At 72.6% G+C, this 42,689-nt stretch carries 38 protein-coding genes, 2 tRNA genes and 1 pseudogene (1 of these 41 running past the window's edge); 16 read left to right on the forward strand and 25 right to left on the reverse strand.

Annotated elements, in window-relative coordinates; translation table 11 throughout:
* The 5 genes from vioD to ACFV8H_RS15135 form a co-directional block, all read left to right on the forward strand.
* A protein-coding gene (gene vioD, locus ACFV8H_RS15115) for a capreomycidine synthase (protein WP_380399794.1) crosses the window boundary here: on the forward strand, positions 1–954 show its 3' portion. 174 nt of this gene lie to the left of the window's left edge; only the last 954 of its 1,128 coding nucleotides appear in the window; its start codon lies off the left edge, out of view; the stop codon is at positions 952–954.
* Positions 951–2,774, forward strand: a complete 1,824-nt coding sequence (locus ACFV8H_RS15120; RefSeq protein ID WP_380399796.1) for an AMP-binding protein — start codon at positions 951–953, stop codon at positions 2,772–2,774. Before vioD ends, ACFV8H_RS15120 begins: the two co-directional genes overlap by 4 nt.
* A complete protein-coding gene (locus ACFV8H_RS15125; protein ID WP_380399798.1) occupies positions 2,771–6,586 on the forward strand; it encodes an SDR family NAD(P)-dependent oxidoreductase in 3,816 nt (1,271 codons plus the stop codon). The genes ACFV8H_RS15120 and ACFV8H_RS15125 overlap by 4 nt, the downstream gene beginning before the upstream one ends.
* Complete coding sequence (locus ACFV8H_RS15130) at positions 6,583–8,739, forward strand: asparagine synthase-related protein (RefSeq protein WP_380399800.1); 2,157 nt, start codon at positions 6,583–6,585, stop codon at positions 8,737–8,739. The genes ACFV8H_RS15125 and ACFV8H_RS15130 overlap by 4 nt, the downstream gene beginning before the upstream one ends.
* A 119-nt stretch (positions 8,740–8,858) precedes the next feature.
* Entirely contained in the window at positions 8,859–10,502 is a 1,644-nt protein-coding gene (locus ACFV8H_RS15135) for a glutamate--tRNA ligase (RefSeq protein WP_380399802.1), read from the forward strand.
* Between the two features lie 60 nt (positions 10,503–10,562).
* Here the strand turns inward: ACFV8H_RS15135 and ACFV8H_RS15140 are convergent.
* From ACFV8H_RS15140 to ACFV8H_RS15150, 3 genes are all read right to left on the reverse strand, one after another.
* Positions 10,563–10,639, reverse strand: a tRNA-Met gene (locus tag ACFV8H_RS15140).
* Between the two features lie 70 nt (positions 10,640–10,709).
* Positions 10,710–11,390, reverse strand: a complete 681-nt coding sequence (locus ACFV8H_RS15145; protein ID WP_380399804.1) for a hypothetical protein — start codon at positions 11,388–11,390, stop codon at positions 10,710–10,712.
* Entirely contained in the window at positions 11,387–11,953 is a 567-nt protein-coding gene (locus ACFV8H_RS15150) for a sigma factor-like helix-turn-helix DNA-binding protein (RefSeq protein WP_380399806.1), read from the reverse strand. Before ACFV8H_RS15150 ends, ACFV8H_RS15145 begins: the two co-directional genes overlap by 4 nt.
* A 374-nt stretch (positions 11,954–12,327) precedes the next feature.
* On the opposite strand from ACFV8H_RS15150, the gene ACFV8H_RS15155 reads away from it, so the two are divergent.
* The gene (locus ACFV8H_RS15155; RefSeq protein WP_380399863.1) at positions 12,328–13,191 is read left to right on the forward strand and encodes an SAM-dependent methyltransferase; all 864 of its coding nucleotides are present in this window, start codon (positions 12,328–12,330) and stop codon (positions 13,189–13,191) included.
* Between the two features lie 79 nt (positions 13,192–13,270).
* Here the strand turns inward: ACFV8H_RS15155 and ACFV8H_RS15160 are convergent, their stop codons facing one another.
* The 10 genes from ACFV8H_RS15160 to ACFV8H_RS15205 all read right to left on the reverse strand — a co-directional run bounded on the left by ACFV8H_RS15160 (position 13,271) and on the right by ACFV8H_RS15205 (position 24,493).
* Positions 13,271–14,413, reverse strand: a complete 1,143-nt coding sequence (locus ACFV8H_RS15160; RefSeq protein WP_380399808.1) for an HK97 family phage prohead protease — start codon at positions 14,411–14,413, stop codon at positions 13,271–13,273.
* A gap of 67 nt (positions 14,414–14,480) precedes the next feature.
* Positions 14,481–15,518 (reverse strand): hypothetical protein, encoded by a 1,038-nt coding sequence (locus tag ACFV8H_RS15165; RefSeq protein WP_380399810.1) that lies wholly within the window; start codon positions 15,516–15,518, stop codon positions 14,481–14,483.
* An 80-nt stretch (positions 15,519–15,598) separates the two neighbouring features.
* Positions 15,599–16,630 carry a hypothetical protein gene (locus tag ACFV8H_RS15170; RefSeq protein WP_380399812.1) on the reverse strand — a complete coding sequence of 344 codons (1,032 nt, stop codon included), beginning with the start codon at positions 16,628–16,630 and terminating at the stop codon, positions 15,599–15,601.
* 143 nt (positions 16,631–16,773) lie between these two features.
* On the reverse strand, positions 16,774–17,016 hold the full coding sequence (locus ACFV8H_RS15175) for a hypothetical protein (protein ID WP_380399814.1): 243 nt from the start codon (positions 17,014–17,016) through the stop codon (positions 16,774–16,776).
* Positions 17,017–17,077: 61 nt separating this feature from the next.
* On the reverse strand, positions 17,078–19,135 hold the full coding sequence (locus ACFV8H_RS15180) for a phage portal protein (RefSeq protein ID WP_380399815.1): 2,058 nt from the start codon (positions 19,133–19,135) through the stop codon (positions 17,078–17,080).
* A gap of 9 nt (positions 19,136–19,144) precedes the next feature.
* Positions 19,145–19,363 carry a hypothetical protein gene (locus tag ACFV8H_RS15185; protein WP_380399817.1) on the reverse strand — a complete coding sequence of 73 codons (219 nt, stop codon included), beginning with the start codon at positions 19,361–19,363 and terminating at the stop codon, positions 19,145–19,147.
* Positions 19,364–19,389: 26 nt separating this feature from the next.
* Entirely contained in the window at positions 19,390–19,761 is a 372-nt protein-coding gene (locus ACFV8H_RS15190; RefSeq protein ID WP_380399819.1) for a hypothetical protein, read from the reverse strand.
* 162 nt (positions 19,762–19,923) lie between these two features.
* On the reverse strand, positions 19,924–20,364 hold the full coding sequence (locus tag ACFV8H_RS15195) for a hypothetical protein (RefSeq protein ID WP_380399821.1): 441 nt from the start codon (positions 20,362–20,364) through the stop codon (positions 19,924–19,926).
* A 344-nt stretch (positions 20,365–20,708) separates the two neighbouring features.
* Positions 20,709–22,571, reverse strand: a complete 1,863-nt coding sequence (locus ACFV8H_RS15200) for a helix-turn-helix domain-containing protein (protein ID WP_380399823.1) — start codon at positions 22,569–22,571, stop codon at positions 20,709–20,711.
* Positions 22,572–22,783: 212 nt separating this feature from the next.
* Positions 22,784–24,493, reverse strand: coding sequence for a hypothetical protein (locus ACFV8H_RS15205; RefSeq protein WP_380399824.1), 1,710 nt, complete (start codon positions 24,491–24,493; stop codon positions 22,784–22,786).
* Positions 24,494–24,678: 185 nt separating this feature from the next.
* On the opposite strand from ACFV8H_RS15205, the gene ACFV8H_RS15210 reads away from it, so the two are divergent.
* A complete protein-coding gene (locus ACFV8H_RS15210) occupies positions 24,679–25,152 on the forward strand; it encodes a hypothetical protein (RefSeq protein WP_380399826.1) in 474 nt (157 codons plus the stop codon).
* On the opposite strand, the gene ACFV8H_RS15215 is transcribed toward ACFV8H_RS15210, so the two are convergent.
* The 4 genes from ACFV8H_RS15215 to ACFV8H_RS15230 all read right to left on the reverse strand — a co-directional run bounded on the left by ACFV8H_RS15215 (position 25,146) and on the right by ACFV8H_RS15230 (position 28,136).
* The gene (locus ACFV8H_RS15215; RefSeq protein WP_380399827.1) at positions 25,146–26,342 is read right to left on the reverse strand and encodes an AAA family ATPase; all 1,197 of its coding nucleotides are present in this window, start codon (positions 26,340–26,342) and stop codon (positions 25,146–25,148) included. The genes ACFV8H_RS15210 and ACFV8H_RS15215 overlap by 7 nt on opposite strands.
* Positions 26,343–26,411: 69 nt before the next feature.
* On the reverse strand, positions 26,412–26,684 hold the full coding sequence (locus ACFV8H_RS15220; RefSeq protein WP_380399829.1) for a hypothetical protein: 273 nt from the start codon (positions 26,682–26,684) through the stop codon (positions 26,412–26,414).
* Between the two features lie 2 nt (positions 26,685–26,686).
* On the reverse strand, positions 26,687–27,838 hold the full coding sequence (locus tag ACFV8H_RS15225; RefSeq protein WP_380399831.1) for a hypothetical protein: 1,152 nt from the start codon (positions 27,836–27,838) through the stop codon (positions 26,687–26,689).
* A gap of 73 nt (positions 27,839–27,911) precedes the next feature.
* Positions 27,912–28,136 carry a helix-turn-helix domain-containing protein gene (locus tag ACFV8H_RS15230; RefSeq protein WP_380399833.1) on the reverse strand — a complete coding sequence of 75 codons (225 nt, stop codon included), beginning with the start codon at positions 28,134–28,136 and terminating at the stop codon, positions 27,912–27,914.
* A 452-nt stretch (positions 28,137–28,588) separates the two neighbouring features.
* Between ACFV8H_RS15230 and ACFV8H_RS15235 the strand changes: the two genes are divergently transcribed.
* On the forward strand, positions 28,589–30,601 hold the full coding sequence (locus ACFV8H_RS15235; protein WP_380399835.1) for a tyrosine-type recombinase/integrase: 2,013 nt from the start codon (positions 28,589–28,591) through the stop codon (positions 30,599–30,601).
* A gap of 53 nt (positions 30,602–30,654) precedes the next feature.
* Here ACFV8H_RS15235 and ACFV8H_RS15240 read toward each other — a convergent pair whose 3' ends face one another.
* The gene (locus ACFV8H_RS15240) at positions 30,655–30,789 is read right to left on the reverse strand and encodes a hypothetical protein (protein WP_380399837.1); all 135 of its coding nucleotides are present in this window, start codon (positions 30,787–30,789) and stop codon (positions 30,655–30,657) included.
* Positions 30,790–31,027: 238 nt separating this feature from the next.
* Here ACFV8H_RS15240 and ACFV8H_RS15245 point away from each other — a divergent pair, with 238 nt between their 5' ends.
* Together ACFV8H_RS15245 and ACFV8H_RS15250 are read left to right on the forward strand one after the other, a co-directional pair.
* The gene (locus ACFV8H_RS15245; protein ID WP_380399839.1) at positions 31,028–32,221 is read left to right on the forward strand and encodes a hypothetical protein; all 1,194 of its coding nucleotides are present in this window, start codon (positions 31,028–31,030) and stop codon (positions 32,219–32,221) included.
* Between the two features lie 83 nt (positions 32,222–32,304).
* Positions 32,305–33,018, forward strand: coding sequence for a hypothetical protein (locus ACFV8H_RS15250; RefSeq protein WP_380399841.1), 714 nt, complete (start codon positions 32,305–32,307; stop codon positions 33,016–33,018).
* A 116-nt stretch (positions 33,019–33,134) separates the two neighbouring features.
* Here ACFV8H_RS15250 and ACFV8H_RS15255 read toward each other — a convergent pair whose 3' ends face one another.
* Both ACFV8H_RS15255 and ACFV8H_RS15260 read right to left on the reverse strand, forming a co-directional pair.
* Entirely contained in the window at positions 33,135–33,335 is a 201-nt protein-coding gene (locus tag ACFV8H_RS15255) for a hypothetical protein (RefSeq protein ID WP_380399843.1), read from the reverse strand.
* Positions 33,336–33,457: 122 nt separating this feature from the next.
* Positions 33,458–34,348: a restriction endonuclease gene (locus tag ACFV8H_RS15260; protein WP_380399845.1), complete on the reverse strand. Its 891-nt coding sequence runs from the start codon at positions 34,346–34,348 to the stop codon at positions 33,458–33,460.
* Between the two features lie 229 nt (positions 34,349–34,577).
* Here ACFV8H_RS15260 and ACFV8H_RS15265 point away from each other — a divergent pair, with 229 nt between their 5' ends.
* Positions 34,578–35,168: a hypothetical protein gene (locus ACFV8H_RS15265; protein WP_380399847.1), complete on the forward strand. Its 591-nt coding sequence runs from the start codon at positions 34,578–34,580 to the stop codon at positions 35,166–35,168.
* A gap of 216 nt (positions 35,169–35,384) precedes the next feature.
* Here ACFV8H_RS15265 and ACFV8H_RS15270 read toward each other — a convergent pair.
* A tRNA-Lys gene (locus tag ACFV8H_RS15270) sits at positions 35,385–35,457 on the reverse strand.
* Between the two features lie 48 nt (positions 35,458–35,505).
* Positions 35,506–36,258, reverse strand: a complete 753-nt coding sequence (locus tag ACFV8H_RS15275) for a DNA polymerase beta superfamily protein (protein ID WP_380399849.1) — start codon at positions 36,256–36,258, stop codon at positions 35,506–35,508.
* 112 nt (positions 36,259–36,370) lie between these two features.
* On the opposite strand from ACFV8H_RS15275, the gene ACFV8H_RS15280 reads away from it, so the two are divergent.
* From ACFV8H_RS15280 to ACFV8H_RS15290, 3 genes are all read left to right on the forward strand, one after another.
* On the forward strand, positions 36,371–37,588 hold the full coding sequence (locus ACFV8H_RS15280) for a DNA glycosylase AlkZ-like family protein (protein ID WP_380399851.1): 1,218 nt from the start codon (positions 36,371–36,373) through the stop codon (positions 37,586–37,588).
* Between the two features lie 10 nt (positions 37,589–37,598).
* A complete protein-coding gene (locus tag ACFV8H_RS15285) occupies positions 37,599–38,360 on the forward strand; it encodes an SDR family oxidoreductase (protein ID WP_380399852.1) in 762 nt (253 codons plus the stop codon).
* 87 nt (positions 38,361–38,447) lie between these two features.
* On the forward strand, positions 38,448–39,143 hold the full coding sequence (locus ACFV8H_RS15290; protein WP_380399854.1) for a tyrosine-protein phosphatase: 696 nt from the start codon (positions 38,448–38,450) through the stop codon (positions 39,141–39,143).
* Between the two features lie 33 nt (positions 39,144–39,176).
* On the opposite strand, the gene ACFV8H_RS15295 is transcribed toward ACFV8H_RS15290, so the two are convergent.
* Positions 39,177–39,641: an RICIN domain-containing protein gene (locus ACFV8H_RS15295; RefSeq protein ID WP_380399856.1), complete on the reverse strand. Its 465-nt coding sequence runs from the start codon at positions 39,639–39,641 to the stop codon at positions 39,177–39,179.
* A 58-nt stretch (positions 39,642–39,699) separates the two neighbouring features.
* Between ACFV8H_RS15295 and ACFV8H_RS15300 the strand changes: the two genes are divergently transcribed.
* A complete protein-coding gene (locus ACFV8H_RS15300; RefSeq protein ID WP_380399858.1) occupies positions 39,700–40,794 on the forward strand; it encodes a hypothetical protein in 1,095 nt (364 codons plus the stop codon).
* 108 nt (positions 40,795–40,902) lie between these two features.
* Complete coding sequence (locus tag ACFV8H_RS15305; protein WP_380399860.1) at positions 40,903–41,238, forward strand: hypothetical protein; 336 nt, start codon at positions 40,903–40,905, stop codon at positions 41,236–41,238.
* Positions 41,239–41,288: 50 nt separating this feature from the next.
* Here ACFV8H_RS15305 and ACFV8H_RS15310 read toward each other — a convergent pair whose 3' ends face one another.
* Together ACFV8H_RS15310 and ACFV8H_RS15315 are read right to left on the reverse strand one after the other, a co-directional pair.
* Positions 41,289–42,122, reverse strand: coding sequence for a TIGR02452 family protein (locus tag ACFV8H_RS15310; RefSeq protein ID WP_380399862.1), 834 nt, complete (start codon positions 42,120–42,122; stop codon positions 41,289–41,291).
* Between the two features lie 221 nt (positions 42,123–42,343).
* Positions 42,344–42,689 (reverse strand): annotated as a pseudogene (locus ACFV8H_RS15315) (RNA helicase); the annotation flags it as partial.

Below are 42,689 nucleotides of genomic sequence, written 5' to 3' on the forward strand. Positions count from 1 at the left end.
TCGGCCGGCGGAGACGGGCTGCGGGCGCTGATCGCCGCACGTTACGGCCTCGATGACGCCGGCCGGGTGTTGGTGGGCAACGGCTCGACGGAAGCGCAGCTGCTGTGCCTGGCAGCGCTGCTGGAGCCGGGGGACGAGGTGGTCGTCGTGGATCCGGCGTACCACTCGCTGCTCGCCCCGGTGCGGGCGCGCGGGTGCCGGGTGCGCCGGTGGCGGCTGCGGCCGCAGGACGGGTTCCGCCCGGACCTGGAGGAGCTGCGGCGGTTGGTCACCTCCGCCACGCGGGCGGTGATCGTGAACTTCCCGCACAACCCCACCGGCGTGACCCTCACCGCGGGGGAGCTGGCCGAGCTCGTCGCGATCGTGGAGCGGCACGGCTGCTACCTGCTGTGGGACGGCGCGTTCGAGGACCTGGTGTTCGACGCGCCGCCGCTGGCGGCCCCGACGCACTACGAGCGGGTCCTGTGCTTCGGGACCATGTCGAAGGCGTTCGGCCTGCCGGGGCTGCGGGTGGGCTGGGGCATCACGGCGCCCGAGATCGTGCACGCCGCCGTGGGGGTGCGCGACTACACCACCCTCGCGCTCTCGCCGCTGGTGGAGTGGGTGGCGCAGCGGGCGTTGGAAGGGGCCGAGCGGCTGATCGGGCCGCGCACGCTGACCGCGGCCGCCAACAGGAGCCTGGTGCACGGGTGGCTCGCCGCACGCCCGGGCGAGGTGTCCGTCCCCGTCGGCGGGGCGGGTGTCGTTGCCTTCCCGCAACTCACCCGCGTGCCGGACACGATGGCGCTGTGCGAGCGGCTGATGCGCGAGTACCAGGTGCTGCTCGTGCCCGGCGAGTGCTTCGGTGTCCCCGGCCGGGTGCGGCTCGGTTTCGGTGGCACCGCCGCTGACCTCGCCGCCGGCCTGGACGCCCTCTCTCACCTGCTGGACACCATGGCCGAGGAGGCCGCGTGAACCCCAACGGCACCTTCCCGGACATGTGGCGGCACAGCGTGGCCGCCGACCCCGAAGGCGTGGCGATCGACAGCCCGGCGACCGGAATCCACACCTACGCCGAGCTGCACCGGCAGGCCGAGTCCACGGCGGCGCGGCTGCGCGCCGCCGGTGTCGAGCCCGGCGTCCTGGTGGGCATCAGGACGGTGGACCGGCACGCGTTCTGCCGTGCCCTGCTGGCGGTGTGGCTGGCCGGAGCGGTCGCGGTGCCGCTGAACGCGGACGCCCCGCCGCTGTGGGTGCGGGAAGTCTCGAAGCGGGCCGGCGTGGCCGGCGTCCTGGTGGACGGCGAGGCGCCGGGCACCGTCCGTCTCCAGGAGCCACCGACCTCTCGTGCCCGGATCTTGCCGGGCGCGGCCTACGTGATGCACACCTCCGGGTCGACCGGGCGGCCCAAGCCGGTCGTGCTCTCCCACCGGGCACTGGGCGCCTACTGCCGGGCCTTCGGTGCCGCGGTCGGCCTCGACGCACGAGACCGGTTCCTCCAGCTGGCGCCGCCGTCCTTCGACGTGGTGTTCGAGGAGCTGCTGCCCGTGTGGCGCGCGGGCGGCACCGCGGTCCTGGCCGGGACGCAGCCCGACGACCCCGCCCAGCTGCTGCGCGAGCTGGACAACCGAGGCATCACCGTCACGGAACTGACCACCGTCTACTGGCAGTTACTCGTACGGCACCTGCGCGCCAACCCGCTCCCACTCCCGGCGTCGCTGCGACTGCTGCTCATGGGCGGCGAGCAGGCGCCGCCCGCGCTGATCCAGGAGTCCCTGGAGCGGGGCCTGCCGCTGGCGCACGTCTACGGCGTGACGGAGGCCGGCATCACCTCGACCGTGAAGGTCTTCGACCCGGAGCAGCCGGTGGCCACCGACACGGTGGGTGCCGCGTTGGACAGCAGCACCGTGCAGGTGGTCGGTGAGGACGGCGCCCCGCTCGGCGCGGACATGGTCGGGGAGGTGTGGATCGGCGGCGAGAGCCTGGCCGACGGCTACCTCGACGCCCCCACCGCGACTGCCGCCCGGTTCATCGAGGCCCCGGCCACCGGCCCGCTGCCGCCGGGGCGCTACTACCGCACCGGGGACTTGGGAGTGCTCGACACGGCGGGGCAACTGCGGCTGCTGGGCCGCATGGACGCGCAGGTCAAGGTCAGCGGTGTGCGCGTCGACCTGACCGAGCTGGAACGCCATCTGGTGGCGAGCGAGACGGTGGCCGAAGCGGCGGCCGTGGCCGTGCCCTGCATGCCCGGCGGGGCGACGCGCCTGGTGGCGTTCGTGGTCCCCGCGACCGGAGCGGACCCGAGCAGCCTCGAGGCCGGGGTTCGGAACTGGCTGGCGGGGCGCGTGCCCGCGCACCTCGTCCCCCACCACGTCGTGGCCCTGGACTCGCTTCCGACGACCGCACACGGCAAGGTCGACCGGCACCGCCTGCCCGAACGCTTGACCGGCACCGGACCCGACGCGCCGGACACGGTCTGGGAGACGGCAACGCAGCACACCGTCGCCCAGGCGTGGCAGGGGGCACTGGGCCGTCCGCCTGCGGGCCCCGACGAGCGGTTCGCGGACGCGGGCGGAACCTCGCTCGACCTGCTCACGTGGACGGTCCGCCTGGGTGAGCTGGGGATCGACGTCACGGCCGCCGACTGCCTGGACAAGCCAACCGTGCGCGCGCTCGCCGCCCACATCGACGGCAAGACGGATGAGGCGCCCGCTCGGCACGACCACGGCGCCCACCGCAACGAGGCCCGGGGCGTCCTGCGCCGGCGCCACACCAGGACGGAGGGCCGGTCATGACGCCGATCCCCGAGGACGCCATCGCCGTCGTCGGCATGGCCGCCCGCGTGCCCGGCGCCGACAGTGTCCAGGAGCTGTGGGACAACGTCCTCGCGCACCGCTCCAGCGTCACCCGCTCCACGGATGGCCCCCACCTGTACGCCCGGGGACAGCTGGAAGACGTCGCCCTGTTCGACCCGGCCTTCTTCGGCATGTCGCCGCGCGAGGCCCTGAGCTGCGACCCGCAGCAGCGCCTCCTGCTGGAGTGCGCCTGGCAGGCCTTGGCCGACGCGGACGCCGGACTCCCGCAGAACACCGCCGTCCGCGAGCGGACCGCGGTGTTCTGCGGCACCAACCACAGCGGCTACCGAGACCTGCTGGCGCAGGCCGGGCCGGTGAGCGCGCTGGAGTTCGAGGCCGGCAACGCTCCGGACTTCGCCGCCACCCGGCTCGCCTACCGGCTCGGGCTGCGGGGACCGTGCATCGCCGTGCAGACGGCCTGCTCCTCCTCCCTGGTGGCGGTCCACCTGGCCTGCCAGGCCCTGCTGCTGCGCGAGGCCGACCAGGCGCTGGCCGGCGGAGCGTCCATCGTCCTGCCCAACTCCCCGGGCTGGCGGTACGAGAGCGCGTCGATCCACAGCGCCTCCGGCGTCTGCCGTCCCTTCGACGCGGCGGCCGACGGCACGGTGATGGGCGACGGTGCGGCCCTGGTGGCGCTGCGCCGCCTGGAGGACGCCGTGGCCGACGGGTCGCGCATCTACGCGGTGATCCGCGGCTCGACCGTCACCAACGACGGCGGGCGCTCGAACGGGTTCACCGCGCCGAGCGGGAGCGGACAGGCGGAGGCCGTACGCGCAGCGCTGGCCCGCGCGGGCCTCGACTGCGGGCAGATCGGCTACATCGAGACGCACGGCACCGGCACCGCTCTCGGCGACCAGGTGGAACTCCAGGCACTCGCCGACGTGTTCGCTGCCCACCCCGGGCCGGGTGGAGTAACGCTGGGGTCTGCGAAGGGCGGGCTCGGGCACCTGGACATCGCGGCCGGCGTGGTCGGGCTGATCCGCGCCAGCCTGGCCCTGCACCACGCCGTGCTGCCCGGCACGGTCAACCACACCACGCCCTCCCCTGCCCTGGCCTCAGCCTCCGCGCCGCTGCGGGTCCTGACCCGCCCCGAGCCCTGGGAACCGGCTGGAGGGGTGCGCCGGGCCGGGGTGAGCAGCTTCGGCGTCGGCGGCACCAACGCCCACGTCGTCCTGGAGGAATCCCCGGCATCGGAGACCGCTGCCGGACGGCGCCCGGCAACGCTCCGCGAAGCGGGGTACCGGCCCCGCCGGATCTGGCCCGAGCCCGTCACGGGCACCACCGACAGCGTCGGCAGGGCCGAGCCCACCGACGTGCAGGTGGAGTTCCGGCGCAGCAGCTGGGCCCAGTGGCCCGGGGAGCCCGGCGCCGAGGCCCCCCGCTGGACGTGCGTCGTCCTGATGGCCGAGCAGGACCACACGGGCTGCGCGCTGTTCGACCTGCTGTCCGCGACGGTTCCCGAGGGCACCCCGGTGGTGTGGGCGCCGGACGGCCTCGCCGAGCCGCCCCGGGGCAGGGCGCTGGTGGTGTGCGGGTACGCGCTCGGCGCCGGCGCCCAGTCCGTACAGCGTGCCTACGACGCCCTGGCCTCGCAGGCCGCCCGCGCCACGGACTGGCCCGCCGCCAGCGGCATGGACATCGTGGCGCTCACCCGGCGCGCACACCCGGTGCTCGGCACCGAGGGCGGCGACCCCCGGGCGGCCACGCTCACGGGCCTGGCCCGAACGCTGTCGATGGACGTGCCCGCGGTCCGCGTCCGCACCCTCGACCTGGAGGGCACCCAGCCCTGGGCGCTGGCCGAAGCGGTGCGCCGCAGCGTGGACTGGGCCGCCGAGCCCGTGCTCGCCCTGCGCGGCCGCCGCTGGTGGAGCCCCATCTACATGCCCATGCCCATGCCCGAGCCCGGTACGGGCGGCGGCGTGTCGGTTGTCGTGGGTGTCGGGCAGATCGGCACCGCCGCCGCCCGAGTCCTCGCCTCCACCGGCGGCAGGCTGGTGCTCGCTGCCCGCCCCGGCCCCGGCCTGCGCAACGCCCACCGCCTGGCCCACGACCTCGCCGCGCTGCCGGCCCGCATCGTCGTGCGGGAGTGCGACGCCGCCGACCCCCGCGCCCTCACGGCCCTCATCGCGCACGTCACCCGAGAGCTGGGCCCGATCGAACGGATCGTCATGGCCGCCGGAATCTCCGGCCAGGCCGCCTACCAGGACAGCACCCGTCTGCCGAGGTGGGCAGACGAGCAGCACTTCGCCCTCAAGATCGACGCGGCGGCCACGCTGCGCGCCGCGGCTGCGAGCCACCATGTGCGGCGTGTCGTGCTGATGTCCTCCCTCGCCGGGGTACTCGGCGCGATCGGCCTGCCGGCCTACAGCGCGGCCTCGGCCGCGACCGACAGCCACGCCCTGCACGCCGAACACGCCCGCACCCGCTGGCTGAGCATCGGCTGGGACGCCTGGCAGCACCAGGACACCGCCGCCTCGGCCCACGAACGGCGCATGGTGCAGGGCGGTCTCACCCCGCAGGAAGCCGAACGGGCCCTCTCCCGCCTGCTGTTGTCCGACCAGACCGGCCAGGTCCTCGTCGTCAAGGGCGCACGCTTCGCCGACCGGTACGAGCGGTACGTGCGCGCCCCACTGGACACCGTCCACGTCCCCGAGCCGCCGGTACCGGCCGACGAGCCCAAGACCGATCTGCTCGCGATCCTGCTGGACGCGTGGCGCAGCTGCCTGGCGGACCCCGACCTGGGCCCGGACGACGACCTCACCGACCGGGGCGCCGACTCCCTCACCGCGATCGACGTCCTCTCCCGGGTCGGCACCCAGCTCCAACGCGTTCTGCCCACCGAGCTGTACTTCGCCGCCTCGTCGGTGCGCGATCTCGCCGCCGCGATCGACGCGGCCACGCCTGCGGTTGCGGTCCGGCGCTGGGGCACGGGTGGCCGGTCGACGCTGTGGTGCATGCATCCGATCAGCGGATCGGTCGACGCCTTCGCCGCCTTGGCCGCCCAGCTCGGCGACAGCCACCAGATCCACGCACTGCCCGGCCCGCCGCTGTCCGACGTCACCGGCGAGACCTCGATCGAGGACCTCGCCCGCAGCCACCACCAGCAGCTCACCGCCGAGGCGCCGCGCCCCGACCTCGTCGTCGGCTTCTCCTTCGGCGCTCACCTGGCCCTGGCAACCGCGCAACTCGTCCACGACACCACCGGGCACGCCCCCACCGTGGTCGTCCTCGACATGCCCGCACCCACAGGCCCCGGGCCCCGCAGCATCACCCAAGTCCCGGCCGCCGAGATCGTGGCCGCCATCGCCAGCCACCGGGCCCGGAAGAACGGTCGACGCCTCGCCGTCGACCCGCACCGCCTGCGCAACAACCCGCACGGCCAAGCCCTGGCCGGCCTGCTGGACGACCTACGCGCCCAGCAGGTCGTGCCCGAGGGCTTCACCACCGAACTCGCCACCCGTCTCGCCGACGGCTACCGGCACCGCCTTGCCGCCGCCGAGCGCTACCGGCCCCGGCCCTACCCGGGCCGCATCGTGGTGGTGCGCGCCGCCGAGGCCGAGTACGACGACTCGCTGCTCGCGGGCGTCCTGCCCGCCCCTGCCGGTGATCCCTCCTGGGGCTGGGCCGTCCTCGCTCAGCACGGCCACGCCATCCACGTCCTCGATGCCCACCACACCACGCTCCTCCAGCACCCGAGCGTGGCCGACATCGTCCGCCACAACGTCCCACGTCCGGAAGGACCTTCGACATGACGCCGCTCCGAGCCGTCTGGGCGCCCGACGGCGCCTTCACCGCGGCCCGCACGGCCGGGTGGGCGGACCTGCTCACCACCGGCCACGCCGACGAAGCCGCCCCGCTGCTCCTCAACGCCGACCTCGCCGCCCGCCACCGCGACGGCCCCACCGTCGCCTACTGGTCCGACCCCTCCTGGCAGGCCGCCCTCGACACCACCCCGACGGTCCTCACTGCCACCACCCGCGAGCTGCGCATCGAGGTGCCCCCGGTCTGGCGCGCCGAACTCCACCTCGTCTGGGACGGCGCCAGCCTGCTGATCTCCTCCGACCTGCGCACCCTCGCCTGGGCCGTCGGTGCCCGCACTCCCGACCCGGACGGCGCCGCCGCGTTCCTCAGCGGCGAACGCTGGACCCGCGGCCTCCTGCCTTCCCTCTACCGGGGCGTCCTCACCCTGCAACCTGGCCACACGGCCGTGGTCCGGCCCGACAGGACGATCCGCGCCGAGGCGGCCTGGGCCCCGCACCGCGACCCCGCGCACGCCTCCCAGGCGCTGGAGGTCAGCACCGTCCAGCTGCGCGACCGTCTCGATGACCTCGCCGACCGCATCCTCACCCGGCACCGTCGTGTCGCCTGCCTGTTCAGCGGCGGCCTGGACTCCACCCTCGTCGCAGCCGCCCTGCTGCGCCGCGCGCCCGAACGCGTGGTGCTGCTCAACGTCGGCAGCGACCTCGGAACGCCGGCCGAAGAGCGGCTACGGGAGCGGTTCCTGCGCCAGTACGGGGCCCGGAGCGAACCGGTGGACCTGCCCGACAAGCCCGGCCTGGTCGCCGCCCTGCGAGACGTCAACGCCATGACCGCCCTCCCTACCGGATCACCCTTCGCAGCCGCTTTCGAGGAGATCGTCGCCGTCGCCCACACCGAGTTCGACTGCGATGCCATCGCCACCGGCGACGGCGGCGACGAGGTCTTCGCCGAACGCGACGAACTCCTGGTCGACCTGCTCGCCCGTCACCCGCGGACCCTGCCGATGGCCCTCGGCCACCAGGCGTTGCGCACCCAGCAACGGAGCCTGGAGGCCTTGAAGCGCGCTCACCGCACCCTGCGCTACCTGCGCGGACACGCCCCGGCCGCCGACCACACGGCCGGTGTCCTCGACGCGCTGTTCGGTGGCGCGCTGGCCGAACGCGTCACCTCCGCCCGAGCCCGCGCCCTGCATGCGGACCGCGAGCGATGGCTCCAGGGCTGGACGTGGTCCGCGCTCGGCTCGGTACGCCGAGCGGCGGCCGTCCCGGAGTGGGAGCCCGCCAGCACCCAGGCGCCAGGCATGGCCGTCCTCAGCCCCCTCGTGGACCCCCAACTCATCGCCCCCGCCCTCGCGCTGCGCCGCACGGCCCTCCAGCCCTCGGTCGCCGGCTTCCAGCCGAAGTGGCTGCTGCGTCAGGCAGCCCTGGCCTGGCTGGACCCTCAGATCGCGCTCCACCCGAAGATCGGCAGCGCCGACGGCACGATCCTCCAGGCCGTACGCAACGACGAGCACGGCGACCTGCTCGACCTGCTCAGCTCCACCACCGCCCAGCAGATCGGCCTGCGCCTGCCACCCGAGGCCGAACGCCCCGACCACCCGCTGTGGCACGGCGAGGACTGGATCCGCCCGGCCGCCCTCACCGCGTGGCTCAACCAGCCCGCTCCCCGTCCCCACCAGCCTTCCGTGAGCCTGAGCAGCCCGCCGACCCCGCCCGCCATGGAGCGTCCACCGCTGCCCGCCGCACGGCACCGGCGACGTGCCGCCCGGCGGCACGTCGCCGCCCTGGCGGCGCTCAACATCGCCCACCAGCTGCTCCCCAGCACACCGATTCCGCCCGCCCGGGCGACCGCCGCCGACCCGGAGCTCGGAGAGACGCTCACCGACTTGGCCCGCCGGGCCTGCGCGTTCCCGCTCGTCAGCGGAGCCTCCCAGCCCATGAGCCAGGCCCTCGCCCACTTCCTGCGGCTGCACGGGCGCCGTGCGACGGCGGTGTACGGCGTGCAGGAGGGCCGCCCCGGGCCCCGGTACTGGGTGGAGACCGCTACGGTCCACGTCGACGTCCACGGCGCGGAAACTCCTCTCACGCCGACCCCAAATGTGACGAACCATCATCGATCGAACTCCCGTCTGAACACACAACGTTAGGACAGCTGGGGTCGCTCGCTCGCGTACCATGCGGGCCAGCGGCCGGGGCCGCCAGCACCGACCGAACCGCCGCCCGACCGCCGTCACAGCGAGAAGAACACCGCACCCGGAGGACCCCCGTGCTCAACCGCAGCGAGATCGACGCGCTCTTCGACCCGGACCTGCCCGAGCCGTCCTTCTGGGAGCAGCAGTACCCCGCCCGCCAGCTGCCTGCCAGCGGCGAGGTCACCCGGTTCTGCCCCAGCCCCACCGGCCACGCGCACATCGGCGGCATCCACGTCGCCGCGATCGACGCGGCCATCGCCCGCCAGAGCGGCGGCGTGTACTTCGTGCGCATCGAGGACACCGACCAGGCCCGCGAAGTCGAAGGCGCCGTCGACCGCTTCGACCGCGCCTTCCGCCACTTCGGGGTCGCCTCTGACGAGACGGACGCCACCGGCCTCTACGGGCCCTACACCCAGTCCCGGCGCGCCCGCATCTACCAGACCTACGTCCGCGAGCTGATGCGTCAGGGCCGGGCCTACCCGTGCTTCGCCACGAAGGACGAGCTGGAGGCTCTGCGCGCCGACCAGCTCGCCAAGAAGGTGCCCAGCGGCTACTACGGCCAGTGGGCTCCGTGGCGTGATGCCGACGACGACGCGGTCCGCGAGCAGCTCGCCGCCGGTGTCCCGTACGTCGTGCGGTTCCGCTCGCCGGGCACCGGCGAACGCACCACCTTCCGCGACCGCATCCGCGGCACCATCGAGATGGACGACAACCGCGCCGACACCGTCGTCCTCAAGACCTCCGACAGCACGCTGCGTCTGCCCACCTACCACCTCGCCCACGCCGTCGACGACCACCTGATGGGCGTCACGATCGTGATCCGCGGTGACGAGTGGCTTTCCTCTGCCCCCGTCCACCACCAGCTCTTCGACGCCCTCGGCTTCCCCCGCATTTCCTACGCCCACATCGCGCCCCTGATGAAGCAGGAGGGCAAGACGCGCCGCAAGTTGAGCAAGCGCCGGGACCCCGAGGCGGACGTCGAGTTCTACGCCCAGGCCGGCTACCCGACCGAGGCGGTCCTGTACTACCTGCGCGGCCTGGCCAACGGCCGGCTCGCGGAGATGCCCCTCGACCAGGCCCTGCGTGAGCCCTTGCGTCTGGAGGAGTGCGGGGTGACGGGCGCGCTGATCAACCTCGCGAAGCTGGAGGACATCTGCGCCGACCACATCGCCGCCCTGCCCGGCGCCACCATCCTGGACCGCGTCAAGGAGTGGGCCAAGGCGTACGACGTGCCGCTCGCCGAGGTGTTGGAGAACCACGAGGACTTGGCGCTGCGGGCCCTCGCGGTGGAGCGCGACGGATTCGACAACCCGCGCAAGGACCTCCGCATGTGGAGCAACTTCCGCACGCACTACGGCTTCTTCTTCCAGCAGCTCTTCGCCACCGTCACCGATCCCGCCGATCCGCGGTTCGGCGGACTGGCCCCGGACGTGGTCCGGGAGCTCAGCCGGCGCCTGCTCGACCGCTACCAGCCCACCGAGGACGGCGACGGCTGGTTCGACCAGATCCGCGCCGTCGCCGCCGAGCTGAACTTCGCCGACAGCGCGAGGACTTACAAGCAGAACCCCGGGCTGCACCCGGGCTCGATCAAGGAAGCCTCACAGGTCATCCGCGTGCTGCTCACCGGGTCGACCCGCAGCCCTGCCCTGCATCTAGTGGCGGCGACGCTCGGAGAAGCCGAGGTGCGACGGCGCCTGGAGGCTGTCCAGGCGGCCTGACCGCGGGCTGGGACGTCGAAGGGGCGGACACACAGCGTGTGTCCGCCCCTTCGACGTGCGTGGTAGCGGGGACAGGATTTGAACCTGCGACCTCTGGGTTATGAGCCCAGCGAGCTACCGAGCTGCTCCACCCCGCGTCGGTGATCCCGACTCTACGGCACGAGCGGGTGATCACAAACCGGATTGCCGCGCGGCTGGTGCTGGTGCTCAGCGTGCGAGCTGTCCGGCGAGGGTCGGCGACGGCTGCGGCACCTCGCCGAAGTCCTCGTCGTCGCACAGGATCGTCAGCCGGTTGATGACGGTCTCAAGCGCTGGGGGGAGTCGTGGGTGGAGCCCTTCGTGGCAGCGGGCGAGTATGTCGCGCCGGACGTCCTCGGGCAGCAGCGGGGTCAGGTTCTGGAAGGCGCGCGGGGTCCTCGGCTTGGACGGGACGCTCTCGGCCTGGCCTCGCCAGTGGGCCGCGTCGCGGGTCTCGCCGAGGGTGAGGTGGTGCAGGTGCAGCAGGTATGCGGCTGTGGCGTTGCCGGAGCCGGCAGCGAACTGCCACCAGAACTGGGCGGCATCCGTACGGCTGGTGACGAATAGCAGGCTGCCGAAGACGAGCGCGCCTTCGGGGTGGATGTGGTGGGAGTTGACGAGCCGGTCGAGGGACCGGCCGGCCTGGGGGGCGTTGAGGACGAGGGCGACAGCCAGGTCGAGTTCGTGGAATGCCTGCTCGTGGTCGGACGGGAAGGGGGCCGGAGCCGCCGTGATGTGGGCGGCTGCGGCGGGCGGCGCGGTGCTGGTGCAGGTGAAGATCCTGGCCTCGGAGGCGTCCGTGTCCAGGCCTAGGTACGGGCCTGCGTGCCAGGTGAGGAGGCTGGGGTGCTGATCGGCGGGTCCGCTCATTGGTCCCCCTTTTGCCGTTCGGCGAGTTCGGGCCTTCCGATGGCGGTGGCGAGGCGGCGGCGGGCGTGGCGCAGGTTGGAGCGCAGGGTGGCCACCGGGGTTCCGAGGAAGTCTGCTACCTGCTCCTCGTCCAGATCGAGGCAGTATCGCAAGACCACGCTGTCGTGCTGGCGTTCCGGGAGTTCGAGGATCGCAGTCATCAGGCCGATCCGCTCGGGCAGGGTCTCCAGGCTGATGCGGGCCTGTCGGCGGAAGTGGTCGATCACGGCGTCGATCGCCACGGTCTGCACGGCGACGGGCTCGGCCTGGGCGGCGCGCCAGGCCGCGAGGTGCTCCTTGAGGAGCCGCCAGGCGTAGGCCGCCGGGATCTCCTGGCGCAAGGCGAGTGCCCAGTTGCGGCGCAGGTGTTCCTTGGTGGCGGCCACCACCAGTTCGGGGCCGCCGTCGCGGTGGCCTACCTGGGTGCGGACGAACCCCAGCCAGGCGCGCTCGTGCGTGGCGCAGAACGCGTCGAAGGTGAGCGCCTCGCGGCCACCCGACGTCGTTCCGCTGGCGTCGTTCATGGCCCGGCCTCCCCTGAGGCCGGCACTGGGCGGCTCGTCCCGGTTGATCAGCATCGCGCTGTCCCTCCCCTGCACTGGCGTGCGGCCGGTGCTGGTGTGCCTCGGGGGAACTCGTGTCCCCCCGAGGCACATGGAAGCGCAGTGGGGACCGCTGGGTGCAAAGGGGGCGCAAAGAAAATGACAGACGGTAATAGTATGACTACTGCATTAGCTGATCGATTGTCGGGTCTTCCTGTCGTACGTTGGTCATCGTGCTCAAGCACCGCCCGGAGCAGTCCAGTTCGCCCATCCGGGCGGCGTCGGGGTTGACATGCAACGGCCCCGGGCAGGAACCGCAGGAGCATCCGCCGGTGGCGCGCCGTGGCGCGCTCCGCATGGCGCGGCACGAACAGCAGCGCAGGACGAGACGGCCGGGGGGCACGGTGGGCAGGCGCAACGACGAGGACGACGAGATCGACCTCCAGCTTCACCGGGCTCACTCCGCCCGCATGTACGACTACTACCTCGGCGGGACAACGAACTTCGCCGCAGATCGGGAAGCCGCCGGCCAGGCGATCGCGGTGTTCCCATCCGCCCGGGTCGCCGCGCGAGCGAACCGGGCCTTCATGCACCGCTCCACCAGCACCCTCGCACAGGCTGGCATCGCCCAGTTCCTCGACATCGGTACCGGCATCCCCACCTCGCCCAACCTCCACGAGGTCGCCCAGGCCGTGAATCCGCAGACCCGGGTTCTCTACACCGACAACGACCCGATCGTCTTGGCCCACGCCCGCGCCCTGTTACTGAGCAGCCCCGAAGGGCTGACCACCTACCTCCAGGCCGACGTCACCGATCCGGCCACGATCCTCACCTCGCAGGAGCTGGCCCGGACCATCGACGTCACCGCACCCGTCGCCATGAGCCTCAACGCCCTGCTCCACTTCGTGCCCGACGACCAGGACGCCTACCGGATCGTGGAACAGCTCAAGAACGCGCTCTCCCCGGGCAGCGCTCTGGTGATCAGCCACGGCACCCCCGACTTCGGACCAGCCGAGGCCGAGCGCATCACCCAGGTCTACGCCGCCGCTGGCACCACGGTCCGCATGCGCACCCGGGCGCAGGTTGAGCGGTTCTTCGACGGCTGGGACCTCCTCGATCCCGGGATCTGCCCCACCCATAGGTGGCGGCCGAACGGCGCCGACCAAGGGATCACCGAGGCCCAGGTGAGTGCCTACGCCGCCGTCGCGGTGAAGCGGTGACCTGTCGTCAGTGAAGCACCTTTGGTGCTGGCGGATGCAACCGTTCGCTCCCGAATCCCGAACGTTCCGTACTGACCAGTCAGCTGGTGGTCCGCACATCGGCAAACAGGGCGAGCGCCGCACTGATCTCGCCCGGCTGGAGCACCGCCGTGGCCAGGGTCTTACTCTCGTCAGCCGGGGGCGGCTTGGGCGGCTGCCAGTCGATGCCGGCGGCGGTGAGCACGGCGACCAGGTGCTGCACGGCGGAGGCCAGACGGTCGGCGTTCTCCCCGGAGAGGACCCGGCCCGCCTTGTGCTGGAGGTCCGCGAGGGTCTTCATCTGGGAGGCGACCCGTTCGACGTCGGGTGCCAGGGCGGCCAGCGCCGCGTCGGGACCGGTTCCTTCGACGTCGAGCACCAGGCGTACGGGGCTGGGCTGGCCGACGGTCGGAACGCCGTCGTCGGAGAGCGTGTACGGGACCTCCCAGCTGCTGGAGCCGAAGCCGTCCTGGGTGTACTGCCAGACGGTGGCGATGACCCGGTCCGGGTAGGTGCCGATGACCTGCACCGTGCCGTACTCGAGGCGGTCGTCCTCGGTGGGGCGCAGGCGCTGCTCGACGACGGAGGCGATGGCGTCGATCCGCTCCTCCAGGGTGCCGGCCAGCGGTGCCAGTTCCACCTGGGTGTCGCCCAGCGCCCCGCGGGCCTTGTGCTGCTTGAGGTCGAGGGTGGAGGTGTAGGGGTTCGCGCCGAACAGCACCGGGCTGTACTCGTAGAGGTCGAGGTCGGTGATGCGGCGAACGCCCTTGGCGCGTTTGGCCGTTCGGACCTGGTAGCCGATGGACCACTGCACCTGGTCGCCGAAGAACAGCAGGTTGGCGTACATGTCCTTCCCGGCCTGGGTGGCCAGATTGCAGCGGCCCTTGACCAGGAGCGCGCCGGCCTCGGCGGGCCAGGGCTGACCGGTCGGCAGGGCGGCGGGCAACCGGGCGTCGCCGGGCAGCAGTTCCTCGGTGTGCTCGGTGCGGGCGGTCCACACGTTCCAGTCGTGCGACCACACGCCCTTCGGTGTGATCTCCGCGAGGGTGCGGGCGTAGGCACCGGGCTCGATCACGTCGCCGTCGTGGTCGCGCAGCCCGGTGATCGACACGAGCGTGGTGAAGGTGCCCTGGTCATCGTCGGTCTCCAGCACGCCGAGCATCGCCTGCTTGTGGTCCAGCGTGCTGCTGGGGGTCGGTGCCACCGTGTCGCTCCCGGTTCGCTGGGTTGGTGGCGGTCACGGTAGGCGGACGGCGGGCTTGGGTCTCGTCCTACTCGTCGTACCAGTTGTCGTCGTCGGTCTCGGCGTAGACCTGCTGGACGTGCCAGTCGCCGGGGCCGGCGAGGACGACGATCTCGGACTCGTCCAGGCAGCCGATGCCGGTCCCCGGGACGGCCAGGATGCGGGTGACGGGCACGTCGCCGCTGATCGTGTAGCCGACGTGGACCTCGCCGCCGTGCGTGGCGAAGCCGGCAGCGACATGTTCCTCGGTGGTGAAGGACGACAGCGGGCGCAGCGGCAGGTCCGTGACCGTGCCCTGGCCGTCGATCCCGCTGACGTGGGTGTCGTCGTAGCCGCCGGTGAAGCCGCGGTGGACGGTGACGTGGGTGACGCCGAGGTCGGCGAAGTGCGCCTGGGTGGTCTCCCACATGGCAGTGAGGAAGGCGTGCAGCACAGGCCCGTCTTCCGCAAGAGCCTGAGCGGTTTCGGCGTCGAGGCCGGCGTCGCCGTGGTCCCAGGCCATGGTGTCGGTGAGGTTGAAGGCCTGGCGGGCGGTCTCCTGGAGGGCGAGGGCGTTCGCGTCGTGGTCGTTGGAGGTCGCTGCCCACCCGGCGACGTGGTGGGAGACGGCCTCGGCGCGGGCGAAGTCCCGGTACTCCTCGGCGCCCATTCTCACGTAGCCCCAGGGCTCGCGGCGGGCGCCGCTGTCGAGGTCGGCTTGGTCGACGTAGTCGGCGTAGCCGTTGGCCCCGGACTCCGGCCGGTACGCGGCGAGGTGTCCGGCACGGACCCGGGCGAGGCGGTCGCGCTGGCGGTCGGACAGCAGCTGCTCGTCGGGGACGTCGATCATCTTCTTGGCGAGCGAGTCGCACATGGCGGCCTTGACGGCGCCGGGGGCCCTCTGCCGTTTCCCGAGCAGGTCCGATTGGCTGACGGCGTGGTCGTCCGCGAGGGTGCCCGGGAGGCCGACTCGGCCGGCGCCCGGGTGGTGGGCGAAGCGGCCTTGGAGGTCGCGCACATGCCGGGCCTCGTCCCAGAGCCGGTTCTTGCGGCGCAGCCGGAGGGTGACGGCGGGGAAGTCGTGCACCGCACCGCCTTCCGCCGGGGATCAGGACGGCGGCAGCGTGGCACCGGGCCAGGGGTGGTGTCGCGCCGAGCGATGCGGGACTACTCGGCAGACTGCCAGTGCCAGGTGCCGGGACCGGCCAGGATGACGACCTCCGACTCGTCCAGGCAGCCGAGCCCCGTGGCCGGCGTCGCGATCACCCGCTCTGCGGGCACGATCGCGCTCATCACGAAGCCGGACCCGCCATCCGCGGCGAAGCCGTGGGCTACCTCCGGGTCGAGCGAGAACGCGGAGAGCGGGCGCAGCAGTGGGTCGGAGAGGGTGCTGCCGTCGGCCGTCCAGCCCGCGGGTGGCCGACCGTCCGAAGTGGCGACGCCGCGCCACACGGTCAGGGAGCCGAGGTCGGCTTCGGCCAGGTGGTTCTGGGTGCGCTCCCACATCGCCGCCAGCATCGCCGCGTGGCCGGTGCCGCGGGCGGCCCGCTGACTAGCGGTCTCCCGCGCGAGCTGGTCGGTGCTGGGCCAGTCGGCGGCCGGGTGCAGCCCGAAGGCTTCTCGCGCGGTTTCTTGAAGGGCGAGGGCCCCGGGGTCTTCGTCGTTGGATGTCATCGCCCAGGTGGCGACCACCTCGTTGACGGCGCCGCGCCGCAAGAGCTCGCGTGCCCGGTCGGCGTCGACGTGCGTCCAGGACGCGTCCGCCGGGGAGTCGCCCGGCCGGACGGAGTTGGCGATCCCGGTCGCCGGGTCCTCGTACGCGTGTACCTTCCCCACGCGCACCTGGTCGAGCCAGGACCGGTCGGAATCCAGCAGCAGCGTCTCGTCCGGCATGTCGCGCAGGTCGCGGGCGATCCCCTCCACCACGTTCGCCTTGTACGCCTTGGCGACACGCTCGCTCTGCCCATCACGGAACACCAGGCCGTGCTGCTCCTCGTCGAAGCGGGGTTCAGTGCGTGGTGCCCTGGACTGCCGGTTCGCAGCCGCTCGGATGCGCTCCAGCAGCGGGTTCAGCCCCATGCTGGGGCTTTGCGCGAACCGGCCGCGGCCGTCCCGTCGGTGAAGGTGTTCCTCGAACGGCTTGTTCTTCGCGCGCAGGCGCAGGTGGACGAGCCGGGCGGTTCGGATCGGGCGGCCCACACGGTCCTCCGGTGGCGGGGCAACTTGGTGCAGCGCACCCTGTCAGCGGCGCGGCTTAGCGTCGCCGCGGCCTGGTGGCGGCCCGACGAGCAACGCGCGCGGGGCGCTGCTCTTCTCAGCCCGGTCTGTGCGCTGGCCGGCGGTCACCCCGTCTCGTCGCCGCCGTTCTCCTGCTCGGCTTCATCCCGCAGCTGCTGGGGGGCGGCCTTGCCGAACGGCTGGGTCAGGACTCGGCGGGCAGCCTCTTGCCTGTCGACGCGCAGTACCTGGGCGAGTCCGTCGAGTGTGGTGACGGGCTCACCGTTCGGGTAGCGGATGTCCCAGCGCCGGCTGCGCAGCCAGTCCTCGTTGAGGTGCTGGCGGTTGCTGGGCGTTCCGGTGGTCATGGTTCATCCTCACACGGGGGTACGGGCGGGGTGGTCTCGGTCCGTCGGCCCGGCGATGCGATCAGCGCTCGAGCCGCCACGCAAGGCGGCAGCGGCAGTTGACGGCTTGGCTGGGTGGGGCGGTGGTGTCACCGGGGTGGCGCAGCAGGTCGTCGCCGATGGTGAAGGGCTGGCCGTAGGGCTGGGTCTGGCCGTCGGCCGCGTCGTGGTCGGACCTGGTCCGGCCGTCGTCGTGGGCTACCCAGCTGCGGACGAGACCGGTGCGGGCGCTGGCGGCGGCGGCCTGGTCGCGGGCGCTCTCGACGGTGACGGTGGCGAGGTGGCCCGCCTTGACGCTCGCCCAGTTCGCGAGGGAGCGGCCCCAGCTGCGGGTGGCCTCGGCGATGCCGGCCAGGCTCTTGCCCTCCCGGTCGGCGCCGGCCACGTCTTCGGCGAGGGCTTGGGCCTGCCCGGTGAGCCATGTGGTGAGCAGCGGGGCGATCGTGGGCCAGACGGCGGCGGTGGCGGTGCTGTTCGAGTCGAGGGCGGCGTGCAGTTCGGTCGCCGCCGTGGTGGCAGCCTGTTCGATGAGGGGCTGGAGGGCCTGGGCGGCTTCCTGCTGCCAGGTGGCGACGTCGATCACCTGGCCGACGGGCAGGTCCTTGATGCCAATGAGGGCTGTGGTGTCGCCTCGGTCGTCCCAGTGCCGGGTGCCCTTGCGGTGCCGGGGGGAGTTGAGTCGGGCGACGGTCCGCTCGGTCCAGCGGGTCGTGAGCGTCTGGAGGGCGTCGTCCAGGCGGCCTCGGAGGGAGTCGGCCGCGGTCTCGTCCAGGGCGAGGTCGAGGGTGGACGGCAGGGCCTTCGCCGTGGCCGGCGCCGGGGGCGGTGCCGTGGTGTCGAGGGCCGGGGCGTCGGCGGTGCGGGCGGGCAGCGCGGTCCGGCCGGAGGCCAGCCACAGGGCCCGGGTCTCGGGGGTGTCATCGATCTCGTCGGCGTATCCGGCGAGTTCGGCGTAGGAACGGATCGAGCGAACGCCGGCGGCGACTTCCTCACGGGCTTCGGCCAGGCGCTTGGTGCGGGGTTCTCGCAGTACATCGATGTCGGAGGTGTCGAAGTAGACCTCGGCGTCTTCCCCGGCGTCGTCCTGGAAGGCGTCGGCGATCAGCCGCAGGTGCGGCGGCATGGTGATCTCCCAGAACGTCGTTTTCTCGGCGCGGGCGTTGTCGAACGTCCGGCCCGAGGCGTTGCCGAGCTGGGACTCCGGGACGCCGAACGCCGCGAGCAGTTCGATCTTGGAGAGGGCGGCGACGGTCTCGTAGGCCATGTCCCGGGGTGTGACGGAGGTGTCCGTGACGGTGACGTTGCCGCCGTTGAGCACCGTCCAGGAGCCGGCGGCGGAGGGTCCCGTGCCGAACCTGGCGCGCAGCAGGCGCAGTTCGTCGTCGTCCATGTCGCCGTCGATGCCGATCACGCCGCCGGGCCTGGCGTCGTTGTTGACGAACGACAGGTTGTAGTGGCGGGTGAAGAAGTCGAGGTCGGCGCTCAGGCCTGCGGCTTCCAGCGGTGTGATGCCGGAGTAGGGGTCGAGCGGGTGGGGGGTTCGGATCCACCGCACCTGGTCGACGTCGAGGTGGCGCAGCTCCCCGGTGATCGTGACGGTCTCGAAGTGGGAGATCAGGTCAGCGCCGGTGGACGGTACCGGCCGGGTACGGCCCGGTGGCAGCAGGTCGATCCGCAGCAGGTCGCCTCCGCGCGAGAACGTCGGTTCGAGGAACACCCCGCGCTTGGACAGCAGAAGCTGCATGCTGACCCGCTTCTTGAAGGTCCACGCGCCCTCGGCCGGGTTGGCCCTGATGTTCATCGCGCGGTAGAGCGGGTGCGCGTCGTGGGGAGGCAGCGGCTCGTCGGAGGTGCCGCTGCGCGGGCGGACCCGAAGCGGCCTGTCCGCGGCGTGGTTGGAGATCGTGTCGACCGCCTTGTAGATCCACACGGCCCGCTCCATGCCGTCGCGCACCGCGCGCTCGACGGACCACGGACGGGCCCGGTCCACGCCCGCGGGCGTCCAGCCCATCGTGTACTCCGGCACGGACTTCATGGCCGGCGCAGGACGTCGCAGGGTGGGGAACCAGCGGCGGGGCATCCAGTCCTCCTACTGCTCGGTGTGGTGGCCGAGGACGGCGGCGACCGCGAGCGCGAGCAGGCTGGTGCAGGCGAGGCCGAGGCGCGGGTCGGTGGCGTAGGCGGCCGCGTTGAGGCCGATGACGCCGAGCACGAGCAGGACGACGGCGACGATGTCGCGCACCCGGCGTTCCGTCAGGTGCACGACGTCGTCCGTCAGATGGGGCTGGTGCCTGCTGGGTGTGGTCACGGCAGGCAGGCTAGGCGTGTTGCCGCCTAGCGTCCCGGCGGCTGCTGGCGCATCCGGTTGTCCGGGTCGCCGGCGGCCGGCTTGCGGAAGCCCTCCGCCGCGTCCACCTGGTGGCGGTAGTCGGGTGCGGGGCGGCGCTTGCGGGTGCCGATCGGGCCTCCGTGGAGCATCGGGTCGGAGCCTGCGCAGGGCCGGTCGTGGACCTCGTCGTAGTGCCGGCGGCAGCGGATGCACATCACGTCCGCACTCTGGATCTTGGTCGTGGCTGGGACCCGGTACACACCGCGGCGGCGGGCGTAGGCGGCGCCCTGCGTGTCTACGGGGACGTACGCGGCGATCACCCACTCGTGGATGTCGCTGCCGGTGGCGTCGTCGGTCTTGGTGCTGTCGGTGGTCATGCTGCACTCCCCTCGCCTGCGGGCGCCCTGCGGGTGGGGCCTACTGGCAAGCAGCGGTTGTTCGGTGTCCTGTTCTGCCCGGGTCCGCGGCGTGGGTCCCGGCTCGCTCGTCGCGGCATCATCCGCGCGTGGCCTTCGAGTTGGCCCGAAGGGGCGGTGTCGTCAACGCTGGTGGGCTATGAGCCCGTTGTCTTCCAGCATGGATGCCTCGATGTCCCAGAGCTGCTTGCCGAGGGAGGCGAGTGCCGGTTGGGCTGCGGCGGCGCGGGGCAGGGCAGTGGCGGCGACGTGTGCGGCCTCGGTGCCGCTGTGGATCACCGGGCCGATGGTGCCCAGGATCGTGTCGCAGACGGCGCGGCTGCAGCGGTCCTCGATGGAGGGGCCGATGACGATCAGGTTGCCGTTCGCGCCGTAGATCGGCGTGTGCTGGTAGGCGACGCTGTTCACGCGTGCCAGGTCGCGCAGTTCGCGATCGGTGTCGGCGGGCACGGGAGCCAGGTTGAGCCACCACGACCCGGGGTCGAGGGCTTCGAGCGCGCCGGCGGCCGGGTGGGTGAGCACTTCGTGGAGTTCATCGAGGTCCTCGAGGAAGGTGAGGAGCATTCCTGCCCCTTCGGCGGCCTCGCGCGGGGTGGGGTGCGCGGTCCAGCTAGCCCCGCTGGTGTTGGCGCCCCGCATGCCCCAGGTGCGCACTGAGTAGCGCGCAGCCGAGAGCCGGTTCACGGTTTGATTTGCGTGCTGGCTTGACCCCAGCACGGCAAGAGTAAGCAAGTTCCCTCTCCATTCCGGAAGTTACGGATTCGGGATTCCCCCCACGCTCGACCGTAGTTGGTGATCGATGTTCAAGGGAATCTCATCAGTGCACAATTGGGTTATCACCGTTGCACATCGACACGGACAGCACACGTCCCATCGCCACCTGTAGCGGCCTGTCGGGGCGCAAAGGCCTACGAACTAGGCAGTGGCAGAGGGAGGTTGTACCGGCTGGAGATCGCGAGAACGACGTCGTACGCGTCGGCGGACTGGTTGAGCAGATCGCGCTGGAGGTGCTTCGTCGCCTGGCGCAGCCGCTTACGGGCGGTCTGCGTGTGGATGCCGAGGGCCTCGGCTGTGCGGGCGGTGTCGCCGTTGGCCAGCACCCACTCCTTGAGGGTGCACGCCAGTTCCCCCGACAGCGGGTGCAGGAACTCGTCCCTCCACGCACGGACGTCGGAGCCGGCCAGGTACTCCCGAAGGTCGGCTGGCCCGACGTCGAGCGTCTCGCCGCCGCACTCGTCCGCGATGAGGGCCTCCAGCGCGACGGCGGTGAGCGCCCTGTCACGGATGCTGTCGAGGTCGACTCCGAGGATGCTGGCCGCGGACCGGACACGGTTGGCGACGGTGTTGCGATGGGCGCCGGTGAGTTCGGCAGTCGCGCGCACCGATGACTGGAGGGTGAGGTTGAGGGCCTGGATCAGCACGTCCCGGTCCGCCGCCCGCTGGGCAAGGAGCGGCTGTAGAACGGCGCTGGCCCAGCCAGGGTGAAGCTGGTTGAGCAGTTCGGGCAGCCGTCCCTGCTCGTTGTAGAGCGCGGTCCGGCTGCTGTCGAGCCTGGCGTTGGCGAGGGCGCGCAGGGCGTGGCGGTAGGACTGGTCGGTCTCGGCCAGGGGCTTGGTGGAGCTCACGCCGAGGTAGCGGTGGCGCTGGACGGCGACCAGGCGGCACAGGGCGGCGCCCACTTCGTCCGTACCTGGTTCGGTGGGGCAGGGCTGGGGAGCGACGATGATCAGGTGCTCGTCGTAGACCGGGCACTGCACCACGAGGGCGCGGCTTCCGAGGGTGCGCCGGCACTCCTCGTCGAGCTGGTTGCGTTCGGACGGGCGGCTTTCCAGGATGTAGACGCGGGCGGTGTCCTGGTCGAGGAGTCCCGGGTAGAGGCTGGCCGCGGTTCGCTGGGCTTTGAAAACCTCTCCAGTCATCAGGAGTTGCAGGATCGCGATGCGCAGCGCGTTGGCCGTGGCCTGGTGGTTGTGAAGGTCGGTGTCGGCGTCCTCGACGGCGAGGTGCAGGGAGATCAGGTCGGCCGCCCGGTTGATGATCTGGGTGAGCCCGCGGTCGAAGGGGGCTTCGCGGGCCACGACGAGGACGGCGCGGGGCTGGGAGCTGCCGACGGCGACGAGTCGGGTCTGGTGGCCGTCGTGCTCGAGGGCGGCGGACTGGAGGGTGCCGCCGGCGATCTGCGTGATCTTGTCCGCGACGGCGGTGAGCTTGTCGGCCGAGCGCTGTGGGGCGACGGCGGTGAGCGCTCCGTCCCGGCCGACCAGGACGACTCGGCTGGAGGTTTCGGAGGCGAGCCAGCGCACGATGCGGCCGGCGTGCGGGGCGTCGGAGGTGACGCGCGCCTGTCCGAGCAGCCAGTCGCGCCACTCGATGGCCCGGTGCAGGTTGTTCATCCGCTCGTGGGTAACCGCCTCGGCGAGGTCGGCCCAGGAGGTACGGGCGGGCAGGGTGAGGAACGGCACGCGCAGCTTGCTCATGGCGTTGACGAGCTCGATGGGCACGTAGCCGGTCGTGGAGATGACGGCCAGTGCCGCGGCGCCGGCGCCTGCGGTGCAGCTGACGAGGCGCTCGAAGCCGGGGTCGGCTGGGGCCCAGTCGTCCAGGTCGGCGACGGCGAGGGTGCCTGTCAGGCTGCCGCGGGCCCGGGGCCTGTCGTTGGGGTGGACAGGCCAGACTGCCGTGATGGCGCGCACCCTGGCGCTCGGCGGTGTTCCCGGGAATTCCGTCAGCCCGAATTCGTCCATCTCGATGAGACGTTCCAGTGATGGCATGGTCCCCCCTCTGCTGAATCACCACGCTTCCTGGATCGCGAGCATGCCAAATCTGCGGCTCCCCTTCGCAGGATCTGACCGGCCGCGCCCCCGGAAGACATGCCATCAAAACCCGGACCATCTCCCATGTCAACGGGAATAGTTGGATCACTCATTACTGACGGATTGCCAGATAATTCTGGTGTCGTAGCCTTGATTTACCCTGTCTCCGGTCAAGCGATCACCCGGACGCGACGCCTCCCGGTGTGCGGCTCGTAGGGCGCCAGCAGGACCGCCTCCGCTCGGTCCGGCGAGCTGACACCGCGCCGCCGCATCGACCGTTTGGACTCGATCACGGTCCTTCCGCCCGAGTTGGTCTCCAGCTTCGGGGCGGACATCTGGGCCTGGGTACGGCGGTCGACGCGCAGCCGTAGCGAGCCCTGCCCGTGGGGAGACAGCAGCGACCGCATCGCCAGCCACATCTCGTCCCGCTTGTTGGAGGGGCGCAGCGTCGCGGCCTCGTCGTCCCGGCCCGTGCTCTCGCTGGCGAGCACGGTGACGATCTCTGCGCGGTGGAGGCCTTCGCGCCGCCAGGCTTCCAACAGGCCGGCGACGCCCCAGCCGATGCCGACGCCGTCGATCTTGACGCGTACGGGGGCGGTGCTGCCGAGCGCTGCGGCGAGGTCCTGGGCGGTCTTGATCTCCCGCAGCACGACTCCGGCGACGACGACGGGGTCGGCGTTGTCCTGGCCGGCGCTGGCGTGGCGCAGCTCGACCAGGTCGCCGACGGAGCGGGCGATGGCGAACTCGTCTCCTCCGTCGGCGGCGACGTCGACGCCGAGCCTGACCCAGGCGCCGCGCCGTACCCGGTGGGCGCTGGTCTCGCCGTCCAGACTGAGGGTGTTGAGGGCGACGTAGTCGGGGCCGTCCGGTTCGGGGTTGTCGCTGGCGCGCTCGACCCAGGAGGAGGGGATGGCGCGGGCCTGGCCGCCGCGGGGGAAGCGGGCGTGGACCTTCGCCTGGACGAAGGGCGCGTCCTCGCCATGGTCGCGGATGGCCTCTTCCACCCACTGGGGGTCCACGAGGTGGGTGGCGAGCAGGTGGGCGGGTGCCTGGGGCGGGCAGGCGCGGCAGCGGCGGGTGCGTTCGCCGGACAGCAGCGGGGTGTCGTAGACGCTGATCGGCAGCACGCGGACCGTGGGGTCGGCGCAGGTCTGCTCGAACCAGCTGCCCTCGTCGTCGGTGGCCGGGTTGCCGATCAGCAGGGCGCGGGTGTGCTCGCCGGTGAGCAGGCCGCGCATCGCGGCGCCGATGATCCGGCCGATGCCGCCGGCCTCGTCCACGATGACCATCAGGCGGGGCGCGTGGATGCCCTGGACGGCGGACTCGTCGTGCGGCGGGGCGCTGAACCCGTAGGCGACCACGGTGTCCGAGCCGTGGCGGTCGGGCATCTTCCACTGGGTGACGCCGACGTCGCCGGGCAGGCCGGCGCGGGCGACGATCTGGCGGATGTGGGGCCACATCTGGCGCTGGACCTGGCGGGCTCGGGTGGCGGTGGTGACCGTGAGGGCGGTGCCGGGCGGGTGCACGGCGGCGGACCAGACGGCGGCGCGGGCGGCGATGTGGGTCTTGCCGGAGCCGAAGCAGCTCGGGACGGCGACTCGGCGGTTGTCGACCAGGGCTTCGAGGATGTCCCTCTGGCGGCTCCACTGGGATTCGCCGAGGACGTCCTCCACGAATCCGACAGGGTCGTCGGCCCACAGGGCGTAGGGGGTGCCAGCCTCGGCGTCGGCTGCTGCGAGGACCTGGGCCCAGTCTCCGGTGTCGAGGGTGGCGTAGAAGCGCCGGCGGACGGCGGGTGCCGAGGAGGCGAGGTCCGTGTAGAGGCGGCGGCCAAGCTTGCCGGGACGGGGTGCGGGCACCGCGGGCAGCGGCCTGGTCACGTGTTCCTCCTGCTCGTGTCGGTCGGCAGGCCACGGTGCCCGACCTGCGCTCGGGTGTCGCGCCGAGGGAACCCGCAAGGGATTTACCTTGCTCTGCTTTATCGACCTAAGTCAACTTATCTGCGAGGCTGGTACCGCCAGCCGGGGACCGCGAACCCCCGGCCCCAGCCTCAAGGAGACCAACCATGGCCCCGACCAACCGAATCACCGCCCGGCACGCGGCAGTCGCCTTCGCCCTCACCACCGCCTTCACCACCGGCATGGCCATCAGCACCCACCCCACCACCGCCCCGGCCAACCCGGCGATCGTGACCACCAGTCCCGCCCCGGCGCAGCCGATGCCCGCCACCGCCCCGGCGGCCCCCACGATGGACCCGCAGACTGCTCTCTCCCCGGCGGCCGCCTGCCCCGTCAACGCCCCGAGCCCGGCCGCCATCACCCTGCCCGAGACACCTGCCACGGTCACCGTCACCGCCCCGGCGGCCACGATCACCGAGCCCGCCCCGACCGTGACCGTGACCATCACGGCCACGCAGATCGTGACCGCCCCGACGGTCACGGCCCCCGCCTCGTCCCCGACCGCCCTCACCACCCTGCTCCCGACCTCGGCTCCCTCCCCGACCCCGAGCACCCCGCGCGGCCCCCAGCCGAGTCACTGATCTGAGACCGGGGCTCCTCCGACCGAGGAGCCCCGGTCCGGCAGGGACAGCACCCAGCCTCTCGCCGTCTTCGACGCCACCACCCCGAGCTGGCGCCGTGCCCGTTGCACCGTTCGCGGGGCGAGCCCGACGGCCGCGGCCGCCGCCAGCACGTCCCGGGTCGGCGCCGGGCCGGCCGCCAACATGCGGGCCAGGAGCCTGTAGGCGCTGGTGCTCGCCGGGCGCCGCCGCGACAGGTCCGCGACGCTCATCGCCTCGTCGCGCCCGCTCGCGAAGCGGCTGCTCCACGCCACGGGCCGGGTCCGGCCCGCCTGGCGGAACTGCAAGCCGCCCATGACCGCCCACTCGCTGCTGAACACCGGCACCAGCGCCATCGCCCCGTCCGCACCGTGGACAGCCATGTGCACCGCCGCCGCGTGCGAGGACTGCGACGCCTCCTGCGCCCGCCGTGAGGACGACCAGCCCGCGCGCTTCGACGCGTCTCGGACCGCCAGGACCGCGGTTCCGACGCGCTGCGCGAGTTCCGCGAGCGCCCGCACCACCCTCTCGACGGGTATCCGGTACGGACAAATCGTCATGAGGTCCAGCACCACCAGGTCGGGGCGGTGTTCGCGCAGGAGGCGCTCCAGCTGGTCGGCGTCGCCGGGCAGGCGCAGCCCTCGCCGCCCACCGCGGCCACCCAGCACGGGGGCCACCTCGACCCGCTCGCTGCCCGGCCCGCAGGCCTCCAGCAGTTCCGCCGTCCGCCCGGCCGTCTGCGGCGATGCGAGCACCAGCACGGTGCGCGCCGCCTGGGGCTGCTGCCCGTCGGGCAGGGCCGCCGCCGTCGCCGCCCGCACCGCGACGTCCAAGGCCAATGTCAGGGCGCTCACGCCGTCCTCGCCGTCGATCAGGCTCAGGCCCGTCGACGGCACGTAGCCGGGCCAGATCCAGCCCGGGCCGTCCTCGAACGCCGGCGGCGCGACCACCACGTACTCCGGGCCCAGCCGCAGCGCCCCCGCGATGTCCTGCGTCTCGCACCCGTCGGCCAGACAGTCCAGCTCCACTCGGCCGTCCCCGGCCGCGAGCACCAGCAGGGAGCCTTGCCGGTCGTCGTGCGCTGGGCAGCGCGCCAGCCAGCCGCCCTCGGTCGGCCGGACGTTCCCCCAGCGGCGCAGCGCCGCCAGCACCGTCTCGTACTCCTGCGCCACGCGCCCTTCCTCCGTCGATCTGATCTCAGCCAGCCCACTGGACTGGCAGGCTGGTTCGGCCCCACACCGTCAAGACACGCGACGGCGCGAAGGGTTGCTCTCCAGGGTCCGCGCGATGCAGGTGGCCGCGTGCGGCTGGTGCAGCCGCTCGTACGACAGCAGCGGCAGTTCCGCGTTCGGGCGGCGCGAGCGGATGGTGCCGATGCCGTCGCGGTAGACCGCGGTGTTGCCGATCGCGCACGGGTTGGCGTCGACGGCGAGTCGCGCGCCGGCGGCGGTGATGGTCCAGTGCACGGCCGTGCCGCACCGGCGGCACCGGGCGAGGCCTCGCGTCGGCAGCATGCTCATGCATCTCCGGCTGCCGCGGTGTCGTCGACGAGAAGTGCCGCCACCGCCCGCCAGCCGAACAGGGCTACGGCGTGGGCCTGGCCGTGGTCGGCGATCGCCTCCAGCACCTCCAGCAGGTCGGGAGCGGCCGCGCGTCCTCCGGGCAGCGCGGCCATCAGCGGCCTCTGCCCCGGCATCGGTGTCGCGCCTGCGGGTCGGGCTCCGGCAGCTGGCACTGCGGGCAGCAGCGTCAACGGCCGGTCAGTGGCGGGCTCGGCTTCCTGGTCGTGTGCGATCGCGGTCTCGATCGAGGCGAGCCGGTCCGCGACGCTCACCTGCTCCGCAGGGGCGGGCCTTCGGCGTGCCGCAGTTCGGCGGCCGGGCCCGGCCACCGAACGGTCAGGCGAAGGACGTCCGGGCTGCTGCCGCTGCTCACGCACCCACTTGCGCCACATGGCCTGCCAGTCCGCGCCGAGGGTGGCGCGGCCGTGGTGCCAGTCCGTGAACGCCGCTGTCACGGCCGCCAGCCCGGCCGGGCCGCCGAGGCGGTCCAGGTGGCCGTCGGCCGCCGCCCACGCCAGCGCCGCAGCGTCCGGCCAGAAGCCGTCGGGCAGGGGGTGCTGGCGCGCTGCCGGCCCCCACCCACCTGCACCTTCCCCACCCGCACCAGCCCCCTCCCTGCGGGAGGGGCGGGGAGGGGCCGGGCGCGCACGAGGGCGCTGGACGTCCCCCGGGGACGCGGGCGGCTGGCCTGCGCAGTCCTCCCCGGACGGGAAGGAGTTTGGTCCTGGGTCGTCGGCGGAATCGTCGCCGTCCTGCGGCGGGTTGCGCTGCTGGCGCTTCTTCTCGGCCGCGCGCTGGCGCCGCTCCTGGACCTGGCGGCGGCTCGGGTTGGCGTCCAGGTAGCCGTGCATCACGTAGTCGCCGCGCCGCGGTTGCGGGCAGCGCGTGCACGCGTGTCCGGCCTCGTGCCATAGTCCGGAGGCGAGCAGCTTGGCGATTTGCGTGGCGGTGCCGTTCTTCGCCGCGATCGCTCCGGGGATCACCCCGTCGGTCAGGTGGGCGCTCGCGTAGGCGCCGCAGCGCACCCACAACCCGGTGGCGGCGTTGCCTGCCGCGAGGATCTTGGGGTGGTCGTCCGTGTTGTCGCCGACGGCGAACCAGGGCATGCCGGTGGTCTCCTACCAGGGTGGGGTGCCGGGTCCGCAGGCCGGCACGGCGATCGGGGCGAGGCGGTGACGCTCAGGCGGCCGTGTCGGCGGCCTGAGCGTCGAACCCCAGCAGGACGCGCAGCTTCGCGGTCGGCACGAGCACACGACGGCCGACGGTGATCGTCGGGATGTCACCGCGCCGGGCGGCGTTGTAGCTGGCGGCGCGCTCGAGGCCGAAGAGCCGGCCGGCCTCGGGCACGGTCATCGTCGGCTGGACCTGGGGGTCGGGAAGGGCGGGAACGGGGCTCGTCGTCATGCCCGCACCCTGGCCCGCCCCGGGCCCTACCGTCCCGCCGTCCATGGCCGGTGCGGGCAGTCCGGGTGTGTGCCGCACCGGCTGCACCGGTACACCGAAGGCCACATCCGTGCAGGTCATCGCCCATGCGAGCCGCGAATGGCGGCCTTGCCAACGGCTACTGCCCCGTCCGGACCGGTCGCCTGCGGCCGTGCGAAACCCTGGCCAGCACCGCATGGCAGCGGCCTGTCGGCCTCTCCTCCGTCCACCGTGGTCCACCCCCGTCCATGTCGGCGGTAGCGCGGCTGACCCCGTCCAGCCTCAGCGCGACCCAACCGCGCCCCCGGCCGTACGGTCACGGCCAACCCCCCACAACCACAACGCCCTGTGCCCTGACCTGCACGGCAACAGTGACTGTGGGCGTGCCGTAACCACCGCCCCAACCAGCGGGGCCCGAACGCCGATTGAGAGAGATGAGCGAGCGCGAGTCGAAGAAGGACGGTCCCGGGTCGGTCTACCGCCGCTGCACCTGCCGCGAGCCCGTCCTCGACGAGGACAGGCAGCCGGTGCTGGACGCCCAGGGAAAGCCGAGGATGCGCGAACTCGGCTCCCGCTGCCCGAAGCTGAAAGGTAAGAAGGCCCACGGCACATGGTGGTACTACCTCAAGCTCAAGCCCGGCCCCGACGGCAAGCCCAATCGGGACCGCAAGGGCGGCTACGAGGACAAGGACGCCGCCTTGGCCGCCTTGAAGAAGGCGATCGCCAAGGTCGACCGCGGCGAGGTGATCGACCACCGCACCACCGTCGCCCAGTACTTGATCAAGTGGCTGGATCAGCGCAAGACCCTGGAGCCGACGACCGCCAGTTCCTACGAGAGCCACCTGCGGATCTACCTGATCCCCGCGCTCGGCCACATCAAGTTGGAGGACCTGACCGCCGAGCCGATCGCCGACATGTTTGACGCGATCCAGGCCCGCAACGTCGTCATCGCCTACGAGCTGGCGCTGATCGCCCAGGCTCGTACCGAGTACGCCGAGTGGAAGGCCCTGTACGGGCGCAAGCCGGGCCGGCCGAAGAGGAACGCCCAGCCTCCGCCGGTGCCCGCACCGGAGATACCCAAGCGCGAGCCGCACGCCCAGATGCGCATCGTCTCCCCGGCGACCATGCAGCGCATCCGCGCCACCCTGCGCTCCGCTCTCACGGCGGCGGTCAAAAAGGGCCAGATCAGCCGGAACTGGGCGAGCCTGGTCGACCTGCCCTCCGGCAAGCGGCCGAAGGCGCTGCTGTGGACCCCGGAACGTGTGGAGGCGTGGCGGCGCACCGGCGAGAAGCCGTCGAAGGTGATGGTGTGGACCCCGGAGCAGGCCGGGCAGTTCCTCGACGGGATCGAGGGGGACTGGCTGCGCGCGTTCTGGCACCTGGCGATCTTCCGAGGACTACGCCGGGGCGAGGCCGCCGGCTTCGAGTGGTCGAAGGCCAACCTCGAGACCGCGGTCATCACCGTCGACTGGCAGGTGGTGACCGTCGGCGGCAAGCCTCTCGGGAAGAAGCCGAAGGCCGACAGCGAGCGCACGCTCGCCCTCGACAGCCACACCCTCCAGGAGATGCGGGACCACCGCGACCGGATGGCCGAGGCCCGTCGCGACGCGGCCGAAGCCGGACGGGCGTGGCCGGTGACCGACAAGGTGTTCGTCCGCGAGGACGGCAGCGAAATCAACCCGGACTACCTCACCGACCGGTTCGAGCTGCTGTGCAAGAAGCTGGGCCTGCCGCCCGTGCGCCTGCACGACCTGCGGCACCTCGCGGCGACCCTGCTGCTCGGCGCGGGCGCGGACCTCAAGGTCGTGCAGGAGGTACTCGGCCACGCCACGTACGTACTGACCGCCGACACCTACACCTCCGTCCTGCCGTCCCTGGACCGCGAGAACGCCGAGAAGGCCGCCGCCCTCGTCCCGGTGAAGTCCCGCAGCAGCACAAGCGCCCCGCTGGTGTACCTGCTGGTGCTCGGCGGGATCGAGGTCGCCATGACCAACGCGGAGGACGCGCACGCCATCGTGGACCTGTGGAACGAGCTCCTGGCCCACGGCTACGCCGGATTGAAGGAACGCCCTGCGATGATGCCGAAGAAGCGCACCCGCTGGTCCGGCAGGGGAGTGCTGTGGGAGCGCCAGCCCCGGCACCAGCAGTTGCACTCCGCCGTGGCTGGCGTCGACCGGCGCTCCGGCGCGGTGATCTACCAACTGCCGCTCCTCGAACAGCCCTGCTTCGAGTTCGAGCGCGACCTGTACACCGACCAGGCCGCCGTCAGCTCCGTGCAGCTGCGCCACGGCTTGCGCGGCACCATCGAGGTCGTCGCACGAGGCACTGACGAGGCCGCGGTGGAGAGCGCCTTCGAACACGCCCTGGAGCAGGCCGCCCAGATGCACACTGCCAGCGCTCCCGAAGGCGACGACGACCAGCTCCAAGGCGACATTGTCGCGACGTAGCGACCTTGTGGGCGACACCCGAGGGGGCGGAGAGGAGCACTCCGGCCCCCCTTCTACCGACTGTGCACCCACCACACCAGCCATGCGGCCACGGCGTTGCCCAGCCCGTAGCCGGAGCCGGCCATCACGCCGCACCAGAACCGTTGCAGGCTGCGCCTGCCCGCCGTCTGGCGTCGGCGCCCACTCACTGCGCCGTCCACGCGTGTCATCAACTTGTACCCCATGAGACCTCCTTGGCCATCCCGGTTCGGGTTCACCGGCCAGCCTGTGCGGGCCGGTGAACCCAGCAGACCAGACGCCCCGCCCTCTGATTCCGGGAGACCTCGGGGGGTTCTACTCGCCGCCCCAGCACCGCCGCACCCGCGCCGTATACCACGAACGCCAGCAGCGAGGCAGGGCCAACTCCCTTGCCAGTAGCGTTAACTCATGGTGAGAACCCAGCCCAGCGCGGCCGATCAACTGCTGCTTCAGCTCGCCGCCGAGCGCGGTACAGAGGTGTCCGGCCGCCAGCTCGAACGCTGGCGCGCCCAGCCCCGCCCCCTGCTACCGGCCAACTCCCGCACGTTCCTGGGTCAACCCACTGGCGGAAGCACCTCCACCGCCGACCCGGCGCTGGTCGACCTCGTGGTGTGGCTCGGCCAGCACAGCCGCCCCGGCGCCGACCCCCTCTACCTGGCACTCAGCGCGTTCGGGGCCGGACTGCCCGTCCCGGAGGGGACAGTCCGCGAGGCGTTCGCCCGGCAGGTCGTCCGGTTCGCGGACCGGATCACCGCCCGGCTCGGCCCGGCCCCGGAGCACGGGGACATCCAGGAGTGGGTAAGTGACCAGGCCGACGAGGTCGCACAGGAGGGCGCGCACCGCCTCACGGGAGTGAACCGCCGGATCCGGGTGATCGACAAGCAGCTGCGACAGCTGCCCGCGCTCGCCGAGTTGTGGCAGTTCGCCGCCGACTTCGACCCGGCCGGCGCGTGCGCCGAGCCGCTGGACAACACCGGTCTGCTGTTCCACGGCCTGACGGCGGCCGTCGGCGGGCCGGGCGGGATCGACCCGGAGGTGATCGCGAGGATGGCCCGTTCCCAGGCCGGCCGAGGGGCACCGCAGTACACCGCGCACCTGCTGGAGACCGACCCCCGCGACCCTCTCGTTGCCGTCCGGACCATGCCCACTCACCAGCTGCCAGGGCTTCCGGTCGACAGCTTCATGAACCACTTCGTCTCGGTGGCCCGGGAAGCACCACTGGAGCGGCTGCAGGCCGGCTGGACGGCGGCAGGGGAGATGGCCGTCTGGGCCCGGTCCCTTTGCTGCGCGGTCGAGGCGGAGATCGAGTCCGAGCAGCCGGGCGAGGCCAGCCGCGAGTGGGCCCTCGGTCAGTTCTTCGGCATCAGTCGGATGTACCTGATCAAGGGCCTGGCTGAGCCCTCCCCAACCGCTGGCCAGCAGGCGCTGACGGCGTTGGAGCTGGTGTTCTCCTTCGACGCGATCAACAGCGTTCTCGCCACGACGGATGCCGACGGGCACGAGACGATGCTGCGTCTCGCCCCACCGTTCCTGCTCAAGCTGGCCGCTGTCAATGTTCCGTCAGGCACGGCCAGTGTTCACCCATCGCCTACGGCGAGTTAGAGCGCCCTGGTACGCATCAGTTCGCTACCGCAGATCCAGTAAACACCTTCACAAGAAGGTTAGTTGAGCAACATGGCGGTGCAGTGATTCTTGGCGACCTCGTCACCCTTGCATCAGGTGACGCGCGAGGCCAGACCCAGGCAGAGGCAGCAGCAGTACTGCTCCTAGCACTTGGATCCCTCGGATACACCTCGATCCGGTACGGAACCGAGGCGGCGACGATGGGCGAGCTGGAACGAGCCGGCCTGATCCGTCGCCGTCGCCGCTGGCGCGGCATAGTCGTCGTACCTCAACCTGACCGTGGCGCTGATCTGTTGTACCGGTACTACGCCCAAGCCAGAGGCCAAGCCTCGGCGACTCATGCATTCGCTATCGGGTCATCCGTGTTGGGTTTTCTGGTCATGCTCGCCGGGGGCCTTGACGCAATCTACGCCGGGAGCCTCCAGCCCCAGTCGGGGGTTGCGCTTCTGTCCGGCTTCGTCATCCAGCCGATCTCCCTGCTCTTCTTCCGCATCAACGCCGAGGCGAAGAAGAGGGCTGACGCTTACCTCGACAAGCTGCGCACCGACGTAGAGAACCGGCGCAAGCTGGCACGGCTCGAGGAGGAGATCGAGCAGATCGAGGACCCCCGACTGCGTGATGCGCTCCGCGCCACGGCTGTACTGCAGGGGATGGGGAGTGCTGAGATCGCGGAAGCGCTCTCCCGTGAAGTGTTCGCCAACAGCCTGATCCGGGAGCCTCCGGCACCTCGCGCTGAGGAACCTTCCTCTGTAACAGTCCCCGGCCAAGCGGGTTGACCGCAAAGACGACGACAGCGGCCACCACGGCCCGGCCGGCGGTCCGTCCCCGCAGCTGCCCGGGACGATGACAGCGAAGGCCGGGGCGCCCTGCTTCGGGCGCCCCGGCCTTCGGTTCACATGCGCCGGCGTTCGAAGAAGACGAGGAACGGGGTGACGAACCCGCTCGCCTCGACCGGCGTGGTGTGGCCGACGATCACCAGAAGTACGCCAGCCATCAGCGCGGCGCCGTAGACGCCAGCGCGCACCGGGCTGTCGCCCTGTCCGCCCGCGGCGGCCGAAACGGCGTTGTCCTGCTGGTCCGGGGGTTCAGCCATACTGGAAGGGCTCCTGTTCACGAGAGGGCAGGACAGTCATCGCCCGCAGCGCCTGATGAACTCTGCGGGCGACGCTCTACGACGGGGTCGGGGCTCGGCCAGGCACGGCCAGCGCCCCGACCTCAGTCGAAGCTTGAGGTGAAGGCGCCGTCCTCCTCCAACCAGATGACCTCGACCATGATCGAGCTGCACAGGTCGATGAGGTCCTGGCGGGGCTTGGACCCAGTGAGAACGGCGAGCCGCGGCGTGGGCGAGAGGAACCGACGGAAGTCGAGGAGCTGGCCGATCGCCAGCCGCACGGCCTGCCGCGTCGGGCTCGCCTTGCACTCGACCAGCACGTTGTCGGTCCGGTCGTAGAAGTCAGTGACGAACGGCCGCACCTCGCCGGGCGGCTGAATCTGGTATCGCACGACCTCGTGGCCGAGGCGCTCAAGGTGCGCGCGGTACCGGCGGGAGAGGTCGGCCTCGGAGTCCCGGTTGGCTCGGACCACTCGCTGGCTGAGCCCGCGGCTGCCGATCACCGCCCTCTCCTCCGCGATGCGGCGCTCCGGGCCCGGGATCGTGGTCACCACCGGGGTGGTGGCTACCGGGTCACCCACCGACCGAAGACGGAAGACGATCACCGTGCGGAGATCACCATCGGCATCGATGGCGTCCTCGGAGACGTAGGGCTGTTCCTGGTCGAGTTCGAACTGGCCGAGGCAGCGGTAGACCGCCCGGTCCGTCTTCTGCCACACGTACACGTCGCGGCCGGCGTCCTTGTGCGTCAGGAGTGCCTTGTTGCCCTGGGTCAGTGTTTGGTCGCCCTTCTGCCCGGCTCCGGTGTAGAGGTAGGTCCCGTCCTCGGCGAACCCGTCGGCCAGGCCGAACTTCTCGGTCGCGATCGGGTCGGAGAACAGGTGGATCATGCCCGCCTGCCCAGAGATCGAGATCCCGCTCTGGCGGTTGCCCCCGTACGCCTCATGGAGCTCGGACCGAGGCATCGCCTCGCCGGGCTCGGGCCGCTTGCTCATCCACGCCTCCTCTCGATCGTAGGTCCACTCTGCCACAGAAGCGTGACGCTAATCCAGCACGCTTTCGCCCATGGGCTAGGCCCTCTGGCAGCGCAAAATGGGTCTTACATGCATATATCGAGAGCGGTGGATCGCAACGCATGTTCGGCCGAAACCATATCGTTATCAAATTCCTCAACCAGAACCCTTGATGGTTGGTCACTCGAACATGCAATCGAATAATGGCCTTATGTCGACCACCGAACCCCCTATCCCGGCCGCCGCGGAGCAGCAGCGCGACGCCGAGGTCGCACCTGCGGCTCTGATGACCCTGCCGGGGCCCAGCCGCGACCACAGGAAGTGGCGGCTGGTCGAGATCCGGCGGCAGGGGCGCTGGCAGCCGGCCATGCTGACCGTCTGGCGGCGACCGCCGGGCAGCCCGCTGTGGGTCGTCCATGTGATGTGGAGCTCCGACCCCGACAGCGGGTGGGGGTGGTTCGTGTTCTCAGACGCGACCATCCGCCCGATCACGGACTTGGGCGAAGCCGCGCCGGCGGGCGCGCCGTTCTTCGGCCGGTGGCGCGATGCCGTAGCCGTGCCGCGCGAACTCGCGCCGCCCCCGGGTGCAGACCCGGGCGATCAGGAGCGTTGGCAGTTGGCCTGGATCAGGATCGGCGGTGCATGGCGGTCCGGGCTGGTGACTGCCGTCCGTCGGCCGGCTCCGACGATGCCGTGGATCGCGTACTGCCGATGGGGAGAGGACAAGCAGGTCGCCTGGCTGGTGCACGACGGCCAGGCGGTGCGCCCGGCCGCCGACGCCGAGAGCGCGCACGAAGGGTGAGGGTTCGCCCCGAACTTGGAGGCTGCTGGACCGCCATGGACGTGGGTGGAAAGGGGCCAGGAGGGGGCACTTCGGGGGCTCTATCCCCGCTCCGTCCCCGCTCGGGGACAAAGGGGACAAAATGAAGGCTAGGCAAGGCACCTGCGCAGACCGCGAGGAAGCGTCAAACGCAGAAAGAGCCAGGTCAGTTGGTGTCTGGCCTGGCTCTTTCGTCGGTGGGCCACCAGGGGCTCGAACCCTGAACCTACGGATTAAAAGTCCGCAGCTCTGCCAATTGAGCTAGTGGCCCGCGGCCCTGCGCCCCGGGGAGTCCCGGGTGGAGAGGGCCACGGTGATCCTACCCGGTGGGCCCCAGGGCTCCGCCAGTGGATTGGGTGGGCGCGCCGGGTGCCGGGGGTGCGCCCCGGGGCGGGGCGTAGTGGGCGGCGCGGACGCGGCGCAGCCAGGCCTCGGCGGGGCGGGGGTCGGGGGCCTCGGGCAGGACGCCGGGGCCGGCGAGGCGGTCCGCGGCCTCGGCGAGCAGCTGTTCGGCGGTGGCGGGGCGGTCGGCGATGCGTTCGCCGAGCTCGCGGACGCGCTCGGGGTCGGGCAGCCGGATCAGGTTGCGGCCGGTGCGGTGCAGCCGGACGGCCTGCTCGACCAGCCGGACGAGGTGCCGGGCGTGCTTGGCGGCCCGCCGGCGGGTGGCCGGGTCGGTGGTGTCCCGGGTCAGCAGCTTGCGGAACTGCTGGTCCGCGTACCCGAGATAGGCCCGGCGGACGGCGGGGGCGCTGAGGAAGGTCGACCGGATCCCGACCAGCTCCCGGCCGAGCGGGGTGGCGGTCTCGTACAGCTCCTCGGGCAGCCAGACGAGTTCGGAGGCGGTCGGGTTGCAGGACAGTGCCAGGCGGCACCACTTGGCGGCCTCGTGCAGGGTGACGTCCGGCTCGGTGGTGACGTGCGACTCGGCCGGGCGGTGCAGTCCGTGCAACTCCTCGGTGGGGACGGCGAACAGCCCCAGCCGGTCGACGTCGGAGCCGGCGTGGGCGAAGCCGTAGGCGGTGGAGCCGACGATGCCGGAGAGCAGCACGGTGCCGGGTGTGTCGGTCATGCGTCCTCCTCTCGATCACCGGTTCTGCCGGGTACCGCATCCTCTCCGGAACGGGCCGCGCCGGGCGAGCGATTTCCGGTCCGGGGCCCGCCCGGCCGCCGATACTGGCCCCATGGAGCACGATCCCCGTCCGGAAGCCGTCGGCGTCGAGAAGCTGCGGGCCTGGTGGTCGCACCGGCAGTGGCTGGACCGCCCGCACCCCGGGGCGTCCGCCGCCGAGGTGCTGGCCGCGACCGGCTGGGCCCGCTCGGTCGGCGGCGCGGCCCCGTACCTGGGCCTGTTCGCCCGGGCCGGGCTGGGGCGGGCGGCCGTGGACGCGGCGGTGGCCGACCTGGCGGTGCACGAGCTGCCGTCCGCCCGGGGCTGTACGTACCTGCTGCCGGCCGCCGACTTCACGCTCGGGCTGGCGGTCGGCGCGGCCGCCCCGGAGGGCGAACTGACGGCCGCGGCGAAGCACCTGGGGGTCGGCCGGGACGAGGTGGAGCAGCTCTGCCTGGCCATCGAGCGGGCGCTCGCCGACGGCGGGCCGCTGGACCCGACCACGATCCGGGAGGCGGTCGGCGACGCCGTCCGGCCGCTCGGCGAGGCGGGTCGCAAACGCGGCCTGGCCACCACCCTGCCGCTCGCCCTCGGGCTGCTGCAGTCGCGCGGCCGGATCCGCCGGGTGCCCGTCAACGGCCGCCTGGACCAACAGCGTTACGGCTACGTCGGCTGGGACCAGCCGGTCGCGGGGGACGCCGTGGACCTCGCCCGCCGCTACTTCTCCTGGGCCGGGCCGGCCACCCTCGGGCACTTCCGCTGGTTCTCCGGCTTCTCCGCGGCCACCGCCCGCCGGGCCGTCGCCGAGGCCGGCCCGGTGCCGCTCGCCCCCGGCTCGGAGCTGCTGCTGCCGCCCGAACTCGCCGAGGAGTTCGCCGGGTTCGAGCGGCCGGCCGAGCCGCACTACACCCTGCTGGCCGGCATCGACGGCATCCACCTGCTGCACCGCGACCTGTCCCGGCTGCTCGACCCCGCGGACGCCGCCCGCCCGCTGCCCGCCGGCCGGGCCGGGCGCACCTTCGGCGGCGAGGCCGACCCGCAGACCCACCTGGTGCTGGACCGCGGCCGGATCGTCGGCCTGTGGGAGTACGACACCGAGCGGGCCGAGATCGTCCACCAGTCCTTCGTCCCGCCGGACGACGCGCTGCGCGCCGCGGTGGCCCGTACCGAGGCGTTCGTCCGGGACGAGTTGGGCGACGCCCGCGGGTTCGGCCTCGACTCGCCGAGGAGCCGCGCCCCCAAGGTCGCCGCGCTGCGGGAAGCCGCCGCGCGGGGGTGGCCGGCCGGGTAGCGTACGGCCCATGTCGACCACCAGCACCGACGGAGTCCTGCTCGTCACCGGCGCCGGCCGCGGCATCGGCGCCGCCACCGCCCTGCTGGCCGCCCGCCGCGGCTACCGGGTGTGCGTCAACTACCGGACGGACGAGGCCTCGGCCGCCGCCGTGGTGGACGCCGTCCGGGCCGACGGCGGCACCGCGATCGCCGTCCGGGCGGACGTCGGCCGCAGCGCCGAGGTGGAGCGGCTGTTCGCCACCGTGGACGCCGAACTCGGCCCGCTCACCGGGCTGGTGAACAACGCGGGCACGCTGGAGCGGCAGTGCCGGCTGGAGGACATCGACGAGGAGCGGCTGAACCGGATCTGGACGGCGAACATCACCGGCCCGTTCCTGTGCGCGGCCCAGGCCGTCCGCCGGATGTCCACCCGGCACGGCGGGCGCGGCGGCGCGATCGTCAACGTCGGCTCGGCCGCCTCCCGGATCGGCTCGCCGAACGAGTACGTCGACTACGCGGCGGCCAAGGGCGCGGTGGACTCGATGACCCGCGGCCTGGCACTGGAGGTCGCGGCCGAGGGCATCCGGGTCAACTGCGTGCGCCCGGGCCTGATCCACACCGGCATCCACGCGCTCGGCGGCGAACCGGGCCGGGTCGACCGGGTCGCCCCGGGCCTGCCGATGCGGCGCGGCGGGGAGCCGGAGGAGGTCGCCGAGGCGATCCTGTTCCTGCTCTCCCCGGCCGCCTCGTACACCACGGGGGCGTTCCTGGAGGTCTCCGGCGGGCGCTGACGGCCCCGACCCGGGGGCGGGGATTCGGCGAACGGTCCTCTCCGGTTTCCTTCCCCCCGCTCCGTCCGCGCCCGTACCGTGGGGGCCATGACCGCTGCCTTCATCGACATCCCCGGTGTGCGCAACTTCCGTGACGCGGGCGGGATCGGCGCCCTGCGCCGGGGCGTCCTCTACCGCTCCGGCTCCCTCCACACGCTCACCGAGGAGGGCGCCCGGAAGCTCAAGGAGCTCGGCCTGCGGACGGTGATCGACCTGCGCAGCCCGTTCGAGCTGGAGGTCTGGCCGGACCAGCGGCACGGCCTCGACCACGAGTCCCTCAACCTGCCGACGCTGCCCGCCGACCGCGGGGACCTCACCCGGCCGTGGCCCGAGGACCAGGCCGCGCTCTACACCTTCATGCCCGAGACCGCCGGCCCCTCGCTCGCCGCCGTGATCCGCCGGCTGGCCGCCCCGGAGGCCGTCCCGGTGATCGTGCACTGCGCCGTCGGCAAGGACCGCACCGGCCTCACCGTCGCCGTCCTGCAGTCCCTGCTGGGCGCCTCGGACGCCGACATCACCGCCGACTTCCTGCGCTCCAACGCCGGCCTCGGCCTGGAGGACGGCCCCACCCCGTACGTCGACGAGACCGGCACCGAGCGGGTCTCCCGCCCGGTCGACGCCGCCCTCCTCGCCTCCTCCCTCGCCTGGATCCGCACCCACCACGGCACCGTCCCGGCCTACCTCGCCGCCCACGGCACCACCGAGGCTGAGCTCGCCGCCCTCCGGGCCAACCTCTCGGCCTGAGGGCAGCCCAGGCTCAGGACCCCCGGCCCGGGGTCAGTCCTGGCGTTCGAACCGCCACCACTGGGTCGGGGCGTCGGCGTCCTCCCACTGCTGGACGCCGGCCTCCGTGGCGGTCAGCGGCTTGCCGCTGATGAAGCTGGTGACGGTGTAGGTGCCCGGGGCGTCCACATGGGCCTCCAGCAGCCACTCCTGGGCGCCGAAGGCGTTGGCCGACCACTGCTGGATCGGGACGCCGTCGTCCGGGGAGGCACCGGTGACGTCCAGGCGCTTGCCACTGCCGGCGTTCTCGATGTGGAAGAGGGCGCCGCCCGGGTGGACGGCGGTGAGCAGCCAGAGCTGGGCGTCGGTGCCGTCGGCCGGGCCGAGGCGGATCCGGGCGCCGCTGCGCCGGGAGGCCTCGGCGACCTCCAGCAGCAGGCCGCTGCCGACGTTGCGGATCCGGTAGCGGCCGTCGGTGACCGCCCGGTCGGCCGTGCTGTCAGGAGCGCTGTCCGTCATGGCCGCAGTCTCGCACCCGCGGCTGACAGCCCGGCGTGATCCGCTTATGCTGCGGCGGATGTCCACCCAGAGCGTTCCGCCGACCCGTCAGCAGCCCACCCTCCTGGCGGCGGTGGCCGGACTGGAGGCGGTGGTCGCGGCCGGCGACGACGAGGGCTTCGGCCCGGCCCTGGGCCTGGTCGGCGGGCTGTTCGGCCCGGCCGATCAGGCCGAGCGGCGGGCGGCCGGCCCCCGGCTGGCCGCCCTGCTGCCGGACGCGCCGCCGTTCCCCCGGGCGCACCTGGCGATGGTGGTGGGCGCCTGCGTGGAGTCCGGTGCCGATCCGGTGGCCTGCGCGGGCCCGGTGCTGGCCGGTCTGCGCGGGGCGCTGACCGGTGCCCAGCGGCTGGTCGAGCACTGGGCGCGGACCGGCGGCGGGCCGCTGCCGGACCAGGAGGCCGACGATCCGGCCGAGGCCCACGCCCGGATCGAGGACCCGGAGCACCTCGACCCCTGGCACGCCCACCTGGCCGTGGTCGCCTGGTGGACGCTGCACCTGTGGCAGCAGGCCGCCCGGGCGGTGTACGCGCACCCGTCCGTCCGGACCGAGGCCCGCGCCTCGGGCGTCACCGAGGTGCTGCTGGAGCTGTTCGACCGGTACGGCGGCGAGCGCCACGACGTCAAGGGCCTCACCCACCTGGCGCTGGTGCTCGACGACGAACCGCTGCTGGTCCTCGACCGCCCCACCGGCACCGGCTACCTGCTGCGGATGAGCGGGCTGAGCGACACCTTCCAGCTGCACACCCTGCTCGCCGACGTGCTGATCGGCGGCGGCCACCTGCCCGGCCTCCCGCAGGACCCGGAGGTGGTGGCGCTGGCCCGGACGGCGGTCCTGGACGGCCGGCGGCTCACCGCCACCGGCGCCTTCAACCTGGTCGCCCCGGACGGCTCCTGGCTATGGAACGAGGGCACGCCCAGCGACGTCCCGCTGCTGGACGGGGTACGCACCCTGGTGCTGGAGCCGCTGCCGTACGCACGCAGCTGGTCGGCCGGGCGCTTCCTCCAGGAGGTCCCGGGCGACCTCCGGCTGGAGCGGGTGCTCGACCCGGCGGAGGCGGCACGACGGCTGGCCCGCACGGTGCCGGGGGCCTCCCCGGCCGCGGCCTTCGGTTGAGCCTCCCGGCCCCCGGGCCCCCGGCGGGCCGCTCAGTTCACCGGGTTAGGGTCGGAAACCGACGCACGTCCCCTACGAGCCCTACGAGCCCCACGAGTGGAGTCGACGATGGCGAAGGTCCCGAACGCGCTCGCATCCGCCGCGCCCGCCGCACTGACCGCGGCGAGCGGCCTGGTCGGCGGTTACGGCGTGGCCCGCTGGAGCGGCCGGCGCGAGCTGGGCGGCGTGGTGCTGGCGGTGGCCGGCGCCGGCGCGGCCGCGCAGTGGCGCCGCAGCTCGGGCACGGCGACCGCGGCGGCGCTCACCGGCCTGTACGTGGCGGCCTTCGGCGGTTCGCACCCGCTGGCGAAGCGGATCGGCGCCTGGCCGTCCGTGTTCGCCGTCACCGGGGTGGTCGCGGCGGCCTCGACGGCGGCGACGCTGCTCTCCGCGCGCAAGCGCTGAGCCGCACCGCGCGCGGGCGCTGAGCTGCGGACGCCGAACCGCCGGCCGGTTCAGGACGGGACGACCGCCGGGCCGAACCGCGCCTCGAAGGCCGCCCGGTTGGCCGAGACCGGCGAACGGTCCCAGACCGCGAACACCACCCGCTCGAACGCGCCCCCGTACCGGGCCAGCGCGCCCTCGAAGGCCTCGGCGACCTGGGCCGGGTCGTTGCGGAACACCCCGCAGCCCCAGGCGCCGAGCACCAGGGCGCGGACCTCGTGCCGGGCCGCCGCCGCGAGCACCCGGACGGCCCGCTCGGCGAGCACGCCCCGGACGTCCGCACCGGCCGAACGCCGTTCCAGCTGACCGGCGTTGGGGGCGGGCGAGGTCAGGAAGGTGACCGGGTACGGCCGGGCCAGCAGCCCGCCGCCGCCGTCCCGGACCACCGGCACGCCGGGCGAGACGACGACCCGGTGGCTGTACCGCAGGTCCGTCGAGGCCCGGTGCGCCTCGTAGTAGTCCGGCGCCTCCAGCAGGCAGCTGTACAGCAGCGCGCTGCGGCACAGGTCCTCCTCCTGGGCGCGGGCGCCGCGCAGGTACCCGCCGCCGGGGTTGCGCGCGGAGGCGAAGTTCAGCACCCCGACCGGCCCGGCCCCGGCCGCGACCAGCCGCCGGGCCGCCTCGACGCTGCCCTCGGCCGTGACCTCGACCGGCCCGCCCGCGGGCCCCCGCTCCCCGGCCGCCAGCAGCGCCGCCAGCCCCTCCGGGGAGTACGACACCGTGCCGGCCCGGGCGGCCGCCAACTGCTCCCCCACCTGCACGAGTTCACCCCCGGCCGTCCGGTAGCTCCCCCGCGCGGCGATCTCCTCGTTCACCCGTGCCACTTCGTGCAGTCTGCTGCTCATGTCCGTGACGCTACGGGACTACCCTCAGCGCGCGCCACAGGTTATTCTCACTTCCAGAACAACACCTCGGGGGCGAGTACCAGCGAGGTGTGGGGGGTATCGGGGGATACCCGGGGGAACACGAAGGGCCCGCTCCGGGGGACGGAGCGGGCCCTTCGTGTGTGGTTCAGTCAGCCGGCCGGCGGTCGATCACCGACCGGGCCGCACGACCTCGTCCGAGGTCAGTTCTTCCAGCGCGGCTTGCGGTCGTCGCGGTTGAAGCCGCCACCGTTGAAGCCGCCCGAGCGCTCGCGGTCGCCGAAGCCACCGGAACGGCCACCACGGTCGTCACGGTTGAAGCCACCGCGGTCGGCCTGCGGACGGCCACCGGCGCGGTGGTCGTCACGGCGCGCGAACGGACGGCTGCTGCTGCTGCCGCCGCGCTCGTCGCGGTCCCGGCCGAAGGACGGGCGGTCGCCGAAGGAGCGGGCCGGACGGTCGCCGAAGCCACCGGAGCGGCCGCCGCGGTCGTCACGGTCACGGTTGAAGCCGCCCGAGCGCTCGCGGTCACCGAAGCCACCGGAACGG

This window comes from Kitasatospora sp. NPDC059827, from assembly GCF_042731675.1.
In the GTDB taxonomy this organism is placed as follows: Bacteria; Actinomycetota; Actinomycetes; order Streptomycetales; family Streptomycetaceae; genus Kitasatospora.

Bases quoted from the DNA above. Each gene is read 5' to 3' on its own strand.
- ACFV8H_RS15125 (WP_380399798.1), top strand. From the start codon at position 2,771: ATGACGCCGATCCCCGAGGACGCCATCGCCGTCGTCGGCATGGCCGCC.
- ACFV8H_RS15130 (WP_380399800.1), top strand. From the start codon at position 6,583: ATGACGCCGCTCCGAGCCGTCTGGGCGCCCGACGGCGCCTTCACCGCG.
- ACFV8H_RS15145 (WP_380399804.1), bottom strand. From the start codon at position 11,390: ATGAGCGGACCCGCCGATCAGCACCCCAGCCTCCTCACCTGGCACGCA.
- ACFV8H_RS15150 (WP_380399806.1), bottom strand. From the start codon at position 11,953: ATGAACGACGCCAGCGGAACGACGTCGGGTGGCCGCGAGGCGCTCACC.
- ACFV8H_RS15155 (WP_380399863.1), top strand. From the start codon at position 12,328: ATGGCGCGGCACGAACAGCAGCGCAGGACGAGACGGCCGGGGGGCACG.
- ACFV8H_RS15175 (WP_380399814.1), bottom strand. From the start codon at position 17,016: ATGACCACCGGAACGCCCAGCAACCGCCAGCACCTCAACGAGGACTGG.
- ACFV8H_RS15180 (WP_380399815.1), bottom strand. From the start codon at position 19,135: ATGCCCCGCCGCTGGTTCCCCACCCTGCGACGTCCTGCGCCGGCCATG.
- ACFV8H_RS15190 (WP_380399819.1), bottom strand. From the start codon at position 19,761: ATGACCACCGACAGCACCAAGACCGACGACGCCACCGGCAGCGACATC.
- ACFV8H_RS15195 (WP_380399821.1), bottom strand. From the start codon at position 20,364: ATGCTCCTCACCTTCCTCGAGGACCTCGATGAACTCCACGAAGTGCTC.
- ACFV8H_RS15200 (WP_380399823.1), bottom strand. From the start codon at position 22,571: ATGCCATCACTGGAACGTCTCATCGAGATGGACGAATTCGGGCTGACG.
- ACFV8H_RS15210 (WP_380399826.1), top strand. From the start codon at position 24,679: ATGGCCCCGACCAACCGAATCACCGCCCGGCACGCGGCAGTCGCCTTC.
- ACFV8H_RS15220 (WP_380399829.1), bottom strand. From the start codon at position 26,684: ATGCTGCCGACGCGAGGCCTCGCCCGGTGCCGCCGGTGCGGCACGGCC.
- ACFV8H_RS15225 (WP_380399831.1), bottom strand. From the start codon at position 27,838: ATGCCCTGGTTCGCCGTCGGCGACAACACGGACGACCACCCCAAGATC.
- ACFV8H_RS15230 (WP_380399833.1), bottom strand. From the start codon at position 28,136: ATGACGACGAGCCCCGTTCCCGCCCTTCCCGACCCCCAGGTCCAGCCG.
- ACFV8H_RS15235 (WP_380399835.1), top strand. From the start codon at position 28,589: ATGAGCGAGCGCGAGTCGAAGAAGGACGGTCCCGGGTCGGTCTACCGC.
- ACFV8H_RS15245 (WP_380399839.1), top strand. From the start codon at position 31,028: ATGGTGAGAACCCAGCCCAGCGCGGCCGATCAACTGCTGCTTCAGCTC.
- ACFV8H_RS15255 (WP_380399843.1), bottom strand. From the start codon at position 33,335: ATGGCTGAACCCCCGGACCAGCAGGACAACGCCGTTTCGGCCGCCGCG.
- ACFV8H_RS15260 (WP_380399845.1), bottom strand. From the start codon at position 34,348: ATGAGCAAGCGGCCCGAGCCCGGCGAGGCGATGCCTCGGTCCGAGCTC.
- ACFV8H_RS15265 (WP_380399847.1), top strand. From the start codon at position 34,578: ATGTCGACCACCGAACCCCCTATCCCGGCCGCCGCGGAGCAGCAGCGC.
- ACFV8H_RS15275 (WP_380399849.1), bottom strand. From the start codon at position 36,258: ATGACCGACACACCCGGCACCGTGCTGCTCTCCGGCATCGTCGGCTCC.
- ACFV8H_RS15280 (WP_380399851.1), top strand. From the start codon at position 36,371: ATGGAGCACGATCCCCGTCCGGAAGCCGTCGGCGTCGAGAAGCTGCGG.
- ACFV8H_RS15285 (WP_380399852.1), top strand. From the start codon at position 37,599: ATGTCGACCACCAGCACCGACGGAGTCCTGCTCGTCACCGGCGCCGGC.
- ACFV8H_RS15290 (WP_380399854.1), top strand. From the start codon at position 38,448: ATGACCGCTGCCTTCATCGACATCCCCGGTGTGCGCAACTTCCGTGAC.
- ACFV8H_RS15295 (WP_380399856.1), bottom strand. From the start codon at position 39,641: ATGACGGACAGCGCTCCTGACAGCACGGCCGACCGGGCGGTCACCGAC.
- ACFV8H_RS15300 (WP_380399858.1), top strand. From the start codon at position 39,700: ATGTCCACCCAGAGCGTTCCGCCGACCCGTCAGCAGCCCACCCTCCTG.
- ACFV8H_RS15305 (WP_380399860.1), top strand. From the start codon at position 40,903: ATGGCGAAGGTCCCGAACGCGCTCGCATCCGCCGCGCCCGCCGCACTG.
- ACFV8H_RS15310 (WP_380399862.1), bottom strand. From the start codon at position 42,122: ATGAGCAGCAGACTGCACGAAGTGGCACGGGTGAACGAGGAGATCGCC.